Annotated in this window: 49 protein-coding genes (1 of these 49 running past the window's edge); 33 read left to right on the forward strand and 16 right to left on the reverse strand. The window is 58.1% G+C overall.

Features of this window, described 5'->3' with window-relative positions:
- The coding region (locus EU557_RS24055) for an alpha/beta hydrolase fold domain-containing protein (RefSeq protein WP_135533002.1) at positions 1-787 on the reverse strand (787 nt) is incomplete at its 3' end.
- 168 nt (positions 788-955) lie between these two features.
- Between EU557_RS24055 and EU557_RS24060 the strand changes: the two genes are divergently transcribed.
- Together EU557_RS24060 and EU557_RS24065 are read left to right on the forward strand one after the other, a co-directional pair.
- Positions 956-1,270 carry a winged helix-turn-helix transcriptional regulator gene (locus EU557_RS24060; protein WP_135533003.1) on the forward strand — a complete coding sequence of 105 codons (315 nt, stop codon included), beginning with the start codon at positions 956-958 and terminating at the stop codon, positions 1,268-1,270.
- Between the two features lie 304 nt (positions 1,271-1,574).
- Positions 1,575-3,905: a DUF5682 family protein gene (locus tag EU557_RS24065; RefSeq protein ID WP_135533004.1), complete on the forward strand. Its 2,331-nt coding sequence runs from the start codon at positions 1,575-1,577 to the stop codon at positions 3,903-3,905.
- A gap of 187 nt (positions 3,906-4,092) precedes the next feature.
- Here the strand turns inward: EU557_RS24065 and EU557_RS24070 are convergent, their stop codons facing one another.
- Together EU557_RS24070 and EU557_RS24075 are read right to left on the reverse strand one after the other, a co-directional pair.
- Positions 4,093-4,506, reverse strand: a complete 414-nt coding sequence (locus tag EU557_RS24070; RefSeq protein WP_135533005.1) for a response regulator — start codon at positions 4,504-4,506, stop codon at positions 4,093-4,095.
- Between the two features lie 103 nt (positions 4,507-4,609).
- Entirely contained in the window at positions 4,610-7,225 is a 2,616-nt protein-coding gene (locus EU557_RS24075; RefSeq protein ID WP_135533073.1) for a M1 family metallopeptidase, read from the reverse strand.
- 53 nt (positions 7,226-7,278) lie between these two features.
- Between EU557_RS24075 and pxpB the strand changes: the two genes are divergently transcribed.
- The 9 genes from pxpB (at position 7,279) to EU557_RS24115 (ending at position 14,124) form a co-directional block, all read left to right on the forward strand.
- Positions 7,279-8,022, forward strand: a complete 744-nt coding sequence (gene pxpB / locus EU557_RS24080; RefSeq protein WP_135533006.1) for a 5-oxoprolinase subunit PxpB — start codon at positions 7,279-7,281, stop codon at positions 8,020-8,022.
- On the forward strand, positions 8,012-9,019 hold the full coding sequence (locus EU557_RS24085; RefSeq protein ID WP_135533007.1) for a 5-oxoprolinase subunit C family protein: 1,008 nt from the start codon (positions 8,012-8,014) through the stop codon (positions 9,017-9,019). Before pxpB ends, EU557_RS24085 begins: the two co-directional genes overlap by 11 nt.
- Positions 9,016-9,795, forward strand: coding sequence for a LamB/YcsF family protein (locus EU557_RS24090; RefSeq protein ID WP_135533008.1), 780 nt, complete (start codon positions 9,016-9,018; stop codon positions 9,793-9,795). The genes EU557_RS24085 and EU557_RS24090 overlap by 4 nt, the downstream gene beginning before the upstream one ends.
- Positions 9,796-9,839: 44 nt before the next feature.
- A complete protein-coding gene (locus tag EU557_RS24095) occupies positions 9,840-10,982 on the forward strand; it encodes an NRAMP family divalent metal transporter (RefSeq protein WP_135533009.1) in 1,143 nt (380 codons plus the stop codon).
- Positions 10,983-11,165: 183 nt separating this feature from the next.
- Positions 11,166-12,596 (forward strand): amidohydrolase family protein, encoded by a 1,431-nt coding sequence (locus tag EU557_RS24100; protein ID WP_135533010.1) that lies wholly within the window; start codon positions 11,166-11,168, stop codon positions 12,594-12,596.
- A 42-nt stretch (positions 12,597-12,638) separates the two neighbouring features.
- A complete protein-coding gene (locus tag EU557_RS24105; RefSeq protein WP_210116123.1) occupies positions 12,639-13,013 on the forward strand; it encodes a peptide deformylase in 375 nt (124 codons plus the stop codon).
- Positions 12,910-13,176, forward strand: a complete 267-nt coding sequence (locus tag EU557_RS26010) for a peptide deformylase (RefSeq protein ID WP_281062618.1) — start codon at positions 12,910-12,912, stop codon at positions 13,174-13,176. The genes EU557_RS24105 and EU557_RS26010 overlap by 104 nt, the downstream gene beginning before the upstream one ends.
- A gap of 161 nt (positions 13,177-13,337) precedes the next feature.
- Entirely contained in the window at positions 13,338-13,700 is a 363-nt protein-coding gene (locus tag EU557_RS24110; RefSeq protein ID WP_135533011.1) for an Imm51 family immunity protein, read from the forward strand.
- A gap of 94 nt (positions 13,701-13,794) precedes the next feature.
- Positions 13,795-14,124, forward strand: a complete 330-nt coding sequence (locus EU557_RS24115) for a hypothetical protein (protein WP_135533012.1) — start codon at positions 13,795-13,797, stop codon at positions 14,122-14,124.
- A 68-nt stretch (positions 14,125-14,192) separates the two neighbouring features.
- Here EU557_RS24115 and EU557_RS24120 read toward each other — a convergent pair whose 3' ends face one another.
- Positions 14,193-16,628 carry a zinc-dependent metalloprotease gene (locus tag EU557_RS24120; protein ID WP_245326377.1) on the reverse strand — a complete coding sequence of 812 codons (2,436 nt, stop codon included), beginning with the start codon at positions 16,626-16,628 and terminating at the stop codon, positions 14,193-14,195.
- Between the two features lie 264 nt (positions 16,629-16,892).
- Between EU557_RS24120 and EU557_RS24125 the strand changes: the two genes are divergently transcribed.
- The 6 genes from EU557_RS24125 to EU557_RS24150 all read left to right on the forward strand — a co-directional run bounded on the left by EU557_RS24125 (position 16,893) and on the right by EU557_RS24150 (position 28,009).
- Positions 16,893-17,255 (forward strand): GIY-YIG nuclease family protein, encoded by a 363-nt coding sequence (locus EU557_RS24125; protein ID WP_342588280.1) that lies wholly within the window; start codon positions 16,893-16,895, stop codon positions 17,253-17,255.
- A gap of 222 nt (positions 17,256-17,477) precedes the next feature.
- The gene (locus tag EU557_RS24130) at positions 17,478-18,602 is read left to right on the forward strand and encodes a VWA domain-containing protein (RefSeq protein ID WP_210116125.1); all 1,125 of its coding nucleotides are present in this window, start codon (positions 17,478-17,480) and stop codon (positions 18,600-18,602) included.
- A 45-nt stretch (positions 18,603-18,647) separates the two neighbouring features.
- A complete protein-coding gene (locus EU557_RS24135; protein ID WP_167855346.1) occupies positions 18,648-20,960 on the forward strand; it encodes a glycoside hydrolase family 2 TIM barrel-domain containing protein in 2,313 nt (770 codons plus the stop codon).
- Positions 20,961-21,461: 501 nt separating this feature from the next.
- On the forward strand, positions 21,462-23,228 hold the full coding sequence (locus EU557_RS24140) for a S41 family peptidase (RefSeq protein ID WP_135533014.1): 1,767 nt from the start codon (positions 21,462-21,464) through the stop codon (positions 23,226-23,228).
- A gap of 285 nt (positions 23,229-23,513) precedes the next feature.
- Positions 23,514-24,473 (forward strand): UTP--glucose-1-phosphate uridylyltransferase, encoded by a 960-nt coding sequence (locus EU557_RS24145; protein ID WP_245326378.1) that lies wholly within the window; start codon positions 23,514-23,516, stop codon positions 24,471-24,473.
- Between the two features lie 200 nt (positions 24,474-24,673).
- Positions 24,674-28,009, forward strand: coding sequence for a UTP--glucose-1-phosphate uridylyltransferase (locus EU557_RS24150; protein ID WP_135533015.1), 3,336 nt, complete (start codon positions 24,674-24,676; stop codon positions 28,007-28,009).
- A 242-nt stretch (positions 28,010-28,251) separates the two neighbouring features.
- On the opposite strand, the gene mgrA is transcribed toward EU557_RS24150, so the two are convergent.
- Positions 28,252-29,241 (reverse strand): L-glyceraldehyde 3-phosphate reductase, encoded by a 990-nt coding sequence (gene mgrA / locus EU557_RS24155; protein ID WP_135533016.1) that lies wholly within the window; start codon positions 29,239-29,241, stop codon positions 28,252-28,254.
- A 593-nt stretch (positions 29,242-29,834) separates the two neighbouring features.
- Here mgrA and EU557_RS24160 point away from each other — a divergent pair.
- Both EU557_RS24160 and EU557_RS24165 read left to right on the forward strand, forming a co-directional pair.
- Positions 29,835-30,197, forward strand: a complete 363-nt coding sequence (locus EU557_RS24160) for a VOC family protein (RefSeq protein WP_135533017.1) — start codon at positions 29,835-29,837, stop codon at positions 30,195-30,197.
- 35 nt (positions 30,198-30,232) lie between these two features.
- Complete coding sequence (locus EU557_RS24165) at positions 30,233-30,589, forward strand: hypothetical protein (protein WP_135533018.1); 357 nt, start codon at positions 30,233-30,235, stop codon at positions 30,587-30,589.
- Positions 30,590-30,847: 258 nt separating this feature from the next.
- On the opposite strand, the gene EU557_RS24170 is transcribed toward EU557_RS24165, so the two are convergent.
- The gene (locus EU557_RS24170; protein ID WP_135533019.1) at positions 30,848-31,294 is read right to left on the reverse strand and encodes an SRPBCC family protein; all 447 of its coding nucleotides are present in this window, start codon (positions 31,292-31,294) and stop codon (positions 30,848-30,850) included.
- Positions 31,295-31,475: 181 nt separating this feature from the next.
- Positions 31,476-31,832 carry a hypothetical protein gene (locus EU557_RS24175; RefSeq protein ID WP_135533020.1) on the reverse strand — a complete coding sequence of 119 codons (357 nt, stop codon included), beginning with the start codon at positions 31,830-31,832 and terminating at the stop codon, positions 31,476-31,478.
- A gap of 109 nt (positions 31,833-31,941) precedes the next feature.
- On the opposite strand from EU557_RS24175, the gene EU557_RS24180 reads away from it, so the two are divergent.
- A complete protein-coding gene (locus EU557_RS24180; protein WP_135533021.1) occupies positions 31,942-33,924 on the forward strand; it encodes an AAA domain-containing protein in 1,983 nt (660 codons plus the stop codon).
- 91 nt (positions 33,925-34,015) lie between these two features.
- Here the strand turns inward: EU557_RS24180 and EU557_RS24185 are convergent, their stop codons facing one another.
- Positions 34,016-34,567 carry a hypothetical protein gene (locus EU557_RS24185; RefSeq protein ID WP_135533022.1) on the reverse strand — a complete coding sequence of 184 codons (552 nt, stop codon included), beginning with the start codon at positions 34,565-34,567 and terminating at the stop codon, positions 34,016-34,018.
- 330 nt (positions 34,568-34,897) lie between these two features.
- On the opposite strand from EU557_RS24185, the gene EU557_RS24190 reads away from it, so the two are divergent.
- The gene (locus EU557_RS24190) at positions 34,898-35,827 is read left to right on the forward strand and encodes an isoaspartyl peptidase/L-asparaginase family protein (RefSeq protein ID WP_135533023.1); all 930 of its coding nucleotides are present in this window, start codon (positions 34,898-34,900) and stop codon (positions 35,825-35,827) included.
- Between the two features lie 241 nt (positions 35,828-36,068).
- Here the strand turns inward: EU557_RS24190 and EU557_RS24195 are convergent, their stop codons facing one another.
- On the reverse strand, positions 36,069-37,205 hold the full coding sequence (locus tag EU557_RS24195) for an SMP-30/gluconolactonase/LRE family protein (RefSeq protein ID WP_135533024.1): 1,137 nt from the start codon (positions 37,203-37,205) through the stop codon (positions 36,069-36,071).
- 239 nt (positions 37,206-37,444) lie between these two features.
- Here EU557_RS24195 and EU557_RS24200 point away from each other — a divergent pair, with 239 nt between their 5' ends.
- Complete coding sequence (locus tag EU557_RS24200) at positions 37,445-37,960, forward strand: FKBP-type peptidyl-prolyl cis-trans isomerase (protein ID WP_135533025.1); 516 nt, start codon at positions 37,445-37,447, stop codon at positions 37,958-37,960.
- A gap of 223 nt (positions 37,961-38,183) precedes the next feature.
- Here the strand turns inward: EU557_RS24200 and EU557_RS24205 are convergent, their stop codons facing one another.
- Complete coding sequence (locus tag EU557_RS24205; protein ID WP_135533026.1) at positions 38,184-38,534, reverse strand: hypothetical protein; 351 nt, start codon at positions 38,532-38,534, stop codon at positions 38,184-38,186.
- Positions 38,535-38,594: 60 nt separating this feature from the next.
- Positions 38,595-39,224, reverse strand: coding sequence for an acyl carrier protein phosphodiesterase (locus EU557_RS24210; RefSeq protein WP_135533027.1), 630 nt, complete (start codon positions 39,222-39,224; stop codon positions 38,595-38,597).
- A gap of 96 nt (positions 39,225-39,320) precedes the next feature.
- Here EU557_RS24210 and EU557_RS24215 point away from each other — a divergent pair, with 96 nt between their 5' ends.
- From EU557_RS24215 to EU557_RS24260, 10 genes are all read left to right on the forward strand, one after another.
- Positions 39,321-39,830 carry a pyridoxamine 5'-phosphate oxidase family protein gene (locus EU557_RS24215; RefSeq protein ID WP_135533028.1) on the forward strand — a complete coding sequence of 170 codons (510 nt, stop codon included), beginning with the start codon at positions 39,321-39,323 and terminating at the stop codon, positions 39,828-39,830.
- A gap of 144 nt (positions 39,831-39,974) precedes the next feature.
- Entirely contained in the window at positions 39,975-40,664 is a 690-nt protein-coding gene (locus tag EU557_RS24220) for a spheroidene monooxygenase (RefSeq protein WP_245326379.1), read from the forward strand.
- Between the two features lie 541 nt (positions 40,665-41,205).
- On the forward strand, positions 41,206-41,931 hold the full coding sequence (locus EU557_RS24225) for a hypothetical protein (RefSeq protein ID WP_135533029.1): 726 nt from the start codon (positions 41,206-41,208) through the stop codon (positions 41,929-41,931).
- Positions 41,932-41,935: 4 nt separating this feature from the next.
- Positions 41,936-42,925, forward strand: coding sequence for a hypothetical protein (locus EU557_RS24230; protein ID WP_135533030.1), 990 nt, complete (start codon positions 41,936-41,938; stop codon positions 42,923-42,925).
- Positions 42,926-43,191: 266 nt separating this feature from the next.
- Positions 43,192-44,970, forward strand: coding sequence for an OmpA family protein (locus tag EU557_RS24235; RefSeq protein WP_135533031.1), 1,779 nt, complete (start codon positions 43,192-43,194; stop codon positions 44,968-44,970).
- Between the two features lie 158 nt (positions 44,971-45,128).
- Entirely contained in the window at positions 45,129-45,905 is a 777-nt protein-coding gene (locus EU557_RS24240) for an ABC transporter permease (RefSeq protein WP_135533032.1), read from the forward strand.
- Between the two features lie 206 nt (positions 45,906-46,111).
- Complete coding sequence (locus EU557_RS24245) at positions 46,112-46,933, forward strand: ATP-binding cassette domain-containing protein (protein ID WP_135533033.1); 822 nt, start codon at positions 46,112-46,114, stop codon at positions 46,931-46,933.
- 122 nt (positions 46,934-47,055) lie between these two features.
- On the forward strand, positions 47,056-47,610 hold the full coding sequence (locus EU557_RS24250) for a transposase (RefSeq protein ID WP_135533034.1): 555 nt from the start codon (positions 47,056-47,058) through the stop codon (positions 47,608-47,610).
- 91 nt (positions 47,611-47,701) lie between these two features.
- Positions 47,702-49,069, forward strand: coding sequence for a sigma-54-dependent transcriptional regulator (locus EU557_RS24255; RefSeq protein WP_135533035.1), 1,368 nt, complete (start codon positions 47,702-47,704; stop codon positions 49,067-49,069).
- A gap of 206 nt (positions 49,070-49,275) precedes the next feature.
- A complete protein-coding gene (locus tag EU557_RS24260) occupies positions 49,276-51,045 on the forward strand; it encodes a HAMP domain-containing sensor histidine kinase (RefSeq protein ID WP_135533036.1) in 1,770 nt (589 codons plus the stop codon).
- A gap of 41 nt (positions 51,046-51,086) precedes the next feature.
- Here EU557_RS24260 and EU557_RS24265 read toward each other — a convergent pair whose 3' ends face one another.
- Entirely contained in the window at positions 51,087-52,514 is a 1,428-nt protein-coding gene (locus EU557_RS24265; protein WP_245326380.1) for a DUF389 domain-containing protein, read from the reverse strand.
- Between the two features lie 337 nt (positions 52,515-52,851).
- On the opposite strand from EU557_RS24265, the gene leuS reads away from it, so the two are divergent.
- Entirely contained in the window at positions 52,852-55,629 is a 2,778-nt protein-coding gene (leuS, locus tag EU557_RS24270; RefSeq protein WP_135533038.1) for a leucine--tRNA ligase, read from the forward strand.
- A gap of 96 nt (positions 55,630-55,725) precedes the next feature.
- Here leuS and EU557_RS24275 read toward each other — a convergent pair whose 3' ends face one another.
- The 4 genes from EU557_RS24275 to EU557_RS24285 form a co-directional block, all read right to left on the reverse strand.
- The gene (locus EU557_RS24275) at positions 55,726-56,088 is read right to left on the reverse strand and encodes an MmcQ/YjbR family DNA-binding protein (protein WP_135533079.1); all 363 of its coding nucleotides are present in this window, start codon (positions 56,086-56,088) and stop codon (positions 55,726-55,728) included.
- 90 nt (positions 56,089-56,178) lie between these two features.
- Positions 56,179-56,355, reverse strand: coding sequence for a DUF6728 family protein (locus EU557_RS25625; RefSeq protein WP_167855347.1), 177 nt, complete (start codon positions 56,353-56,355; stop codon positions 56,179-56,181).
- 166 nt (positions 56,356-56,521) lie between these two features.
- Entirely contained in the window at positions 56,522-57,148 is a 627-nt protein-coding gene (locus EU557_RS24280; RefSeq protein ID WP_135533039.1) for a response regulator, read from the reverse strand.
- A protein-coding gene (locus EU557_RS24285; protein WP_167855348.1) for a tetratricopeptide repeat-containing sensor histidine kinase crosses the window boundary here: on the reverse strand, positions 57,145-57,671 show its 3' portion. Its footprint extends 1,468 nt past the window's final position; only the last 527 of its 1,995 coding nucleotides appear in the window; its start codon lies beyond the right edge, outside the window; its stop codon occupies positions 57,145-57,147. Before EU557_RS24285 ends, EU557_RS24280 begins: the two co-directional genes overlap by 4 nt.

Consider the following 57,671-nt stretch of genomic DNA (forward strand, 5'->3'; position numbering starts at 1 on the left):
CAACCCGGCAGTCTGCGCACCCGACGACGAAACGCAGGGTGGAATGATGACTATATGAGCCAGCTTTTAACCTGCGTCCGCGAAAACTGCCGGATGGCAGTCCTCTAAATTTGATGCGTACGCCCTGCTGTAGGTAGTGGCTGGCCATAGAGGCCAGGGAGGCTTGGGTAAACATGATGTCGGCTTCCGCGCGGGTTTGCATGCTGGCAGAGGTCAGGGCCAGGTCAGTCCAGGGCGAGAATACTACTGCAACGCGGGGCGCCGGGGCTGCTGTAGGTTCCTGACTAGTCTGGTGCAGGGTAACCAGGGCCAATCCGCCGCCCGCCGAATCGCCGGCCAGTCCCAGCCGCAGCCGGCCCAGCGCAGCAAGTCCCCGGTAGGCCATGAGCGCATCCTCAACGGCAGCCGGGAAAGGCTGCTCCGGAGCGAGCCGGTAATCGGGTACAAAGAGGTCAAGACTGGTGCGGGCCACCAATTGGCTCACAAAAGATAAGTGGGTTTGGGCCGAGCCTAGCACGTACGCCCCACCGTGCAGGAAAAGCACGGCGCTGGCCGGGTCGCGGTTGTAGGCTGGTCGGACCCAGTAGCCCGCAATACCGCCCACGGCAGCGGCTTCGAAGGTGACGGCGGGGGCCGCGGGTTTGCGCTGCATGATGGCGGCGTACGGTGCCCGGCCCGCGGGTCCGGTGATATTGCCCTTGATGGCCGCGACGGCCTGGCCCATTGCCGCAACTGTTTCCTGGTCGGCGGCGGTGGCGGAGTGTAAGAAGGCGGGAGGTGTTGTCATGGGAAGACGCAGAGAGTAAGATCAGGCTGGCAAGACGCTTCATAAGCCAGCTAATGGTGTATGCTTCGGCAAAACTCTCCCCATACTTTACCTTTGTCAAGTACTTACCACGGTGTCAGGTACCTACCCAGAGGTAAGAAACACTGATAACCAGGCTTAAATAATTTTATGGCTTCTGCGCCTAAAGAAACACTTTGCCCCGTTCGGAGGGCCATGACCCTGATAGGCAGCAAATGGAAAGTGTTGCTATTGCAAAACCTTCGCGACGGCCGGCAACGCTACGGAGAACTTAAGCGCCGGCTACCTGACATTAGCGAGAAAATGCTCATCCACGAGCTGAAACAGTTAGTAGAGGCTGGGCTTGTGACAAAGCACGCCTACCCCGAAATTCCACCCCGAGTTGAGTATGAGCTGACCGCTAACGGGCAGCAGGCCTTGCCCGTAGTTGACAGCATTATTGCCTTTGGGCGTCAGTACTTGTAGGCCAGTTTTCCTTGGCCTCAAGGTTTTGAGCTTCTGACAAAGGCATAAAATGCCCCTTCACAACCATGATGCTGGTGCCTACCCCAGGAATACAGCCTGGCAGGAGCTAATCGGTCAACCGCCCGGCTCTTTGCTACGGTTACGGCCTCGCAGCCTCCTTGCTTTTCACTGGGCAGGATGGAAATTCTGTAGCTCCACTTGCTGTAGCGGCAGAATACCCCCTGCCGCTATGAGCGGTGTAGGATGTAAGTAAAGTTCTGCGGAATTTGCCGGAACAGAGGCGACATCCCTCTTGTGTTACCCCATGCCCACCGACCTCCGCCTCTACGGTATCCGCCACCACGGGCCCGGCAGCACCGCCAGCCTTTTAAAGGCGCTGGATGAGTTTCAGCCCGATTTGGTATTGCTGGAGTGCCCCGCAGATGGGGAGAATGCCCTGGCGCTTGCTTCCAATCCGGAACTGAAGCCGCCGGTGGCTTTGCTGATTTATAACCCCAAGCAGCACGCCCAGGCTAGCTTTTTCCCTTTTGCGCACTTCTCGCCGGAGTGGCAGGCGGCGCAGTGGTGCCAGCAGCACGGCGCCCACCTACGCTGCTTCGATCTGCCGATGACGCTGCGGTTTGCCTTGGCCGATTCCGTAGAGCAGGTGCCGGCTCCGTTGCCGCAAACACACTCGCCGCAAGAAGGCGAAGCTGCTGGCACTGGCCTAGAGCAAGGCCTAGAACAAGAGCAAGGTGGTGAGCCCGAAACCAACTCCTTGCCTGAGGAACAGGAGCTTGCAAGTGATATTGTGCTACGGCACGACCCCATTGCCCACCTCGCCCGCCTTGATGGGTACACCGACGGGGAGCGGTGGTGGGAAGCCCGCATTGAGCACAGCGCCGGCCACGCCGATACCTTCGAGGTAGTGCTGCACATGATGACTGCCCTACGGGAAGAGCTGGCCCAGCCGGAATCGGAAGAAACCTTGCTGCGAGAGGCCTACATGCGTGAAACTATGCGTGCCACCCTCAAGCAGGGCTACCAGCGGGTGGCCGTGGTGTGCGGAGCCTGGCATGCCCCGGTGCTGCGCATTGAGGAACTGCCGCGCTACGCCAAAGACGACAAAGCCCGCCTGAAAGGGCTGGGCAAGGTAAAAACCGAAGCTACCTGGGTGCCGTGGACCTACGAGCGCCTGGCTTTTCAGTCGGGATACGGGGCGGGGATACTCTCGCCGGCCTGGTACGAGCTGCTGTTCGCGGAACCCCACGACCGGGTGGTTACGCACTGGATGGTGCGCGCCGCTCACCTGTTGCGGGCCCAGCAGATTGATGCGTCGTCGGCGCATGCTATTGAGGGCGTGCGCCTGGCTGAAACGCTGGCCGCCGTACGCGGACTGGCCCTGCCCGGTATTGAGGAGCTGGAAGAAGCAGCCGTGAGCATCTTCGGGGGTGGCTACGCCGAGGCCCTGGAGTTGGTGCACCAGCAGCTGGTAGTGGGGGAAGCCCTGGGCGAAGTGCCCGAGGAACTGCCGGCTTCTCCGCTGCAGCAAGACCTGGCCCAGCAGCAAAAGGCGCTGCGCCTGAAGCCCGAAGCCACATCCAAAACCCTGGCCTTCGACCTGCGGAAAGACCTCGACCTGGGCCGCAGCCACCTGCTGCACCGCCTGCAGTTGCTCACTATCCGGTGGGGTAAGCCCCAGCAAGTGCAGGGCAAGAGCGGCACCTTTCATGAGGTTTGGGAGCTGCAGTGGCGCCCCGAAATGGTGCTGGGCGTGCTGGAAGCCGGCCGTTGGGGCAACACCATTTTGAGCGCCGCCAGTGGCGCAGCCCGCCACCGCGCCGACCAGGCCACCGATCTAGGCCAGGTGAGCCAGCTGCTGGAAGAGGCCCTGCGCGCCGACCTGGCCCCGGCCCTGCCGGCGCTGGTGGCCCGCCTCGAAGCACTAAGCGCGGGTACTCGCGATGTGGCCCACTTGCTCACGGCCCTGCCCCCGCTGGTAAATGTGCTGCGCTACGGCAACGTGCGCCGCACCGAAACTGCCCAGGTAGCCCAGGTAGTGCATCACTTGGTGCCGCGCCTGTGCATCTCGCTCCCCCTGGCCTGCACCGGCCTCGACCGCGACGCCGCCAGCCAGCTGCTGGAGCGCCTCGAGGCCGCCCACCAAGCCATTCGCCTGCTCCCCGATGACGACCAGCAAGCCCATTGGTACGCGGCCCTGCACATCATTAGCCGGCAGCCAGCCAGCAGTGGCCTACTAGCCGGCGTGGCTACTCGCCTGCTCTTCGACACCCAGCAGCTAGCCCCCGAAGAAACGGCCACCCTGCTAGGCCTAGCGCTGGCACCCTCCCAACCCACCGACTACGCCACTGCCTGGATTGAAGGATTTCTGCGCGGGAGCGGCCTGCTGCTCATCCACAACCGAGTACTCTTTGACTTGCTGGATGAGTGGCTGTCGGGCCTGGAAGAGGCCGTTTTCCAGGAAACCGTGCCCCTGCTGCGCCGCTCCTTCGCCGACTTCAGTCAGCCGGAGCGTCAGCAGGTGCTGGCCCTGGCCGTGGGTGGCGCAGCGCCCCAAACCGCGCCAGAAGCCGACTTCGACCTCGAACGTGGCCTGCGGGTGTTACCACTGCTTCGGGAACTGCTAGGTGTATAGGCCGCGCAGGGGTTTGTAACGCGGTACTTCGCGTCTTGCTGGCAGCCTAGCTAACCATCAGGCACTGGTATCATTCACTGCGGGAAGTTCTAGGCCAGTGTTTGAGGGGTAGCCGCCCAACAGAGAGACGCATTATATTGCGTCTCTACTCTGTGCGCTGCTCTGGGGGGTCTGGCTAATGTTGCTATTAATTGGGGAGCTCCCGCTGGAAATGCTCTTGTAGCAGCTCTTGCACCATTTGCTTGGTTAGCGGCTTGCTCAGAAAGCCTTGGATAGACAGATCCTGGAGGCGGGCCATGTCGCGCGGGTGCAACGAGGTGGTAAGCATCACAATCACCACCGATTCTTTGGCCCCATATTCCAAGGGCTCGTAGGCCTCCAGGAATTCAAACCCGTTCATCACCGGCATATTTACGTCCAGCAAAATAAGGGGTGGGCAGCCCTGCTCCTGGCACTGTTGCTCAATAATACTCAGGGCCTCCTGCCCATTCTGGGCCACCAAAATCTTGTCAGCTACTTGTAAGCCTTCCAGTAGTAAGCGGTTAAGAAAGTTAGTGGTCTTGTCGTCATCTATCAGCAGGATACTGGAAAGCTTTTCCATTAAATAAGAAGCAATATCACTTTAGGCTCGCGTTGATAATAACGCAAGCCCAAAGGTACTGTTGCCCACTCAAAAGGCCTCCTGTTGAGCTTAAACGCACTTTTTACAGCACGAGCTTCTCTGCCCGAAACACATCATCGGCCGCTTGCAGTAGCTTGGCTCGCAGCTTTGGGTTATAGCTGGGGTGGGCAGCCAGAAACTCCCGCACCGTGCGGGCGGCAGTAGGCGTCTGGTAAGATCCTAACGTGGCCTGCAGCCAAGATGCCGGAAAGAAAATGTCGCCGGTCTGTTGAATTTCTTCCAGCAGCGCCAGGCTTTGGGGCAGATACTTCTCAGAGGTAGCGGCCCGCAACGGGTGGTGCAGGTAGGCCAGGGCCGCCGTCACCCAGGCCTCTTTCTCCCGGTTCTTTTCGTCAGAGAGAGAGGCGAAGAAAGCGTCGCGGGTTTGTACATCGGGCGAGAGGGCCGGCATCAGAAACTCCATGCGCTTCTTGCGGTCAGGGTTTTGGATGCGGGTGAGCTGCTTGGGCAGAATGGGCGTGCTGGCGGGGTAGTCGCGCACGGCCAGGGCTAGCGCCAGGGCGGTGTAGTCGTCCTCGGTGAGCTTCACGCCGGCGGGGGCCTGCTCCTTATCCCAGAGCTGGTAGAGGCGCGTTTGGGCCTCCTTGGTCAGGGCTACCGACTGATAGGCCTTGAACAGCAGCTTTTTGGAGTTGGCGGCCGGGTTTTGCTGCATAGTTTGCCAGAGCTCTTTCTCCAGCACGGGTGCCAGGGCCACACGCTCCGCGGGCTTCAGCAGCTTCCAGTAAATATCTGTCAGCTGGCCGGTCAGCAGCTTGAGGTTCAGTTCCTCCTTCTCCTTGGGTAGTGCCTGGCGGTACACCTCCAGCAGCTTGCGCGGGGCAATACTGCGCCCATTGAGCATGTTCTCGTAGAGATTCACGTAAGCCGTAGCGCGGGCCACCGGGTTTTGCAGGGTCGCTAGGCCAGTCGTTAGCTGTTTATCTACGGGGAACACGCCGTAGCCCAGGCCTGTGGAGTTGAATAAGATGGCCGTAGGCACGGCTTCGCCCCCCGCCTGGGGTAATGTCACCTCGCGCTGGTTCATGTTCACGGTCAGCTCCTTCGTACGGCCGCCGGGGTATACCAGCAGCACCTCGAAGAGTTGGGGCCAGAGGCGGTCGGAGCCGTCCTCAGCTTGCTGGGTGAGCTGCAGGCTGCTGATCTTGCCATTGCTGGTTTGCAGGCGGTAGTCGAAGATGGGACGGCCGGGCTGATTTACCCACACCTGGTTCCAGGCCTGCAGGTCGGCGGGGGTGCGGGCGTCGAGAATCTGAATGAGGTCGGGCCAGGTGGCGTTGCCGAAGCTGTACTTCTTCAGGTACTCCTGCAGGCCCAGGCGGAAGGGCTCCTCTCCCATCAGGCGCTCCAGCTGCCGCATCATAATGGGCGCTTTGTGGTAGATGATGTTGCCGTAGAGCGAGCCGGCATCCTTGAGGTTATCCAGTTCCTGCCGAATGGGGTTGGCGCCGGTGGTGCGGTCTACGCCATAAGCCGCCGGGTAGTGGTCGATGACAAACTTGAGGTCGTAGTTGGAATTGGCCACGGCCACCTGCGTGATTTTATCGGCCATGAAGTTGGCAAACACCTCCTTCATCCACACGTCGTTAAACCACTGCATGGTCACCAAATCCCCGAACCACATGTGGGCGGTTTCGTGGGCAATGAGGTTGGAGCGCGCTATTTTCTGGTCCTGGGTGGCGCCTTCGTCCAGAAACAGGGTGCTGGCTTTGTAGTCGATGGCGCCCACGTGCTCCATGCCCCCGTATTGGAAATCGGGCAGGGCCACGAAATCAAACTTGCGGAACGGGTACGGAATGCTGGTGTAGTCCTGCAGAAACTTCAGCGCATCGGCATGAATCTGGAAGATGGGGTCAAGGCTCAGGCGCAGCTTATCCTTATCGGTTTCCCGGTGCAGAAACTGCATTTCGCGGCCAGCCAGCGTGCGCGAGAGCCGTGTGAACTTGCCCGCCGCAAACGAGAACAGGTAGGTGCTGATGGTATCAGAGGGCGCGAAGCGCAGGGTCTTGCTCGTGGCCGTGCTGGTGGAGTCGAGCAGCGGGCCGTTGGCCATGGCCTGCCATTCGGGCGGCATCGTGAGCGTGAGCTGAAAGGAAGCCTTCAGATTAGGCTGGTCGAAGACCGGAAACACAGTTCGGGCGCGGTCGGGCACGAGCAAGGTGTAAAGAAAATCCTCGTTGCGGTTGAGGCTTTGATTACCGGCCATAAACTCAATCTGCACTTCATTGGGGCCGGTTTTTAGGCTGGCCGCCGGCAGCAGCAGGTGCTCAGCGCGATGTTCAACGGGCACTTTCTGCCCATTGACCGTAAGGCTTTTCAGCTTGTCGGTTTGCTCCTTGAAATCGAGCTGCACGGGCTGGCTGGCATCGGTCAGATGAAAGCGAACAGCTTCGACGGCCGCAATGGGCTGGTCCTTGCGCGACGGTACAAACAGCTGCAGGTCGTAGGCCAGGCGGGAAATACGGCGGGCGCGGTCTTGGGCCAACTCCTGACTTACGCCGGGCACCACGGCTACCGGTGCTGAGGACGAAGCGGGTAGAGCAGCTGTATCAGCAACCACTAATTTTTTGGAGCAGCCCAATAGGCCTAGGCTCAGCAGAAACACGCTGGTGCGCGCACCATTACTATATTGACGCATCATTCGAGAGGAGTTCCTTCAGGTCGAACACCCAAGGTAAAGCAAACCCACCGATGGAACAGCCTTCACCCCCCCACGATCTGCTGTCAACCGCACAGCTGTACCCCCTCGGCGATGCAGCCGTGGTGCTGCAACTCGGCGATACAATCAGTGAGGTCACCCACCGCGCCATTCAGGTCCTAGGCCACTCCCTCGATCAGGTGCCTTTCCCCGGTTTGCGAGAATATGTCTCGGCTTTCACCACCCTCACCGTGTACTACGACCCGTGGGTGGTAAGCCGGAATGGTAAACGCAACCCGTACAAAGTCGTGGCCGACCGCCTCTATTCGCTTCTTTGTGAGTTGCCCGCTGCTTCAGCAAGCGAAACCCAGCCCCTAGTAGAAATACCGGTGTGCTACGGCGGCAGCTTCGGCCCCGATCTGGCCTTGGTGGCCGAGCACACTGGCCTAGCGCCCGCCGAGGTGATTCGGCTGCACACCGAGCCGGAGTACCTGGTATATATGATTGGCTTTGCCCCTGGTTTTCCGTACTTGGGCGGCATGCCCGAGCAGCTCACCACCCCTCGCAAAGCGCAACCCCGCCCGCTGGTACCCGCCGGCTCGGTGGGCATTGCCGGGGGCCAAACCGGCGTCTATTCGTTGCCTACTCCTGGGGGATGGCAACTGATTGGCCGCACCCCCCGCCGCCTGTTCACGCCCGAGGCCGCCTCGCCGAGCCTGTTGCGGGCGGGGCAGCGGCTGCGGTTCGTGGCTATTTCAGAGGAGCAGTACGAACATCTTCTGGAGCATGAGCTGTAGCATCCTTCGCCCCGGCCTGCTCACCACCATCCAGGATGCTGGCCGCTTCGGCTACCAGCAGGCCGGCGTCATCGTGAGCGGCCCCATGGACCCTTGGTCGTTGCGCCTGGCCAACCTGCTGGTGGGCAACCCGGCCGGCACCGCCGGGCTGGAAATCACGCTGCTAGGGCCTACTATTCGGTTTGAAACCGACCACCTCATCTGCATGAGCGGGGCCGACTTATCCGCCACGCTTGATGACCAGCAGTTCCCCCTGAACCGGCCCGTAGCGGTGCGGCAAGGCAGTAAGCTGGCCTTTGGCGCCGCGCGCTCGGGCTGCCGGGCCTATCTAGCACTTTCGGGCGGACTCACGGTGCCCACCGTGCTCGGCAGCCAATCCACGTACTTACGGGCGCAGCTCGGTGGCCTAGCAGGCCGGGCTTTGCAGGCGGGAGACGTAGTACCGGCGGCCGGCCCCACGCCTGCCGGGCAACGGCTGCACCAGCGGCTTCTGGCCCACTCGGCCAGCCAGCGTTGGGCCGTTGCGCGGTGGTACCCGGCCGTTGCCCCGGCTCCTGCGGCCGGCACCAGCACTACCGTGCGCGCCCTCCGAGGCCCCGAGTTTGAGTTGTTCACGGAGGAAAGCCAGCAGGCTTTTTGGCAGCAGGAATTCACCGTAACCCCGAACTCCGACCGCATGGGCTACCGCTTGGCGGGGCCAGAGCTCCACCGGCAAACCGAGCGAGAAATTCTCTCCACAGCCGTTACCTTCGGCACGGTGCAGGTACCAGCCGCTGGAAACCCCATTGTGCTCATGGCCGACCACCAAACCACCGGCGGCTACCCGCGGATTGGCCAGGTCATTTCAGCCGACTTTTCCCTGCTGGCCCAGGTGCCGCCCGGCGGGCACCTACGTTTTCAGGAAGTCGGGCTTACTGAGGCGCAGTACTGGTATCTGCACCAGGAAAAACACCTTCAGCAACTTCACCGGGCCCTTGCCCTGCTCCACTATTCATGAACTACCCCCACGCCGTCGACCTAAACTGTGATATGGGAGAAAGCTTCGGCGCCTACTCCCTAGGCCACGACGAAGCCATTCTGCCCTTTATCACCTCCGCCAACATTGCCTGCGGCTACCACGCTGGCGACCCGGCCGTGATGAAGCGCACCGTGCGCCTGGCTCTGCAGCACGGCGTAGCCATCGGGGCTCACCCCGGCCTGCCCGACCTAGTGGGTTTCGGCCGCCGTGACATGGCCATTTCCCCGGAAGAGGCCTACGATATGACGGTCTACCAGCTAGGGGCCCTGGCCGCCTTTGTGCGGGCCGAAGGCGGCACCGTGCACCACATAAAACCCCACGGCGCCCTCTACAACATGGCCGCCGTGAACCCCGCCCTCGCTGAGGCCCTGGCCGAAGCCGTGTACCGGGTGCAGCCCGAAGCTTGCCTCTATGGCCTGGCCGGCAGCGCCCTCATCAGTGCCGGCCAGAAACTAGGCCTATCGGTGGCCCATGAGGTGTTTGCCGACCGGACCTACCAGCCCAACGGCACCCTCACGCCCCGCCGCCAACCCAACGCGCTCATCTCGGACCCTGCAGCGGCCATTGCTCAGGTAGTGCGCATGGTGAAGGAAGGCCGGGTGCGGGCCTTATCTGGCGAGGACGTAGCTATTCAGGCGGACACTGTGTGCATTCACGGCGACGGCGCCCACGCCCTGGAGTTTGCCCAGCAAATCAGGGCTAGGCTTCAGCAAGAGGGCATTGCCGTGCGGGCCCAACACCAGACCACCGCGTGAGGCCGGCCCGCAACTGGGGAGTGCTGCTTGGCGCCGCCTTCCTGATGGCTACCTCCGCGGTTGGCCCCGGCTTCCTAACCCAAACCACCGTCTTCACTCAAAGCCTAGGTGCCAGCTTTGGCTTTGTAATTCTCACTTCTATTCTGATGGATATTGGGGTGCAGCTAAACATCTGGCGGGTTATTGCCGTGTCGGAAATGCGGGCCCCGGATATTGCTAACCGCGTGCTACCTGGCCTAGGCGGCTTTATTTCAGCTTTGATTGTACTGGGAGGCTTGGCCTTCAACATTGGCAACGTGGGAGGCGCTGGGCTGGGCCTAGAGGTACTCACTGGTCTGCCCGTAACGGTTTGCGCCGCACTTGCTGCGGCCATAGCGCTGGCCATATTTCTCGTGCGCGAGGCGGGCCCTCTCATGGACCGCTTTGCCCAACTTTTGGGCCTTGTAATGATTGGAGCCATTGTGTACGTGGCCATCACTACCAATCCACCGGCAACGGAGGCAGCACTGCGCACCATTGCACCCGCCACTATCGACTTTACAGCCATCATCACGCTGGTGGGCGGCACTGTGGGCGGCTACATCACGTTTTCTGGCGGCCACCGTCTTCTCGATGCCGGCGTTAAAGGTCCGGAGGCCCTGCCTCACGTAACCCAGAGCGCCATCATGGGCGTGTCGGTAGCTTCCCTGATTCGGGTATTGCTCTTTCTGGCTACGCTGGGGGTAGTAAGCCAAGGCCTCGCCATTGATGCTGACAACCCAACTGCCTCGGTGTTTCAGCTGGCAGCCGGGCAGGTGGGGTACAAGCTTTTTGGGGTGGTCATGTTTGCGGCGGCCATTACCTCGATTATCGGCTCAGCTTACACCTCCATATCGTTCCTCAAGTCGATGGTTCCGAGTGTGGCCGAGTACGAAAACCGATGGATAATGGGGTTTATCGTGCTTTCAACCCTGGTCTTTATTAGCATCGGCAAACCTGTGACCCTGCTGGTATGGGCGGGAGCTCTGAACGGCTTTATTTTGCCCATCACCCTTGGCACGCTGCTCATCGCCGCCTACCGTCCTAGTGTCGTCGGCACGTATCGGCACCCGCTGTGGCTGGCAGCATTTGGCATCTTGGTGGTACTGGTGATGACGTTCATGAGCGGCAAGGTGCTGATGCAGCAAGTAGCAGGGTTCTTTGGATAAGATTTAAGTAAGACTATTGCTAGCTCCCCTCCCCAGATGAGGAAGGGTTGGGGGTGGTTGATGTGGCCTAGAACTGCTTTTAAATCTAGAGCTAGTTGACACCCAGTCGATTGTCAACCACCCCCAGCCCCTCCTCATCTGAGGAGGGGAGCTAGCTTCTAACCTAGCTCTAACCTCAGTAATATGAAGCTTCTCTCTCGTTTACTTGCCTGCTCCTTCCCTATCCTGGCTGGCTGCGCCACACAACCACCTCAACAGGCCTACGACCTCCTCATCACCCACGCCAATGTGGTGAACGTGGAAACCGGTCAGGTTCGGCCTGATCAGACGCTAATTATTACCGATGGTCTGATACGGCGTATAAGCCTACCCAGCGCCCAACTACCCGCAGCCAAGCGCACCATTGATGCCCAAGGCAAATACCTGATTCCCGGGCTTTGGGACATGCACGTACACTTTCGCGGCGGCGACTCCCTGATTACGGCCAACCGCAACCTGCTCCCGCTCTACCTGGCCCACGGCATAACAACGGTGCGCGACGCGGGCGGCGACCTGACGCCGGCGGTTTTCTCCTGGCGAGAGCAAATCAGGGCCGGAAAGCTGGCGGGCCCCACCATCTATACCTCAGGTCCTAAAATTGATGGCCCGAAACCTACCTGGGCTGGCTCTTTAGCGGTAGAAAATCAGCGAGATATCGACAAAGCCCTTGACTCTCTGCAGGTGTTGAAGGTCGATTACGTCAAGATCTATGAGAGCACCATCTCGCGCGATGCCTTTTTAAACACGATTTCAGCGGCCGAAAAGCGGGGCATGACCACCACTGGTCATATGCCTTATACTGCCACCCTGCGCGAAGCATCAGACCGAGGCCTGGATGCCTCGGAGCATTTGTATTACGTGTTTAAGGCTTGCTCTAGCAAGGAAGACAGCATCACCACGGCCGTGCAAAATAGTTTGGGCACCGCTAAGCCCCTAGGCCTGTTTGCGGTGCTGCCGGCTATTTACCGCACGTTTGACCCCGCCGCGGAGGCCCTTATTTACCAAACTCTGGTGAAAAACAAAACGGCTGTGGTGCCGACGCTCTACATACAGAAGCTGCTGGCCGAACTCCCCGTAACCGACCACTCCCGTGATACTCTACTGGCCTACATCGACCCCAAAATTCAGCGCACCTACGCCGGCCGGCTGAATGGGGCCCGCCGCCAGTCAGCGGCCACCCAGGCCTTCAACCGGCAGCTCAGCGCCAAGTTCATGACCTTGGTGCCTGCCATGCAGAAGGCCGGCGTTACGCTGCTGGCCGGCTCCGACAGCGGCGCGTCCAACTCCTACGTCTACCCCGGCACTTCCCTGCTGGGCGAGCTGGAGCTCATGGTGCAGGCAGGCCTCACACCCGCCCAAGCCCTGCGAGCCGCTACCATCAACGGCGCCCGCTTCCTGAAAGCCGACCAGCATTCCGGCACCATCCAAGCTGGCAAAGAAGCTGACTTGGTGCTGCTGGACCAAAATCCCTTAACCAACATTCGCAACCTGCGCCAGATCAACACGGTCATTGCACACGGTCAAGTCTACACCGCCGCCGATTTACATCGGATGCTGCTGGCGGTGAAGCACTAACTTTCGAGCGGCAAAACTCATCCTACATCACCCAACAGGCCTATGCCCATCCGTGAAATCCTGCAGCTAGGCCACCCGGTGCTGCGCCAGATAGCCCAACCCGTGCCCGACCCAACTGCGCCAGCCGTGACTGACCTCGTAACGGACCTAGCGGATACCGTAGGCCACTGGCGCGCAACCACTGGCTACGGCCGCGCCATTGCGGCACCCCAAATCGGTGAGTTGCAGCGCGTGATTTTGCTGCGCCTACCAGGCCGGCCAGTGTGGGCCGCTTATCAACCCCAGCATCATCGACCACAGCCCCGAGAAAATGATGGTGTGGGATGCCTGCCTGTCCTTCCTCTCCATTTTCATGCAAGTAGAGCGTTACGAGTGGATTACTGTGCGCTACCAAGACCTGCTAGGCCAGTGGCATGAAACCCGCGCCGGCCGCGAAGACGACCTCGCCGAGCTACTACAACACGAAATCGACCACCTCGACGGCATCCTGTCCATTGACCGGATGGTGGACGTGAAAAGCCTCTGCTCCCGCGAAGAGTTCGAGCGCCAGCACCGCGCCGATAGCCCGTATGGGCGCTGATGAGGTGAATAAAGCCCGTCATGCTGAGCGAAGTCGAAGCATCTCGCGTGCTGATGTTGTGATACTAACTAACAATTCGAGCCAGATGCTCGGCTGCGCTCAGCATGACATCTTAAAGGGAGAAGCCTGATTAGCCAACCACCAACCTCTACCTTTGGGCAATGGCAAATCTGTATCACCCCTTCGTTGTCTTCGATCTTCAGGAGCAGGCTACGCCTGAGCGCCAGTACCGCATTGTGGTGGATCTGTCCGACATGGAAGATTACTACACGGTGTTCGAGCGCTACGGCTTTAGCGGCAGCGGTGCCTCCTGGGCCGAGCACATCGAAACCATGGTGGAAGAACACGCGCCCGAACTGCTAGACCATATTGAACTAGCCGGCGAAGGGGAAATTTTCCGCGCCTATGCCGACAGCCGCACCAGCGCCCAACAGTTCCTGCGCCTTGTCCACCCCATCTTCGCCGACCTCGGCAGCCTCAGCAAGTACCTAAGTCAAGCCGACCCCGGCGACTTTTTTGAATGAGGTGCAGATGCGAAAACAACTCATTACGCTGCTAGTCCTAGCATCTTTATCCTCGTGCGGGCCTCACGAATATCGTCTCAGAGATTTGATAGACATGGCGGCTATCGATTCAGTTACGATTCACAACAATAGTGGAAACTATCGACTCAATGCTACTGAGTTACGCACCTTTCGAAATACTCTTGGTGCCATGAAATATCTTCCTGGAGCAGATTTGAAGATGGGCACTATTGGATTTGATATCTACCTCCAAGGTCAGGGCCACTACCTAGCCACTCGCACTCACGGTAAATACGTGAAGGTGCACCGAAGCTTGATCGATAAGAACAGCAGCTTTCTCCTTCCAATTTTCAATCCAGTAGAAAGCGAAGAATTACTTTTTGAATTTGATGAGGTAGTTAATATTGACAACTTCCGGAAGTAGCAGTTATCAGATAGCTTAAGAGCAAGAAAAACAAAAAGGGGGGCCTAGGCCCCTCTTTTTGTTTTTCTTTAAAACCCCTCGCACCCATCATCTCCAATCGGAGCGCCGTCAGGCATGGGCAGTGTAGGGGCGGGTTGAAACTTCTCAGGGGCTTCCTCGAACTGCTCGATGGTGCGTAGGGCGGCAAAGGCGGTGGCGCGGCGGCCCTCATCCTTACCCGACTTCTGCTCTTTGCGCAGGTCTTTCTTCAGCTCTTCTACCTTCAGGGCGGCCAGCGCTTTCACGTTCACGGGGGCCTGCGGAGCGGCGGCCAGGGCCAGCAGCTTCTGCAGGGTGAGCGTGTTTACCAGGCGCTGTAGCTCGCCGGGGTAGCCATTTTCGGGTTTGGCGCCCCAGGTTTGGGCCAGCAGCTTGTCGAGCACGGCGGCTAGGCCAGGTTGGTCGGCGTGGCGGGCGTGGTACTCTTCCAGGCGGGCGGCTCGCTGGGGGTTCAGCAGAAACTCCAGGGTAGTAGCCGCCGCCGATTCGGCGGCGCTGGTGGGGTCAAAGGTGAGGCCGGTGCGGCTAGGGAAGGTTTCGCGGGAGCGGCCGAAGTTCACGGGGCGCGGCGGAATTTTGGCTAGCAGCTCTTCGGAGAGGGACAGTTCACGGGACGAAATCGTGCGCATGAGGGCATCAAAGGCCTTCCACTGCTCGGCTGGCTCCACAAATTTGGTGATGGTCTGGCCGTCGCCTTTCACGGCGTAGGTATAATAGAGGCCACCTATTTCCTTGGACGCGGCCTCTACCTGGTAGCGCTGCAGTAGGTACATGGGCACCAGCACTTCTTCCAGCATGGCCATGGGCTGACCGGGTGCCAGGGCTTTCTCAGAGAAGCGGGCCAGCAGCTGCTTGCGCACATCCATCAGGCGGTTGAGCTCATCGGCAGCGTTGGAGCCCTCGTCCCAGAGGTGGGCGTACGGGTGGGCGCCCCCGGCGGCGCGAGCATCGGCGTCAGAAATGAATACGTACCCATCGGCTAGGGTCTGCTTCATAATGGCCTGCAGTGCGGCTTTCTCATCGGCTTGGGGGCCGAAATCCTGGTAGCCGTAAAGGATGGCTCGCTTGTCCCAGCTGCCGATGCCTACGGCGTAGGCGTCACTTAGGTCGATACTGCCATCGGAGCGCGTTTTGATGCGGGGCATGGGGTAGTCCATCACCGAGGAGCGGTCTTTGGTGCTGGCCGAGTAGTTATGGTATAGGCCTAGGGTGTGGCCTACCTCGTGGGCTGCCAGTTGGCGCAGGCGCGCCACCCCCATCTGCAGCATTTCGGGGCTGGTGGGCTTGCCGTCCTCATAGGGCTGCAGCAGGCCTTCCGCAATCAGGAAATCCTGACGCACCCGCAAGGAGCCCAGCGACACCTGCCCCTTGATGATTTCGCCGGTGCGCGGGTCGGTGATGGAGGCGCCGTACGACCAGCCGCGGGTAGAACGGTGCACCCACTGAATCAGGTTGTAGCGGATATCCATGGGGTCGACATCTTCGGGCAGCAGCTTTACCTGAAACGCGTTGCGGTAACCGGCCGCCTCAAACGCCTGGTTCCACCACGCGGCACCTTCCATCAGGGCCGAGCGCACGGGCTCGGGCGCGCCCCGGTCGAGGTAATAAATGATAGGTTCTACCGGGTCGCTCACGGCCGCGGTGGGGTCCTTTTTCTGGAGCCGATGCCGCACCAGCTGCCGCTTCATGATGGGCTGGTCGATGGGCGTGGCGTAGTCCATGTACTCATTGGCGTAGTAGCCGGACCGCGGGTCGAAGGCGCGGGGCTGGTACTTGCTGTCGGGCAGCTGGATAAAGGAGTGGTGCATGTGCACCGTCACGGCGTTCGGGTCGGGCGTAACGGAGCTTATTTCGCGGCCTTTGGCTTTGCCAGTGAGCGTGATAACGGCTTCAAATTCTGAGTTTTCGGGGAAAGCCTTGGTGTTGGGCATGAACACAGCCGAGCGGCTTTCTTCGGCCTTGTAAGCCCCTTGCTTGAGGTCTTCCAGCTTGTCGCCGATCTGGTGGGAGTCGCGCATCAGGAAGGGCGTCAGGTCTACCAGCACCTTGCCTCCCTCCTGCGCTTCGGCTTTAAAGCCCCAAATAACCGACTGCGCAAAGGCCTGCTCCACTGATTTCCGCTCATCGGCGTTCGGGCTCACGGCCCGGAAGTCGTAATTGGGCTGGAGCATCAAGATCTTGGGGCCACTCTTCACAAACTTCACAATGCGCTGCTGCCCAATCTGGCCGCGGTCCAGGCCTAGGTCGTTGGAGCCTACCCCGTTGGGCAGGGTGCTCACGTAGAGGATTTCTTGATCGAGCTTATCGATTTCGAGGAGAATGCGCCCGCCTTTCTCATCCCAGTAAAACGGAAAGAAGCCCGAGAACTTCTGCATTCCTTTCGTTTTCTCCGCCAGCGTTTGAGCCGAGACAAAGTGCGAGTTGACCAGCAGGGAGCCAATCAGCAAGTAGTAGAGTTTCTTCATGCAGTGGAAAGGATGAAATCGGCTTAAGGTAGAAAGGGAAGCGGGTTATCAAGCAACAGACGCCGCAAGTTTTGCGCAAGACGCATTTGGGCCGAGTGAATCTAGTGCTAGTTCCCCTCCTCAGCCGAGGAGGGGCTAGGGGTGGTTGAAGTGGCCTAGAACAACATAGAAGAACGTCATGTCGAGCTTGTCGAGACATCTCGCGTGCTGACGTTGCAATGATAACCCAACATCAACCCGCGCGATTCCTCGGGTCCTGGCTTGATGCGCCACATGCTCGGAATGACGTTCAACTGCAATAATTTCAGGCAGAACTATGAGACCAGTTTTATGAGCTATTTCGTCTACATGCTCAGCAATCCAGCCCGCACAGTTCTGTATATCGGTATGACCAATAATTTAGAACGCCGGCTGTACGAGCATAGCAAGGGGCTAGGAGATGCGGGTAAATTCACTGGCCGCTACCAATGTAACTTACTGGTGTATTTCGAAACTAGCCCAGATGCCGGACACGCAATTGCCCGTGAAAAACAAATAAAAAACTGGAGCAGGACCAAGAAAGAATGGCTAATTGAGACGTTGAATCCAACCTGGGAGCCTATCGATTTGCGAACTTGGAAGGGGTAACAATACTACTGTAGAATCAGCACGCGAGATGTCTCGACAAGCTCGACATGACGTTCTTCTATGTTGTTCCAGGCCACTTCAACCACCCCTAGCCCACACTAGCTTGATGCGCGACATTTTCCAAGGAGGGGAACTAGTTTTCTAGCTTCTAGGGCTAAACTGTGGGCAATTCCCGATTATACTGTTACTTGGAATTCCTTCTGCTACTCTTCTCTCATCACTGTGTCTTCGTCTTCTGCTGCCCGCTGGAAACTTGTGTTAGGCTCGCCTGCTGATGCGGCGAATGAAATTCCGATGTCGCCGGACTATGGGCGCATGGATGATGTGCTGACGGCGCTCTACGGCAACGATGGCGAGCGGAAAGCCGGCTTGGGTGGCTCGGCCCCCAAGGTGAGCCGCTGGCTGGGCGACATTCGCACCTACTTTCCCTCCTCGGTAGTAGCCGTGATGCAGCAGGATGCCATGGACCGCCTAGGCCTGCAGCAACTGTTGCTGGAGCCCGAAATTCTGCGCACGGTGCAGGCCGACGTGCATTTGGTAGGCACTCTGATGGCGTTGAGCCGGGTGATGCCGCAGAAGGTCAAGCATACGGCCCGTGAGGTGGTGGGCAAGGTAGTGCACGAGCTGGAGCAGAAGCTGGCCAACCCGCTGCGCCAAGCCGTGCAGGGCGCCCTGAGCCGGGCGGTGCGCAACCCGCGCCCTCGCTACGCCGAAATCAACTGGGCCGCTACCATCCGGGCCAACCTTAAGCACTACCAGCCGGAGTATAAAACCATCGTTCCGGAAAAGCTGGTGGGCTACGGCCGGCGCGGACAGGCCCTCAAGGAAATTGTGCTGTGCGTAGACCAAAGCGGCTCCATGGCCTCGTCGGTGGTGTACGCGGGCGTGTTTGGGGCGGTGTTGGCCTCTATTAAGGCCGTGAAAACCCACATGGTGGTGTTTGATACGGCCGTGGCCAATCTCTCCGAAAACCTGCAGGACCCAGTAGATCTGCTGTTTGGCGTGCAGCTCGGCGGGGGCACCGACATCAACCTGGCCCTCACCTACTGCCAGCAGCTCATCACCCGCCCCACCGATACCATCCTGGTACTCATCAGCGACCTGTACGAGGGGGGCAATGAGCGCGAAATGCTCAAGCGCGCCGCTACTCTAAAAGCGGCCGGCGTGACCATAGTAGCCCTGCTGGCCCTCTCCGACGACGGCGCCCCGAGCTTCGACCGGCGGATGGCCGAGAAACTGGCGGCGCTGGGTATTCCTAGCTTTGCCTGCACCCCGGCGGAATTTCCGCCGCTGATGGCCGCCGCCATTCAGGGCCAAGAGCTTAAGGGCAGCTACGGGCAAGCCTGACCCGGTCGGCTTCGGGTAGTGCAAGAATTAATGGCCGTCGTACTTATGCAACGCATCCTCTTTCTGGCTTTCCTGCTCCTGTCCGTCGCCATGCAAGCGCAACCTATCCCCGCCAAAACCACGCTCTTTGACGATGGCTGGCGCTTCCACCGAGGTGGCGCTCAGGGTGCCGAGAAACCCCAGTTTAACGATACCGACTGGCGCCTTCTCGACCTGCCCCACGACTGGAGCATTGAAGATGTACCGGGCACCAACTCGCCCTTCAACAAGGATGCCGTTAGCCAAGCCAACGGCGGCTTCACCACGGGCGGCACCGGCTGGTACCGCAAAACCTTCCGGCTGCCCCGGGCCCACAAAGGTCAGCGCGTGCAGGTGCAGTTTGATGGCGTGTATATGAATGCAGAGGTATGGCTGAATGGCCAGCTTCTGGGCACCCACCCCTACGGCTACACCAGCTTCTGGTACGATATAACCGACAAGGTGCAGCCAGAGGCCGACAACGTGCTGGCGGTGCAGGTGCGCAACGAAGGCCTCAACAGCCGCTGGTATTCAGGTTCGGGCATTTACCGGCACGTGTGGCTCACGGTGCAGGAACCAGTGCACGTAGGCCAATGGGGCACGTATATTACTACCCCGCAAATCACGCCGGAGGCGGCCCAGGTACAGGCTGAAACCCAGCTCTTCAATGAAAGCAGCGAAGTGGCTCCCCTGCGGCTCATCACTAGGCTGCGTAGCCCCGCAGGCCGGGAAGTGGCCCGCACCGAAGCAAGCCAAACACTTGCTGCCGGCGCCTCGGCCACGCTGGCGCAAACCCTCACGGTGAAAGCCCCCGAGCGCTGGTCAGTAGACAAGCCGGCGATATATATGGCCATTACGGAAGTGTATCAGCGTGACCAGCTGGTTGATCGGGTGGAAGCGCCTTTCGGTATTCGCTCCATCTCATTTGATGCGCAAACTGGTTTTCAGCTCAACGGGCAGCCGCTGAAGCTGCGGGGTGGCTGTATTCACCACGACAATGGCCCCCTCGGCGCTCGGGCCTACGACCGAGCCGAGGAGCGCAAGATTGAGCTATTGAAGGCCAGTGGCTTTAACGCCATCCGCTGCTCGCACAATCCGCCCTCCCCGGCCCTGCTCGCGGCCTGCGACCGACTGGGAATGCTGGTAATTGACGAGGCGTTTGACATGTGGCGCGAGGCCAAGAACCCCTACGACTACCACCTCTACTTCGACCAATGGTGGCAGCAAGACGTGGCCAATATGGTGCGCCGCGACCGAAACCACCCGTCCATTATTCTCTGGAGCATCGGCAACGAGATACCCGAGCGCGGCACCCCGGCCGGCGCCGCCACCGCCCGCCAGTTGGTGAGCTACCTCCGCACCCTCGATGCTACCCGGCCCATCACGGCCGGCGTGAACGACTTAGGACCTGATAAAGACCTCTATTTCGCGGAATTGGACGTGTCAGGCTACAACTACGCTGCCGGCGGCGACCACCACAAACCCGATATCTACGCCCAAGACCACGCCCGCCTCCCGAAGCGGGTGATGTTCGGCTCGGAGTCGTACCCCCTGGAGGCGTTTGGCAGCTGGATGGCGGTGTTGGACCACCCCTACGTGGTGGGCGATTTTGTCTGGACGGCGTTTGATTACATCGGTGAAGCCAGCATTGGCTGGCTGGGCTATTGGCAATACCAGCACTTTTACCCCTGGAACCTGGCCTACTGCGGCGACCTAGACATCTGCGGCTGGAAACGGCCGCAGTCGTACTACCGCGATGCGCTGTGGAAGCCCAATCAAGTGTCCCTTTTCGTGAAGCCACCCGCACCGTCCTTCCCCCTAAACCCCAACAAGGAAGAGTGGAGCAAGTGGGAATGGCACGATGTGGTAGCCGACTGGACCTGGCCCGTCCAGGAGAATCACCCCCTTACCGTGGAGGTATATTCTTCCTGCGAGCAGGTGGAGCTGCTGCTGAATGGGCGGAGCCTGGGCCTGAAGCCTACCAACCGCGCCTCCCAATTCACGGCCACCTTTACAGTGCCCTACCAGCCGGGAGAGCTAAAGGCCATCGGCCGCAACGGCCGCAAGCAGGTAAGCACCGCCACCTTGCGCACGGCCGCCCAGCCCATGCGCCTCGCCCTCACTGCCGACCGTAAAACCCTCACTGCCAACAATCAGGATTTAAGCTACATCACGGTAGAACTTCTCGATGCCCAGGGCACCCGGCACCCAAAGGCCGAGAATGCCTTGAAGTTTGAGGTAACCGGGCCGGGAGTAGTGGTTGGCGTGGGCAATGCCAAGCCGAACAGCCTCGAAAGCTACCAGCAGCCCCAGCGCAACGCCTGGCAGGGTCGGGCCTAAGTCATTGTGAAATCCACGGGGCAGCCCGGCACCATCACACTACGCGCCACGGCAGAAGGGCTTCCGCCCGCTAGCATTTCGCTGGAATCGCGCTAGTCTCTGTAGATGGCAAAAAGATTGCCGGGGTGAGCGTAGCTGAACAATTCGCCTGCTGCTGGTGCTCACTACAAAGCACGGCTCGCCTGTGAGAGACTGGCCTAGAAAACTTGTGCTGACGTGACAAGCTCCTTCCTTCGTCAGGATGCCGTGTGGGAGTAGGCGTAACGCATGGTTGACTACGCCAACGTCAGGCTTGGCTGCGCTCAGCATGGAGGGCTCACGAAGAGAAAACAGTCATTTCGCTTACTCTAAGCACACTCTAGGCCACCTGAAGTCTTTTCTTAGCTGGAGTTCCACTAAGCTAGTGGCCTAGCTATTCACTCAGACTTGGGGAATGCAACGTCGCACCTGCCAGTAGGCTCCTGCTCTTACTCCTACCGCATAGCCACTTTCTAGCTCTTCGTGCTACAATCTTTATTGTTCCTGCTGCCTGCTCTCGCCACGGCTGCTCCCGATACCCTTACCCCACGTGAAACCCGCAACCTCACGGCCCTAGGCCAGGCGGCCGGTGCTATCAAATACTTCTACCCGAACCGCCACACTGCCCAAGTCAGCTGGGAAACGATTCTCGTGCGCAGCATTCCGGCGGTTAGGCGGGCGCCTACCGATGCCACCCTCGCTGTTACCCTCGACAGCTTGTTCCGAACCCTGGCACCCGCAGCACACATAACGGCAGGCCCGGCGGTGCCCTCTCAGACTGGCCTAGCGCAGGCTGGCACCGGGCCTTTTTATTATTGGGAGCATCAGGGGTTAGCGCTGGATAAAAAGGGGCTGCCGGTGGTGCGGGCCATGTTTCAGCTGGGCGGGCTATCCTATTCCAGCACTATTCGGGCGGCAGAAGGTCCCGAAGCCGATAAGTTGTTTCAAGGCCAGCAGCACTATACGGTTCGACTTCTGGATTCTCTTAGCCTCACTTTTCCTCTCCTCCTCCCGCGGGCTCAGTACCAGCAACGGCTGCCCTACCAACCAGGTCGCTCAGTACCCCGGTTAAGTGCCGCTACTTCTGCCCAGCGCCTAACTACAGTACTGCTGAGTTGGAACATTCTGCAGCACTTTTACCCCTACCGAGCCGTGCTGGACAGCGCCCGATGGCAGCAGGCATTGCCCCTAGCCCTGCAGCACGCAGCCCGCGCCACTACCGAGGCCGAGCTGCTGACGGCCTGCCGCACCATGCTAGCCAAGCTTCCAGACCGCCACGTAGCCATCAGCCCCAAAACCCGCACGGGCTTGCACGTAATTTCGCCGCCCTGGGCGCTGCAGCTCCGCCTGATAGAGGAGCAGGTAGTGGTGCAACAGGTGCCCCCAAACCTGGCGCCACAGCTCTTGCCGGGCGCCGTGCTGACGCACGTAAATAGCCAGCCGGTAGCAGCACTGCTAGGCCAGTTGCAGGGCACCATACCAGCTACGTCTTCGGCCGTAGCTCGCCAATTGGCTACCGAGGCGTTGCTGACTTATGTATCTGCGGGGGCATCGTCGGCCCGGTTTACGTTTCGTGATGCGCAGGAGCACGAGCAGACCTATACTCTAGCCTTTCGGAAATTGCGAGGCAGTATGTACCATCAGCCGCCAGTGGTGCGGGAAGTGGCGCCCGGCATTTACTTTCTGGATGCTGCCCGCCTGCGTTACCCTGACTTCCTGCGGGCACTGCCGCAGTTGCAGGCGGCCCGCGGCGTAATAATAGACCTGCGCCAGCGGCCTTCCTACGACCTGCTGAGGGTACTGCCGCACTTCTCGGCCCATCCGCTACTGCCCGATAGCACGGCCACGCCGGTACTCCGCCAGCCTAATTTTACGCAAGCCACTTTCCTGGGCTCTGCCTCCCGGCCCATCGTGGCGCAGCCGCCCTTGCTCACGGCCCGCAAGGTATTCTTAACTGGCCCGCATACTTACAGCTACGGCGAAACCGTGGCCGAGCTAGTGCGGCGCCACCAGTTGGGCGTGCTGCTAGGCCAAACCACCGGCGGTACCAACGGGGAAATGAATTTTGCCGCCATTGGCCGAGTCTATCAACTCAGCTGGACCGGCCGCCGCATTGTAGGCCGCGGTCAGCCATACCAAGGCACTGGCCTAGCGCCTGATATTGCCGTGCAACCTAGTCTTTCACACATTGTGCAGGGGCAGGATGCCGAATTACTGCGAGCCGTGGAGTGGCTGCAGCAGACTCCGTAAGTCTAACCGGGTAACCAGCCACGCAGCCTACTAAGCCACGGCGGAAGGCTTGCTACCGGTATCGATTACGGTAGCAAGTAGCTAGTTCTTTGCACGATACGATTTGGATTTTGCCGAACAAAAGATGCCTTGTACTAGGGAATCACTTCCTTTTTCCCCGTTTATTTGTGCACCTCCAATGAGTAGTTTAGCCTCTTTCCAAGAGGAGACGCGCGCAGCTACAATCACCCAACCGATTGACTGGCGCGCCAGCTAGGCCACTTATGCTTTGACTACAAACACCTTATGATGAAGATTAAAAAGGCCGTTATTACGGCGGCGGCCCGCGGCGTGCGGCTCTACCCAGTAGCTGATACTATCCAAAAGTCCATGCTGCCCGTCGTTGACGTGGATGGCCTCCACAAACCGGTCATTCAGATTATTGCCGAGGAAGCTTTCAGCAGTGGTATTGAGGAGTTGTGCATTGTTTGTGCCCCCGGCGACGGGGAGCGGTACCTGGCCGCTTTCCACTCCCTGCGCGATACGCTGCTTAAATCATACCAGGGCATTGATTGGGCCAAGCAGGAAGCGGAGAAGATTGACCACCTGCTCAGCCGGACGCAGTTTGCGGAGCAGCAGGAGGCCCGCGGCTATGGCCACGCCGTGTACTGCGCCAAGGAGTTCGTAAATGGCGAGCCGTTCTTGTTGATGTTGGGTGATTACCTCTACGTATCAGATGTACCTCGGCAGCGCTGCGCCGCCCAGCTGCTGGAGCTGGCCGGGCAGGAAGGATGCGCCGTATCGGCCGTAAACCCCACTATTGAGCACCAGGTAAGCCGTTATGGCACCGTTACGGGTAAGCACGTAGCGGGCCAGGTAGGAATTTATCAGATTGATAAAATCATTGAGAAGCCTTCTTTGAGCCTGGCTGAGCTGGAGCTGCAAACGCCTGGCCTACGCGCTGGCTACTACCTGTGTTTCTTCGGCATGCACGTGCTCACGCCCGCTATTTTCACCATTCTGGAGTCGCAGATGGCCCAGGACAACACCAACGTCCTCCTCACGCCCGCCCTGCAAGAGCTGGCCGCTTCTGATAAGTACCTGGCCCTGGAAGTGAAAGGCAGCCGCTACGACCTCAGCCGCAAGCAAGGCCTGCTCCGCGCCCAAATAGCCCTAGGCCTGGCCGGCGAAGCCCACGACGAAACCCTCACCACCCTGGTAGAGCTGCTTGCCGAAGCCAACGCCCGCAAGCCCCAGCAGAACTAAAGGGTAGTGGAAGGTGGCCTAGAAGGACAGATGTCCCAGCACGTCATGTCGAGCTTGTCGAGACATCTTGCGTGCTGATGTTGCAATAGTAACCCAACGTCAGCACGCAAGATGTCTCGACAAGCTCGACATGACGACCTTTCTTAGTTGTTCTAGGCCACTCCTACCGAGGATCTACTCCATAAAACCTACGCATCTTCATGAATGCATTTATAGATACTATTACCTCCACTGACCCAGCGGTGCGGAACCGGTCGTTTTACGACTTGAGCCGCGGGCTTTCGGCCCGTGCGCTGCTGCAGCACCTGCGGGAGCTGGACGAGTTCCGGAAGGCCACGCCCAACCTCTACGACAAGGTGCGGGCCATCCTATTTCTGTACGCGGGCTTCCGGTTCTTCCTGCAGGAGTCGCCGGAAATTGCGCCCGTGGGCAACATTCCGTACGCGGGCTTTGAGGACCTGCTGGGACGCCGGTTTGAGCACGCCATCAGCACATTTTTGAAGGAGTTGGACACGCACGGGCCCAACGCCACGCTGTTCAGCGCCCTGGCCGAGAGCTACCACCACCTTTCCTTCCAGATTCTGGCCGACCAGGTGCGCAAGAGCGTGCGCTCTAGCAAGGGCAACCAGTGGATGTTCCGCGTAGGCCACCAGGAAGAGCACCCCATCCGGATTCACCCGCAGCTGCTCCAGCGCCAGGAAGGCAGCTTGTTCTACCCCGTCCTGCACGAGAGCACCTCCGTGCGCATGGACCTTACACACAGCGGCTGGTCGGATATTTTCTTCCTGGGCATGGACTACCCCGAGGGCGCCCGCGTGGTGAACCTCTCCATCGACCTGGGCATGTTCGGGCGCGACAAAGACATTCTGCCGCCCCTGCACGCCTACGTGCGCGTGATTCCGGACCCGGTGCTGCGTTTGACCAGCATCGACCTGAACACCACCAAGGACATCCACGACCTAGCCGACCTTTTCAACTTCGGCAATGACTATTTGAGCTTGGTGAAAGCCGGCGTCATTGCCTCCGGTATGATTCCGCCCTCTTTTGAAGGCACCAACCAAAGCCTCCCCGATATTCTGGCCCGCATGGTGGCGCCGGGTATGGGTATTGAGCTGGTTACCAAGGTAAACGATATTCCGAAAGGCTCACGCTTCGCGGTGTCTACCAACCTGCTAGGCTCCATCATCAGCTTGCTGATGCGCGCCACCGGCCAGACTCAGCAGCTGACGGGTGGCCTACAGGAGAGCGAGCGGCGTTTGGTGGCCTCGCGGGCTATTCTGGGCGAGTGGATTGGCGGTTCAGGCGGCGGCTGGCAGGACTCGGGCGGCGTGTGGCCGGGCATCAAGGCCATTCAGGGCACGTTTGCGCAGCCCGGCGACCCGGAGTACGACATCAGTCGCGGCACGCTGCTGCCGCGCCACCGGGTGCTGGAGGGCGAGGAAGTGCACCCCGAAATGGAGGAGCGCATTATGAAGTCGTTGGTGCTCATGCACGGCGGCATGGCCTCCAACGTAGGCCCCATCCTGGAGATGGTAACCGAAAAGTACCTGCTCCGCGGCCAACAGGAAACCGCTGCCCGCCAGCAAACCAACGAGGTATTCGACAACATTCTGGCCGCCATCCGGGAGGGTGATATTCAGAAGCTGGGCGCCAACACGGCCCGCAACTTCGAGGGGCCCATCAAAACCATTATTCCCTGGGCTACCACCTACTTTACTGAGCAGCTGATTGCCAAAGCCAAGAAGGAGTTTGGGGCTGATTACTACGGCTTCCTGATGCTGGGCGGCATGTCGGGCGGCGGCATGGGCATGTTTGTGAACCCCGACAAGTACGAGCACTACAAGGTGCGGGTGCTGGAGCTGTTGCGCCAAACCAAGCAGGAGCTATCGGCTTCGCTGCCGTTTGCCATGGAGCCGGTAGTGTACAACTGGAGCATCAACAAGCGCGGCACCTGGGCCAGCCTGCACCAGGGCGCCGAGGCGCTGATGCCCGAGCAGTATTACGCCATCCATGTGTCGCAGCTGGTGAAGCAGGAGCCGGAAACCATTGCCTACATCCGGCGCGCGGAAATCGACTTCTTCACCACCCACTGCGAGCAAAACAACCTGGCTTACCCCCTGCTGCGCACCATCGTTAGCAACCTATTCAAGGTATCGGACCCCACAGCCCAGGGCAACCGAAGCACGGAAAACGAGAAGGCGGAGCGCATCAAGCAGGAAAACGGCTTCGACTACATTCAGCACGAAGACATTCGGGAGGAGCTGCAGAAAGGCCGTATTGGTCTCTCGCGCAACCGCCTCTCCGACGACACCACCATTGAGGACGTGCAAACGCCCGACGTGGTGCAGTTCGATAGCCTAGGCCAGTACGAGGCCGCCGGTGAAGAAGCTATTCGGGCCAATAAAGTAGCCGTGCTGAGCCTAGCCGCCGGCGTAGGCAGCCGCTGGACCAAAGGCGCCGGCGTTATTAAGGCCCTGAACCCCTTCGTGGAGTTCAACGGCCGTCACCGCAGCTTCCTGGAAATTCACCTGGCCAAAACGCGCCGCGTGGCTCAGCAGTACGGCGCCGTTATTCCGCACGTAGTGGCTACCAGCTACCTCACGCACGAGCCCATCCGCAAGCAGCTGGCCTCTACCAGCAACTTTGGGTACTCGGGGCCGGTTTATCTCTCCGAGGGCCGCAGCATCGGGCAGCGTTTCGTGCCTACCGAGCGCGATTTGCGCTTTATGTGGGAGGAAATGCCCCAGGAAACCCTCGACGAGAACAAGCAGAAAGTGCGCGACGCCGTGCGTGGCAGCATGATCAACTGGGCCAAAGGCAAGGGCGAAGGCACCGACTACGTCGACAACATTGCGGCTCAGCGGTTCTCGCCCCTAGGCCACTGGTACGAGGTATCGAACCTGCTACGTAACGGCACCCTGGCCCAACTGCTGCGCGAGAATCCGCAGGTGGAAACCCTCATGCTCCACAACATCGACACCCTGGGTGCCGACGTGCACGCGGCAGCGCTGGGCTACCACCTAGCTTCCCGCAACGTGCTGACCTTCGAGGTAATACCGCGCCGCATCGAGGACCGCGGCGGCGGACTGGCCCGCGTGAACGGCCAAGTGCGCCTGCTGGAAGGCCTCGCTCAACCCCACGAGGAGGACGAGCTGGCCCTGAGCTACTACAACTCCATGACCACCTGGATTCAGGTAGACCCGCTGCTGGAGCTCTTCGGCCTCACCCGCCAAGACCTGCAAACCGGCGACGAGGCCCAGCTGGCCCGCGCCGTGCGCAGCGTAGCCCAGCGCATCCCCACGTACGTCACCATTAAAGACGTGAAGTACCGCTGGGGCCACGGCCAGGAGGATATTTACCCCGTAGCCCAAATCGAGAAGCTCTGGAGCGACATGTCGGCCCTCGCGGATGTGAAGTGCGGCTACCTGGTAGTACCCCGCAGCCGCGGCCAGCAAATGAAAGACCCCGCCCAGCTCGACTCTTGGGTAACCGACGGCAGCAAAGCCCACGTGGAGTCGTTGGGCACGTTTGAGTAAGCAGTAGAATTGTTATTCCTCGCTTTGCTCGGAATGACAGAAAACCAGTAGGCCAGTTGAGCACCAGCGTTTGGTACTTAACTGGCCTACTGGTTTATAAGCATTTTTACTACCAATTCTCGTCATGCTGAGCTTGCCGAAGCATCTCTACCGCCTCGTCCTCACGGCAGGAGTTAGCCTGAGGCAAAGATGCTTCGACAAGCTCAGCATGACCGGTTGAAGGAAAGCATACGCCCTCTCTATCAACGCAAAATTCCTTCGATCCGGCTTAGCTCCTCCTCGCTGAACTGGATATTCTCCAAGCAGCGCAGAGAGTCCGTAAGTTGCTCGGGTTTGCTGGCTCCGATGAGCACCGACGTTACCCGCTCATCCCGCAAAATCCAGGACAGCGCCATTTGGGCCAGGCTCTGGCCGCGCTCTTGCGCTAGCGCGTTTAGCTGCTGAATCTGCTGCAGGCGCTCTGGGGTGAGTTGATTTTCGGTGAGGAAGCCGACGCCTTTGGCTACGCGCGAATCTTCGGGGATGCCGCGCAGGTACTTGTCAGTGAGCAGGCCCTGGGCCAGGGGCGAGAACGGGATGCAGCCCACGCCTTCCTGGCCTAGCAGGTCCAGCAGGCCGCCTTCTACCCAGCGCTCAAACATGGAGTACTTGGGCTGATGAATCAGGCAGGGCGTGCCCAGCTCCCGCAGAATCTCCATGGCCCGGGCAGCTTCCTCGGGTTGGTAGTTGCTGATGCCCACGTACAGCGCCTTGCCCTGGCGCACTGCGTGGTCGAGGGCGCCCATGGTTTCTTCCAGGGGCGTATCCGGGTCGGGGCGGTGCGAGTAGAAGATGTCCACATAGTCCAGCTTCATGCGCTTGAGGCTCTGGTCGAGACTGGAGATGAGGTATTTGCGGGAGCCCCATTCGCCGTAGGGCCCCTCCCACATGTGGTAGCCGGCTTTAGTGGAGATAATCAGCTCGTCGCGGTAGCCGCGGAAATCCTCCTTGAGAATGCGGCCGAAGTTGGTTTCGGCGGAGCCGGGCGGCGGACCGTAGTTATTCGCCAGGTCGAAGTGCGTCACGCCGCTGTCGAAGGCCCGGTGCAGGATGGCGCGGAAGTTACTGAGCACATCCACGTCGCCGAAGTTGTGCCAGAGGCCTAGCGACACCGCCGGCAGCTTGAGGCCACTCTGGCCACAGCGCCGGTAAAGCATGGAGGAATAGCGGGAGGGGTTTGGTTGGTAGGGCATTGGTTGGTAAAAAGAACTAAAGTATGGTGACAGGAGAGCTAGGATCAGTGCTCAATATAGAGACCTTCTAAAATTCTGCTGACTTTCGTACGACTTTCACCTCTGTTTATCTCATGACAGCTTACGGATCTATACTTAAGGTCTCTTCTTATACCCTTGGAGTGGCGCGTTTTTTGGGGGTTCGGAATGTGTTTTTTATGCTTGTTGGGTGGGCAGTACTTTTCTCACTGCAAGGAATAGCCATTATTCTATTTACCGGCTTAGTGCTCTATCTGCAGAAACGCATGTCAGACCTTAAAATCACTGACCGTCTAGAGACAGCAGCTACATGGTCTGTCATATTAGTTCACGAGTTGTTCTTTATCTGGATATGTTGGCTGCTACTGTTTCCTGAGGGTTTAGAACAATGGAGCTGGTTTCCGTTATGCCTTTTAGGTTTTCTCTTAGCCTTAGTTGCTTGGTGGAAAACAGTGTTTTCTGGCTCCTCGTCTGTTCCAGATAGGAATCGGCCGCAGCTGTAATTTGAATTACACATTGCTTAGTTGTCACGCCAGCTGTATTCTACAAAAGCCTTTCTACCCCTGATACTATCTATGTCCCAGCAAATCCGTTCCCTGCGTCCTTTCATCGGGGCCAAAGATTTCGCTGTTTCGCGCAGCTTTTATCAAGCCTGGGGATTTGCTGAAACGGTGCTTTCGCCGGGTATGTCTCTCTTTTCACGTGAGGGAGTATGCTTTTACCTGCAGGATTACTACGTGCCCGAATGGGTAGACAACACCATGCTGTTTCTGGAAGTGGAAGACGTGGAGCAGTATTGGGCGGAGCTTACGGCGCTAGATTTACCCGGCCACTATGCTGGGGTCCGGGTTGCACCCATTCGGCACGAGGACTGGGGTAAGGAGGGCTTCGTGCACGACCCCGCCGGCGTGCTCTGGCACATTGGTGAGTTCAAATAGAGTGTAGCTTTCTTAAACTATTTGGACTGTTGCACATGAAGTTATTCTTTGCCTTTACTCTGGCACTGGTTCCCATCTTAGCTATTGGTCAATCGCCCAGGCCTAGGCCAGAAAGTTTATATCTGAAGGCTTTTCAATACATCAAGACCGATCCTGAATTCCTCAAGATGCGAGGCAAGAGTGACTGCGTTGCCGTATTTGACAGTATTGTTCACCAGAGCCAGTCTGTATTTATAGAAGAGCTCGGAAAACAATGGGGCTATGCTGGTTATAAGGAAACAGGCCGGTTGCGGGACTCTCTATTTACGCTAGATCAAGCAGCCTATCACAAGCCCTACTACTCCTCAATAACGGCCTCATTAACTAGGGCTTCTGGAGGCAAGAAAGGCTGAATGGTTATCACGTTCTCGCGGCTGCACAATGATATGCTGTTGGCAGAAGTCAGCGATAATGAAGAAGGTGGCCTAGGCTTTCATCATATCATCTCTACCTTCGATCAATCTATACGCTATGTCTTTTTCTTCGGACCCAACGGCACTATACAGCGGTGTTATTTACAGCTGGCTAATTACAATTAGCCTACTTCACCTATAGGCTATCCTATTATACCTCTTGGACTTACCCCCTATAGCTAGACAAACGAGGCACGGTTAGCGGTGCTCTAATGTGTGCTTCAAATCGCGCAAACGACCACGTACGTTATGCGCCAAGATGTATTTGACCAAGGTAGAAAATAGCTGCAATGGCTGTTTCAGCGCGAAGGAATAAGTAAACGTTGCCTTGGTGAGACTAGTGCTTATTTCCTCAAAACGCCAGGAACCGGCAAATGCGGCAAACATTCCCGCTGGCTTAGTCAGCTTTATAGCCGCAACGGTGGGCGGATTGAACGACACGTACTCCGTTTCCATCCCGATGCCATGCTTAGAAACGCACCACGATTTTACGCCCTTGGCGGCTTCCTGCGCACCATCAAGCAGGATAGCTTCCCGCAGAAAAGTATCCCACACCAGGCGCTGGCTGTAGTCTTGGGTGTACTCAAATACCTGCTGTTGCGGACAAGCAATCTGGATTGACTCAACGAATTTCAGCAGTTTCATATTCAGCATTGCTTTTGATAGCCCTCAACAGATAAAGTTGAAACAAATAAAGCACAGCCGTAATAGACCCTAGCAACGAACCACACAGCTTTTGTCAAAAAATCATTTGTACTCGTCAGCCACGTAATAGCAAGTTCCCGCGCAAAGTATCGGCTAGGAGCTTAAGAATAGCATCTAATATTTAAGCTGAGTAGTTGCTGGCAGGTGCTTCCGTTACAATCCGAAGAAGGATATTCATAAGCTCCGGTTGGTACTTGGCAGTAATCTGATCAAGCCGTTCATCTATCTCCTTCAATACTCCAGGTGCCCAGTAATTTCTTTCCTGCTCAATCGGAAATTCTCTAATAAGAGCACAATACTCTTTTACTGTAGCTACTTCTGCGTCATTCAATGGCTTGATGTTGTAATCAGATAACCAATACAAATGCTTATCCAAACGTCTTACCCCGAGCGGTATGCTTACCTGCCCCGTAGTAATTGAACGAGCCGTTGAAACAAACTTGCGGAATAGTCCGACAGATTTAGGCGGGTTGGGCATGAAGTGTACTCAAATCACTTGAACAGCTAAAGTTAATTTTCTCCCCGACCTTCGGCCACTCTTTTGCCCGTTTCGTTGTTATCAACGAATCTACAAATACTCCCTTCTTTTGTCTGAACAACCTACCTATACCGACCCTTACGCACTAGAGAAAGAGCTGCGCAAGGTGGAGGCCCTCATGAAGCTCGAGCAGCAGGAGGACCTAGAACAATTTAAAATCAAGAGCGCTAAGGCCTCCATTGCGGAGCGCCAGCAGCGCGGCCTGACGTGGTATCCCGTCAAAATAACCAAGGAAGATATCGGCTTCGGGGGCAAGCTCGTCATTGAGCTGGAGCGCCCCGCCAGCCAGGGTGGCCTACACCTGTTTCAGGTAGGCAAAAATGCGGCCCTGTTCGGCAATATTCCCGGTCGCTCGGGCTCCGATAGGCCTACGCTCAACGGCGTTATCACTAGCGTGAAGCGCAACAAAATCTTGCTGGCCACCACCAAGGAAGACCTCCCCGACTGGGTGGACGAAGGCAAGCTGGGCGTAGATCTGACCTTCGACGAGGTGAGCTACCGCGAGATGGAGTACGCCCTGGGCAAAGTGATGGGCGCCTACGATGGCCGCCTGGCGGAGCTGCGCGACGTGCTGCTGGGTGCCAAACCGGCTCGATACAAGCCGGAGTCAGAAGCCCAGCTCTACTATCCTTCTCCCCTCAATGAAAGCCAATTGGCGGCGGTGCGCCACGTGCTAGCGGCCCAGGATGTGGCCATCATCCACGGCCCTCCCGGCACCGGCAAAACCACCACGCTGGTGCAGGCTATTCTGGAAACTATCCGGCGCGAGCGGCGGGTGCTGGTGTGCGCCCCCAGCAACACGGCCGTGGACTTGCTGACGGAAAAGCTGGCCGAGCGCAACGTGAACGTAATTCGAATGGGCAACCCCTCGCGGGTGTCGGATCTGCTGCTGCAGCACACGCTGGATGCGCAGATCATGAACCACAAGAGCTACGCCGAGCTGAAAAGCATGCGCCAGACCGCCGAGCAATACCGTGAGCAGGCTGGTAAGTTCAAGCGCCACTTTGGCTGGGAGGAGCGTGAGCAGCGCCGCCACCTAAAGGAGCAGGCCCACCTGCTGCTGCAGGAGTCAGACCAGCTGGAGCGCTACATCACGGAGGATCTGCTGGAACAGGTACAGGTAATTACGTGCACCCTTGTGGGAGCCTCTAACCGGGCCATCCGCCACCTGACCTACGAAACCGTGTTTATCGACGAAGCCGCCCAGGCCCTGGAGCCGGGCTGCTGGATTCCGATTACCAAGGCCAACCGCGTAGTGCTGGCTGGCGACCATCAGCAGCTGCCGCCCACCGTGAAGAGCGAGAAAGCCGCTCAGGGTGGCCTACGCGAAACGCTGTTTGAAAAGTGCATCCGGCGGCAGCCCAACACGGCGCGCATGCTGGAGGTGCAATACCGCATGCACGAGCAGATCATGGAATTCAGCTCGGAACAGTTTTATGAAGGCCGCCTGAAAGCCGCGCCCAGCGTGGCCCATGCCGACTTGCCCGATTACGACCTGCGCTTCGCCCCCGATATGGCCGTGGAATTCTTGGATACGGCCGGCTTCGGCTTCCAGGAAATCACCATCGAGGAAAGCCGCTCTACCGCCAACCCCGAGGAAGCGGACCTGCTGCTCAAGCGCCTCTCGCAACTCCTGGAGCCTTACGACCAGGCTGAGCACGAAGCCGACCTGCTCACCATCGGCGTAATTGCCCCCTACCGCGCCCAGATCAACTATTTGAAGGATGCAGTAGAGGAAAACGACGAACTGGTAGGCCTCATGGAGCACCGCATGCTCAGCATCGGAACCGTTGACTCGTTCCAGGGTCAGGAGCGCGACATCATTGCCATCAGTCTCACTCGCAGTAACCCCCAGGGTGAAATCGGCTTCCTTTCCGACATCCGTCGCATGAATGTGGGCATGACCCGCGCCCGCCGCAAGCTCCTCCTCGTGGGCGACTCCAGCACCCTTGGCTCCCATCCCTTCTACAAAGCCTTTCTCGACTATGTAGAAAGCATCGGAGCGTACCGCACCGCTTGGGAGTTGCAGTAGCGGTTTATTCCGGCAGAACTTTAGGTCAGACACCATCAGTATTTGCCTGCTTTGACAAGTCAAGCAGGCAAATGCTGATGGTGTCATTTTTTCAATCAGCGATTCTTAGCGGCTGCAGACCTGCGGTAGCGGTTTCAGTAGAAATCCAACCGTTTATCTGGTATAGGCTACTAAAGAAGCGTATGTTCTCCGGCAACTCCGAAATGGTTTGGTAGGCCACATCGAAGTAATATCGCTGGTCCTTTGCATCATAATGCCCGACTCCATCACCTATTTGTTTGAGCTTGTGCTTGGGGGTATTGCCAATATATAACAGCTCCAACTTTTTGATGGAGTGCCGTTGCGTATCCAGCTGCACAAGCAAGTGTAGAGTTCCCAATGAGTCTTGGTTACATAGCATAAAGGCCGAATAAGCAGAGCTACCTGCCACAACATTCGACAACTGCACTTCTCTGTAAACAAGTGTTGGATCTGGTCCTAGCGTTATTGTCTGCCCAGAATCAGCTGATATAAGCTCCCATTGTACAGCCTCATGAGCACTGTTTTGCTCATTCCCAACGGGTACACCTGCAGTAGGGCGAGTACTGCAGCCAGCGAATAGGATTGACACAGCCAACAAGAGCATTGTGATGAACTCACGCATAATAATGTCTAGTTAAGCCCTAAAGATAGAGGATTAGATATGCGGAGAAACGCTGAGCGGAACGAGGTGCCTTCATCTCTTCAAGCAACTTAGATCTTGAAGAAGCGACTTGTCAGGACTGATTGTAACAATTAGGAAGCATTAACTGCCTTGCCATTTTGGAGCTATTCATTTCTCATAATGCTACCTTTATAAAGGCACTTCGTTCACTCAATCACCACGCCTCCGTATTTATTCGGGGCTTCGTACTAACACTTAAAAGCCCTTTTCAGTGGAACGGGGCTTTTTTTACTGCGTACCTGCTAGCACCACCTTCTAGCAGTACCACCCATGCCTACCTATTCCATTGTAATTCACGGCGGGGCCGTTACCATGGACCCCAGCAAGATGACGCCAGATCTAGAAGCCGCCATTCGTGAAGGCCTTCAGCAAGCCCTACAAGCTGGCTGGGAAGTGCTACACGGCGGCGGCAGCGCCCTCGATGCGGTGGAAGCCGCTGTGCGTAGCCTCGAAAACAATGAGCACTTCAATGCCGGCCGCGGCAGCAGCCTCAACAAGCAGGGCGAGGTAGAGATGGACGCTTCCATTATGGATGGCCGCACGCTGCGGGCTGGCGCCGTCAACAGCGCGCGTTACGTCAAGAACCCTATTACGCTGGCCCGCACCGTGATGGAGAAGTGTAAGCACGTATTTCTCGCCTCCGAAGGTGCCGTTGAGTTTGCCCTGCAGCATGGCCTGGAGATGGAAGCCGTACACTACTTCGAGACGGAAAAGGCTCGGAAGGAATGGCTGGAAATTATGCAGGAGGAAGAGAAAGAACCTCAGGAACAAGATACCGTTGGGGCCGTAGCCCTAGACCAAGATGGCAACCTGGCCGTGGCCACCAGTACGGGCGGCATTGAGGGCCAGCTCAAAGGTCGCGTCGGCGACAGCCCCATTGTAGGCGGCGGCTCCTACGCGGCCAACGAGGCCTGCGCCGTTTCCTGCACCGGCGACGGTGAGATTATTATGCGCGGCGCCCTGGCTCATGAAGTCTATGCCCTAGTGAAATATAAGGGCCTCTCAGCCACTGAAGCCTGCCGCGAGGCCGTGAAGCTCCGCGACGAAGACCTTAAGGGCGACAAAGGCTTCATTGCCATCGACAAAGACGGCAACGTAGCCATCGAGACCAACACCAACATCATGCGCTGCGCCTACCGCATCGGCGAAGAGGAACCTTTTGTGGCTGTGTGGCGCGAGGAGCTAGATAAACTGGCCTAGGCAAGGCTTGAATAGAACCTCATAGTGAGCTTACCGAGTAATCTCGCGTGCTGTCGTTGTGCTAGTAAACCAACTGGCCTTGGCCACCACCAAACCACGTCATCCTGAGCAGCGCGAAGGATCTTATAGCGAAAGCACGAGGCACTAAGCCAGTCGTTCTTACCTGTCAAGATCCTTCGCGCTGCTCAGGATGACGCGCTGGTGGTCAGAGGCAAAGGGTATGCTGCAGGATTGGCTAGGCCTATTGCAGGTCAATCACCGACATGGTATGCGGGGCGTCGGACTTTTTATTGACGAAGTTCTTCTCCGGCTTATCAAAGTCGGAGATGTAGAGGCGGTTGCCTTTGAGCAGCACTTCGGCGGGCTGGTCTAGTAGGCCACCTGCCCCATCGGTGTCGCCGTTTTTGGCGAGGGTAGTCACCGAGTTGTCCTTGAGATTAATTACCTCAATGGCGTTTTCTCGGGAGTTGCACACGTAGGCTTTATCGGTGGCTCGGTCGATGATGAGGCCATCGATGCAGGGAATTTGCTTGCCGGTGAGCGTGAGGGTTTCCTGCTTGGCCAGGCTCCCATCAGGTTTCAGAGTTACGCGGTAAAACTTGCCATCGCCGAAGGACCCGGTGTAAAGACGGCCCTGGCTGTCGTAGTCCATGCCATCGGCGCCATTGTCGACGCCGGTTTCGTTCACGGTGGTCGTGAACATGGCCAGCACGTGCGGGTCCTTGGTTTTGGGCTTGAGGTGGATGGGGCCTTTGCTGAGTTCGGCCAGGGTGAAGTGCAGAATGGCACTGCCCTTGTCGTTGTCGGGCATGTCCCACTGGCTGTCGGTCACGTAGAGCGTGTTGCCCTTCCAAACCACGGCATTCGCCAGCGCAAAGTTATCGACTACCGTTTCTACCGCTCCGGGCTTGCCGTTCTGCACCCGCACCCGCATCAGCCTTGACTTAAAATCTTTGCTGTTTTCGTACTGGTTTTCGGCGTAGTAGAGGTTGCCATCGGGGCCAAAAGCCAGGTCCATGGGCGCGGCCTTCTTGGTGGTGGGCTCCACGGGCAGGTTGGTGAGGTAGGGCTTTAGGCTGGTGTCGGTCATCTCCATGAGCACCGCCGGGTAGGAGTTGTTGGCCAGGTTGGGCACCGACAGAATCAGGCTGCCGTTGGGCGCCAGCGCTAGGCCATCGGGGGTGTTGTGGGCCTCGTCGAGGGTGTGCAGGAGTTCCGGGCTGCCGATATTAGCGACGGTATCGGCCGTGGCGGACGCAGTGGCGGTTGAGTCGCCGGGCTGGGTAGCGGGGGTGCTGTTCTCGGACTTAGAAGAGTTAGACTGGCAGCTAGCCAGCAGAGCGCCACTCATCAGGAGGGCAGGAATAATAGTTTTCATACGAAAGCTGAGGGAAGGAACAGAAAGGCGTATTGGGGTAAGATCAAGTGTACCCTTGAGCTTAACGACCAGCGAATAACCCTGTTAGGCAATGCCAAAATTTTACATAGCCACAACTCCCCCGGCCGGGTTCAAGTATGACAGGTGTTCGGAGGCTCGTTTTTAACGGCCATTTCCGTAACTAGCCAGCCGAACCTATTTCTCACCCATCCCCGGACGCCCGCGTCCTTTCCAGCATTATGGCCCAGATCAGCCCCAACAAAGTCGTCACCATCACCTACGACCTAAGTGTGACCGACGAAAACCAAGAGAAAGTTCTCGTAGAATCGGCCGAGGCCGATGCGCCCATGGTATTTCTGTTCGGCCAGAGTGGCCTACCCGAAGAGTTTGAAAACCAGCTCAACGGCAAGCAGGCCGGCGACACGTTCAACTTCTCCCTCACCCCCGAGCAGGCCTACGGCGACTACGATCAGCAAGCCGTAGTTGACATCCCGAAAAACGTATTCGAAATCGACGGTAAAATCGACGATGAGATGGTGCAAGTGGGCAACTTCCTGCCCATGGCCGACAACCAGGGCCACCACATGCAGGGCAAAATCGTCGACATCGGCGCTGACACTGTAAAAATGGACTTCAACCATCCCCTCGCCGGCATGGTGATGCACTTCGACGGCAAAGTAGCCGAAGTACGCGAGGCTACCCAGGAAGAGCTAGCACACGGCCACGTACACGGCGAAGGCGGTCATCAGCACTAAGCTGTTTGCGATTTGATGTAATAATACAAAACGGGGCCACTTGGCCCCGTTTTGTATTTTAATAGATCTAGTCTATTAAAAATAAAACAGCAGAATACAATTAAAGCATCCTCTAAATTGCCTATTTTAACATTGCATATTATTTTAGATTAATTCCACAATTCCTAGTCCACACTTTATCTCTCGACACAAACATTTTTTACCAATAAAATATAAACCAAGATCAATTCCTCCAATATATATATTTTACAGTATTGAGAGTATCAAATATGATCCTGCAATCGCCGGATGAACCAGGAGGTATTTCATAAAAATATTGCAAGCACTTTACCTCTACTTTAGCGGCACTATCTAAAGCATAGATAGTATTCGCACCTTGTGGCTCGCCCATAATAATTGAAACATCTCGAACGCTCATACCTTCACGGACTTTACGTATATTATTTAGATTCGATTTGCCACGTATATAATGCGGGCTTATTGTTTTATCATAAACTGACAATGTCAAAAATAGACATGCAGCTAGAATAAAAACCCCAACTATTACTTTAAATATTTTATTCAAAACATTCATTACAAATTAACAAAGAGGCATACCTCCTGAAGTGAAACAACGAAAATACGGGTTACAGTATCAATTATTTTTATCTAGAGAAAACACATAATCCGCTACCGCCGCCCGCAGCTCCGGCCAGAACTCTGCGAAATCTGCTTCATATGTCGGCAGCTCCTTTTGAAACGCGGCTGCTCCTGTTGCTAGCACTGCTGCGGCGGGCACGCGGCGCGAGAGGCCTAGCAGGGCTTGCTCTAGGCCAGTTGGATGGGCGTAGCCGGTAAGCCAGTCGCCTTGGCGCATGTAGTGCAGCATCTGTTGCAGGCGCTCCGGCAGCTCGTGGCGGCGGGCGTGCAGCAGGGCGTACATGCGTTGGGCGAAGGCGGGCAGCGGCTCGGCGGGGTTAGAGTGGTACTGGGGGAAGTCGCGGGCCAGCAGGTGGTCGTAGGCCACATCAGACACCACCCCAGCCCACTTACCGAGGCCAGCTTCGCGCAGGCGGGCAGTGGTGCGGCGCACGGCTGGGTGGGCGTCGGTGAAGGTGTCAATGAAGCGGTGGAGCCGGATGCCGCGCTGCACGGCGGGCGCGTAGGCCAGTAGGCCAGCTTGGCCGCGCACGGCTTCGGCGGCGAAGTTGCCCACCACCACGTCCTCGTAGTTGGGGGTAATGGCGGGGGTGCCGGAGAGGAGCAGGTGAGCGAGAAAATTCATGAGGAGCGGAAGGTCGGCAAAAATACGCTAGCTGAACCTTCAGGCGCCCCGGCCGTATTTCCTACCTCCATCCTATACCACCAAAACCCGAAGACAATGGCTGAGCAAGTTGCCCAAAGTCACGATGTGACTAAGCTGATCGATAGAATCAAAGATATCAAGATTGCCATGCTGACCACCGCCGATGCGGAAGGTGGCCTCCACAGCCGGCCTATGTACACGCACAAGCCGGAGAACGATGGCATCCTGTGGTTTTTCACCGAGAAGGATTCGGCCAAGATCTTCGAAGTGCGCAAAGATCAGCACGTAAACCTGGGCTACTCCAACCCCAATGATAACCTGTACGTGTCGATTTCGGGCACTGCCTCTATCTTGACCGACCAAGCTAAGATTAAGGAGTTGTGGAGCGAGGGCCTGCGCGCCTGGTTCCCCAAAGGTCCCGAAGACCCAAACATTGCCCTGCTGAAAATCGACATTGACCGCGGTGAGTATTGGGACCAACCCAGCAGCGTGTTGGTACGCGCCTTCGGCTACGTGAAAGCCGTGGCCACTGGCGAGCGGTACCAGCCCACCGGCGACGAGCACGCTCAGGTAAACCCCAAGTAGCCCCTAGGCCACTGCATAAATTTGAGAAGGGTCGGAAGCAGTTCCGGCCCTTTTTTGTTGTTTCGGGCAGGCAACGGTTCCTGCGGAGGAACGCGGAGGTTTTGCGCATAAGGTGCAGAGCCGTTGCTTTTAACTCGTACTCACTTGCTTACAACCCTTTCCATTCTAACGCTCAGGCCGGGAAACGTCCGGTGGGGCTTGGCCCAGATGGGCACCGCGCAACAACCGCTGCGGCGGGTGCCGGGCCTACGCTTCCAGAAATTACTGGGCAGCGGAGCCAATGGCTTTGGCGCCCTACCCAACCTGCACCGCTATGGCTTCATGGCCGTGTGGGACTCTGCAGAGGCCGCCGAGACCTTTTTCACCGCACACCCACTGTGGCAGGAGTATCGACAGCGCACCGCAGAAATCTGGACGGCGCAGCTGGCCCCCTTGAAGTCGCATGGGTTATGGGATGGGGTGAATCCGTTTGATTACCCCACTGAAGAAACAGCCCCCGACGGCCCCGTTGCGGTGCTGACTCGCGCCTCTATTCGGTGGCAGAAAACTCCCAGATTCTGGCGTTATGTGGCTCCTACCAGTGCCACTGTAGCCCATGCCCCTGGCGTGCGCGCTGCCATAGGCCTAGGAGAGTTGCCCGTAGTGCGGCAGGCCACATTTAGCTTGTGGGAATCGGCGCAGGCCATGCAGGAATATGCCTACCGCAGCGAGAAACACAAAGAAGTCATCAAGCTTACCCGCCAGGAGAAATGGTACGGCGAGGAGCTGTTTGCTCGTTTCCGGATACTAAGCGCCGAGGGTACCTGGGACGGCCGCACTCTACTAACAACCTAACAGGTGTTGTTGGACGGCTGTAGAGACGCGACACTTCGCGTCTCGGCGCGTGCTGATGTTGTTTATTGTGCACCGCTTTAACGAGTGTATAGCCAGCATAGGTTACTGACAGATAAATCTAGAACGTCATGTCGAGCTTGTCGAGACATCTCGCGTGCTGACGTTGGGCGGGTAATTCAACGATTCGAGCGAGATGTCTCGACAAGCTCGGCATGACGTTCAAGGGTATTCGTTCTAGGCCAGTCGTTCCAGCGTTATCGTTCAACGAGGAGCGCTGAACCGCAAGTTAGCGTAGTCCGGTGTCGCGTCTTTACATCGTTCTACCCTTATCAACCTATCCGTTTCGGTAATTCCACCCTACCATTTTGGAAGGGTTATCACCCCATCAGATTTCGCATCTGATGGGGTATTTTATTTTTATTCATTGATTATCAAATACTTAATTCATAGCCATTGACAAATACCGGAAGTGGGCATCCGTCTTGGAATCTGGTCTACATCGCCATTCACCTACCGGCGCAGACCAACCACCACTTCAACCATGGCTATTCTCGACAACCTCGCCAAAGCAGCCAAAGACTTCTTCGTGGAGCCCGACGAGGCTGCTCCTGCCGGCCCCGCCGCTCCTAGGCCACTGCCCGCCACGACGCCGGCCTACCAGCCTACTGCGACCTTCCAGGGCGCTCAGCCAGCATCCGGAGCCCCGCCCCTGCAAACCCAGCCCGAGCAGCGCCACCTCGACCACATCGGGCAGTTGCTCACCGGCAACGGCAAGGACTTCATGGCCTACATCAAAATGGTGAAAAGCATGGCCGCCAGCGGCCTGAGCGGCCCCGTGCTCTACCAAACGGCCTTCAATGCCTTCGCCGCCGTGACTGGCCTAGACCTGCCCGCCCTGCTGAACTCCGCCGACCAGTTTGAGCAAACCCTGACTGCCGACCACCAGAAGATTCTGGCGCGCCACCGCGAAAAAATCGGGGAAACGCCCACTGGCAAAGAGCCGGCTAGTCCGCTGGTGAAGCTGCAGCAGCAGGAGCAACAGCTCCAGAACACGCTGGCCGAGCTAACCCGGCAGCTAGATGAAAAGCACCAGGAGCTGCACGCCACCCAGCAACAGCTCCAGGCCGAGCGGCAAAAAGCCCAAACGGCGCTGGCTTCCTACGAGCTGGCTAACACCTCGGCGGCCGCGGAATTGCAGGCCCACCGCCAGGCTACTCAATCATTTCTGCTAGGCCAGTCTGGCCCTTCTTCCACCACTAACCGCTAATGCTATGAACACGCTTCTTCCCTTCGAACCAACTTCTGGCCTGCCCAAGTGGCAAAAGCCCGAAAAAGTAGCCGGCTGGATCTTTCTCGGTGGCGTAGTGGCCGCCGGCGTCTACAGCTGGGGTGTGATAGTGCCCTACCTCGTCGATATCGTGTTTGATACCGTGAAGCTGGGTATAGGCCTAGGCTGCGTGTTTGTGCTGTTTCTGCTGCTCACTAACAAGCGTCTGCAGGCCGGCCTCTGGTACGCCGGGCAGCGGATTTTTCGGACCGCCGCCAGCATCTTCGTCAACACCGACCCCATCGGGATTATGCAGGATTACATCCGCAATACCGAGCAGGAAGCTAAGAAAATGGAGGCCGAGGTAGGCCACATTGAGGGTGCTCACGAGTTGGTAAAGCGCAAGCTGACCGCCAATCAGAACCAGATGCACGAGTACCTCTCGCTGGCCGACTCCGCCACCCGCCAGGGTGAAAAGGACGCCGCCGAAAGCTACGCCTCCCGCGCCGCCCAGCTGCAAGAGTACAACCAGCGCCTCACGCCTATGCTCACCACCACGGCCAACGTGAGCCTGGTGATGCGCCAAATCCTGAAAGCCGCGCTCCGCCAGATTGATGGCAGCAAGTTCAAGGTGAACCTGCTCAAGGACGAGTACGAACTGGTGAAACGCACCAGCTCCGGCATGCGCGCCGCCATGAACATCCTGCGCGGCGACCCTGACAAGAAGTACTTCTTCGACCTGGCCACCGACCGCGTGGCCCAGGACATGGCTCAGCAGCTCGGCCAGATCAAGCAGGCCATGCGCTACAGCCAGGAGTTCGTGAAGGAAATGGACATCCAGAACGGCGTGATGAGCGAGAAAGGCCAGCGCCTACTGGAGAAATACCAGAAAGGCGAATTCAACGCCCTCCTCGACTCCAAGTCAGCCCCCACAAAAACCACCGCCCAAACCCGCACCGCCACCAACGACGCCTACAGCAACCTGCTTGACTAAGCTATAACCAGAATGCAACTAGAGCTAGGCCAGGAGCTAGCTCCACTCCTCAGATGAGGAGGGGTTGGGGGTGGTTGACAATCGTCTGGACGTCAACTAGCTCTAGCTCTACAAAACCGTTCTAGGCCACTTCAACCACCCCTAGCCCCTCCTCATCCGAGGAGGGGAACTAGCCCTAGCTTCCAAGCCAGCTTAACAGCTCAAGCCTAAGCCTAAACGGCACACCAACACCTCTTCCCTTTCAACTCTCTTTCCCTACACATATCATGACAACTCGCGGTAAAATTGTACTGGGTGCCCTCATTGTGGCGCTCCTGTACTTCGGCATCAACAAAGTGGTGTCGAGTGGTTTAGTCTTCAAAAAAGCGGCTACTGAATCGGTGCTGCTGAACTCTATTGAGCTGCCCACCGCTACGGCCGGGGCCCGCTCTACTACGGTGGTGCCGCTGGCCCCGCTGCCCGGCACAGTGGCGGTTGGTAAAGGCTCGCCCATTGTGTGGGAAGTAATGGCCTGGAACAGCCAGATGGCCGGGATGCTGGCCAACGGCGGCCCCCGCACCACCCAGGGCTCCAGCATGGCCGCCAACGGCCTAGATATGCAGATTGTGCGCCAGGACGACGTAGCCAAAATGCAGGCCGACCTGGTAAAAAACGCCCTAGATCTGCAGAACAACCCCGCCACCCCGGGCCTGCTGGTGAGCATTATGGGCGACGGGCTGCCGGCCTTCTCAGCGGTGCAGGCCCAGCTGGAAAAGGCAGGCACTGGCCTCCAGATCATCCCCTACAGCGTGGGCAAATCGTACGGCGAAGACAAGCTGATGGGCCCCAAGGAATGGCTTGATAAACCGAAAGCGGCCCTGGGCAAAACCATTGCCTGCTACCTGCGCGACGGCGACCAGAACATTGCCCTGAAGTGGTGCGCCGACAACGGCTTAAAAGTCAACCCCGACGAAACTACCTACGACCCCGAGGCCGTGAACTTCATGGCTGCCAACGACTTCCTGGCTGCCGCCGAGAAGTATATCATCGGCAAGCCCGAAGCCCGCACCAAAGTGGTAAACGGCAAAGACACCGGCGTGAAAGTAGACGTGGTGGCCGACGCCGTAGCCACCTGGACTCCCGGCGACGTGAACATTGCCAAGCAGAAAGGTGGCCTAGTGAACATTGTTTCCACGAAAGACTACTCGAACCAGATGCCCAATATTATGGTGACCACCAAGCGCTGGTACCAGGCCCACACCAAGGAGGTGGAAAGCCTGATTACGGCCCTGGCCGTAGCCGGCGACCAAGTGAAAGCCCACCCCGAAGCCCTGGAGCGCGCCGCCGATATCTCGGCCACCGTGTACGGCGACCGGGACAAGAACGGCGCCTACTGGCTGCGCTACTACAAGGGCGTGAGCGAAGCAGACCGCAACGGCGAGGTGGTGGAACTAGGCGGCAGCAAGGCCTTCAACTTCTCCGATAACCTGACCCTGTTTGGCCTGAACGAAGGCGGCACCAACATCTACGCCTCGGTGTACAAGACCTTCGGCGACGTGCAAAGCAAGCTCTACCCTAAGGAATTGCCCACCTATGAGCCCCTCGACAACATGCTGGACCTGACCGTGCTTCGCAAGCTGCAAGGCAAATACCAGGGCAAAACCCTGGCCCCTGCCGAAACCCAGCAGTTTGCCGCTGATGATGAAATCCGCCAGAGCGTAAGCCGCCGGGCCTGGAACATTGAGTTCAACACCGGCCAGAGCTCCTTCACCCCCGCCGCCGAACGTCAGCTCTCGAAGCTTTTTGATGACTTAGTAGTAGCTGGCAGCCTGAAAGTAGCCGTGCACGGCCACACCGATAACACCGGTGACCCGCAGCGCAACCAGCAGCTCTCCGAAGCCCGCGCCCTGGCCGTGGAGCAGTGGCTGGAGCAGAAAAGCGCCAGCGCCTTCCCCACCGGCCGCATCCAAGTGTACGCCCACGGCGCCACCGAGCCAGTAGCCCCCAACGATACCCCCCTCGGCAAAGCCCAGAACCGCCGCGTGGAAATCGTGCTCGGCAACTAATTCCAGCGTCGAGCCCCACTCCGGCACTATCTGTAACGTGACCTATCCTATCAGCTAATTCATAGTGAATCATTCCGCATAGCCACGAAGAAGTCCCGCACGTAGCGGGGCTTCTTCCGGCCGCGCGGTTCTCTTACCTCTCCTCACTCCCTCTCACCATGAAAGAGCTTTTTTCGCCGAATGCCCGGCCCCGCCGCGTGGTGTTTACCACCATGGTAGCGGCGCAAATCATGCTGCTGCTGTTGCTGTGGGCCTTTTACCCCATGCAGATGCTGCCTTCGCTGGGCGCAGTGCTGCGGGCCTTAAGCGAGCTGACCACCAGCCAAGGCCTGATTCCGGAGCTGTGGGCCAGCATGACGACGGCCCTGCAGTCGCTGGCCGTGGCTACTGGCCTAGCGCTGCTGATTTCCTACCTCACGGCGCTGCCTTTCTTCCGGCCCATTGCCTATGCGGCCTCCAAGATGCGCTACCTCACCCTCACGGGCCTCACGTTTTTCATGGCCATTCTGCTCAGCTCGGGCCATGAAGTGAAGCTCACGGTCCTGATTTTCGCCACCACGGTCTACCTCGTAACCGGCATGACCAGCGTGATACTCACCACCACGCAGGAGGAAATGGACCACGCCCGCACCTTGGGTATGAGCGAGTGGCGCAGCTTCTGGGAAGTAGTCGTGCTGGGCAAGCTAGACGATATGCTGGAGGTAGTGCGCCAGAACTTTGCCATAATCTGGACAATGATAACCCTGGTGGAAACGCTCTACCAATCAGAAGGCGGCATAGGCCTATTGCTTTACAAGCAAAACCGCTACCTCCACCTTGATGGCGTAGTAGCCATCCAGCTGGTCATCCTTGCCACCGGTGCCCTCCAGGACTACCTCTTCGGCCTACTCCGCCGCGTGTTCTTCCCCTATTCTGAGCTGACCACAGCGCGGTAATCAGGCACGAGCACGATGTAGAGACGCGACACTTCGCGTCTCGGCGTTGCTGAGGTTGTTTATCCTGCATCGTTCTAGGCCAGGCTTTCACGCCTTATCGTTCTGGCGCCGAGACGCGAAGTGTCGCGTCTCTACATCGTGCTCGTGTCAGCATAACCATTCCTCTTTCAAACTCACTACTTCACCAACTCACTACTTCACCGCTCATGACTCCCTATTTCTATAAAGCCCCGGTACTTACGCTGGAAGGCATTTCTATGACGTTTGAGGGCGAAGTCATTCTGCGCGACATCAACGCCCAGGTGCTCGACGTGTGCCGGCCCGACATGAACCAGGGGCAGGTGGTGGGCTTCTACGGCCGCTCGGGCATGGGTAAATCGGTGTTGTGCCGGATTCTGGCTGGCCTGATGGCCCCAACTACTGGCCGGGTGCTGGTAGGCGAGCAGCAGGAACCCGTAACGCCCGGCGCCGTTGGCTTCGTGCAGCAGCGTTACCCCCTGTTCAACCACCGCACCCTGCACGACAACCTGCTGGTAGCTGCCAGCCGCAAATACGCCCCCGAAGAAGCTCAGCAACAGACCGAAACTTACCTGGAGCGGTTCCAGCTCACGGCGCACCGTAAAAAGTACCCTGCCCACCTCTCCGGCGGCCAGCGCCAACGCGCCGCTATTGCTCAGCAGCTCCTCTGCTCCGACCACCTCATCTTGCTGGATGAGCCTTTCTCCGGCCTCGATGTGGCCATGATCGGCGAAGTGAAGAAGATCATCCTCGAAGTCACGACCATGGATGAGCTCAACACCGTCGTCATCGTCTCCCACGACATTGCCACCACCACCGCCCTCTGCGACCGGCTTTGGCTACTAGGCTACGAGCGGGACACCAACGGCCAACTCATCCCCGGTGCCACCATCACCGCGGACCACCAATACAACCTCGCGGAAATGGGCCTAGCCTGGCACGAAAACGTGGAAGCCGAACCAGAATTTGCTCGCTTTGTGGAGCATATTAAGGATGAAATCAGAATGTAGAGACGCGACACTTCGCGTCTCGGCGTTGAACAATTAATATTGCTATTAATCAAGAAAGACGCTCTAGGCCAGTAGTTCAACGCCGAGACGCGAAGTGTCGCGTCTCTACATTTGCAATTCTTATGGCCAATTTCTACCGTGACCAGTACCGCATTCCTTCGACTCGGCTTGCCGGCTATAATTATGGGCAAAGCGGAGCCTATTTCATTACGATATGCACCAAAAACCGACAACCATATTTTGGCACCTTAGAAGTACCGAATGGCAGTTGGGATAATGCTTTTTTGCGCTCTACTACCCTAGGTTTAAAGGCGGCAGAATGTTGGGCTGCAATTCCTCAGTTTGCCTCGTTTGTTCGGCTGGATGCGTTTATACTTATGCCGGATCACCTGCATGGTGTTCTCATTTTTGATAAAGAAGATAGCGCGCCACTCGCGTCTGATTATGATAACCGTTTCGGACCGCAATCCGGCAACCTGGCTTCCGTATTGCGAGGGTTCAAGTCAGCAGTAACCACCTATGCACGGCACCACGATCTGGAATTTCAATGGCAGGCTCGGTTTCACGATCGGGTGATTCGCAATGAAACTGAACTGGAAAAGATTCGCCATTATATCGTCACTAACCCAACCCGCTGGGAAAAGGAACATGATAATGGCGAGGGCCTTTATCGCTGAGTCCATGATTTGACCAATGAACGATGTAGAGACGCGACACTTCGCGTCTCTACATCGTGCTACTTTTGCCCCGTACCTACTTATCACCACGATGCCTACCGGAACACTCCTACTCATTGATGACGAACCGCGCTTGCGCCAACTGCTGGCGCGGGTGCTGGAGCTGGAGGGCTACACCATTCTGCAGGCGCCCGATGCCCGTCGTGGCCTGGAGTTGCTGGAGCAGCACGCGGAGGAGGTGTTGGTGGTAATATCTGACGTGAAGCTGCCCGACGCCAACGGCGTGGAGCTTCTGCCCCGCCTCAAGGCCAAATCTCCCGACTGCGAAATCATCCTGCTAACCGCGTTCGGCACCATTGCCGATGGCGTGAAGGCTATGAAGCAGGGCGCCTTCGACTACCTGACCAAGGGCGACTTCGAGCAGCAGCTGGTAGTGGTGGTAGATCGGGCCGCGGAGAAGTCGAGGCTGCGGCGGCGGGTGACGGAGCTGGAGCGCCGCGTAGGCCATCGCCACAGCTTTAGCTCCATGATTGGCAGCTCCCCGGCCCTACGTCGGGCCCAGAGCCTGGGCGAGCAGGTAGCGGCCACTGATAGCACCGTGCTGCTGGAGGGGCCTACGGGCTCGGGCAAGGAGCTGTTTGCGCAGGCCATTCATGAGGCCTCGCCGCGGAAGCTGAAGTCGTTTGTGGCGGTGAACTGCAGCGCGTTTCCGCGGGAGCTGCTGGAATCGGAGCTGTTTGGGTACAAGAAGGGTGCCTTTACCGGCGCCCTCACTGATAAGCGTGGGCTGCTGGAAGAAGCCAACGGCGGCACCTTGTTTCTGGATGAGATTGGGGAGCTGGAGCTGAATGTGCAGGCCAAGTTTCTGCGGGTACTTGAGCTGCAGCAGTTCACCAAGCTCGGCGACACCAAGCCCACCAACGTGAACGTGCGCCTGGTGGCGGCCACCAACCGCAACCTCAAGCACGAAGCCACGGAAGGCCGCTTCCGCCCCGATTTGTACTACCGTCTGTCGGTTTTCACCATCAATGTGCCGCCGCTCAAAGACCGGGCGACGGACGTTCCGGCCCTGGCTGATTTCTTCCTGCAGTACTTCGCGGCCAAGCTGAGCAAGCGCCTGCCGGGCCTGGAAGACGAGTGCCTGCGCCTGTTGCAGCGCTACGAGTGGCCTGGCAACGTGCGGGAGCTAAAAAACGTGCTGGAGCGCGCCGCCATCCTCGCCCCCGCCGACCAGCCCCTGTCCGCCGCCTATCTCCCCGACGAGTTCCACGCCCTGCTCGCGCCGGCCACTACTGGCACCCCCAGCCCCGACGACTGCACCCTGCGCGCCGTGGAGGCCCGCCACATTCAGCAGCAGCTCCACAAAGCCCAGGGCAACAAAACCGAAGCCGCCCGCCAGCTCGGCATCGGCCTCACCACCCTCTACCGCAAACTCCAGGAGTACGGCCTACAGGCCTAGAAAACAGTTCTGCTGGCGGTACCCAATGTAGAGACGCGTATTCGCGTCTCAATCGTTGCTGAGGTTGTTTACCACGCTTCATTCTAGGCCACTTGTGCAACGTGTTTCGTTCTGGCGCCGAGACGCGAATACGCGTCTCTACATTGGGTACCATTCTCGCCTCCTGTTCCCTACCTCGCGGTCTTGCCACACATGGCACTTTCATCATGACCTTAAAAAACAAAATCCGCGCTAGTTTAATAGCTATGCTGCTGTTGCTGCTAGGCCTAGGGAGTTACGCTTTTCTGACCATTCAGCGGCTGGAACACGACGCCCACGCCTTGCAGCAGGCCAACTTGGCTTCTGTGGAATACGGCGTGACTATGCTCAGTGCAGTGGAAAGGCTGGAAGATGCGCCTACTGCCTCGGCGCTTCTGGCGGACTTCCGGCGCGCCCTCACCCGCGAAACGGCCAACATCACGGAGCCGGGCGAACTGGCCGCCGTCGACCAGCTTGCCCAACACCTAACCGACTATCAGCGCCTCGTGGACGCGCGGGCTCCCGCTACTGAGTTAGCCCCAGCGCTACGCCGGCTTCGCACCAGCACCCAGCGCATTATCAGCCTGAACACGCGCTCCTTCAATACGCACACCCAACGAGCCGCCGCCTATGCACGCCATGCGCGGCGCACCGTGCTCAATTTTATCGGGCTGAGTGTGCTGGTAGCTCTCGTGCTGGTTATCCGTATGCCCAAGGAAGTGCTGCGGCCTCTCCGCCGCCTTCGGGCCGATGTGGAGGAGGTGGCCAGCCCGGGCCCCGCCACCCAGGTTCCCATCACCAAAAACGATGAAGTGGGGGCCGTAGCCCTGGCACTGAACCGGGCCTTTGGGTACATGCAAGACCAGCGCAGCGCCACCCGCGTAGCCCTGGCCACCGAGCGCAGCCGCCTGGAAAGCCTGGTGGAGCACCTCGATGAAGGCCTGCTCCTGCTGGATGAAACGCAGTGTGTGCTGCTCGCCAACCCCACGGCCCGGGCCTTGCTGGGCCGCTCCGCTGCCGAGCTGGTAGGCCACCAGGCGGAGGATCTGAGCCGAGAATCGGACCTGTTGCGGGAGCTGTTCCGGCCCTTGCTTGAGGGTCAGTCGGGCGATGAAACGAGTCAGTCGCCGGTGCTTACCTTTCAGCACAATGGCGAGGAAGTGTACTACCGCCTCTCCCTCAATCACATTGTTTCCTTCAATTCTGAAGCCGGCCACACCGAGTTTGCGGGCCACATCCTGTCCCTGCGCAACGTATCGGACTTCAAGAAGCTCGACCAGGTAAAGTCGAATTTCCTGGCTACAGTGTCGCACGAGCTGAAAACCCCGCTAGCCAGTATCAACCTCAGCCTGATGCTGTTGCAGAACGAGCGCACCGACCCCGAGGAGCGCCTGCGCATCGCCGACGGCATTCGGGAGGAAACCCAGCGCCTGCTGGGTATGGTAGGCCAGTTGATTGACGTATCGAGGCTGGATGCGGGGGCCGGCATCCGGCTGGATGTACAGCCCGTGACGCTGGCCCAGGTAGTGGCATATGCCACCGATACCGTGCAGGCCCAACTCGACGACAAGGAGCTCCGCCTGGAAACCGACCTGCCCACTGGCCTACCCGCCGCCCGCGCCGACGTAGAAAAAACCACCTGGGTACTCATCAACCTGCTGGCCAATGCTATCCGGTACTCGCCCCGTGGTTCGGCCGTGACGGTGCGCGCCACCCAGCATCAGGAGCAGCTAGAGGTGAGCGTGCAGGACTACGGCCCAGGCATCTCCACCGAGTACCATGAGCGAATTTTTCAGCGGTTTGCGGAGGTACCCAACCCGGCCGGCCATAAAGGCGGCTCTGGCCTGGGCCTCAGTATCTCCCGCGAGTTTATCTCAGTACAAGGTGGCCGCTTGTGGGTTGAAAGTGAACCCGGCGCGGGCAGCCGCTTCCTGTTTACGCTGCCGGTGGCAGGATAGACTAGAGCCTTGTCGACTTGCTGGCTCGTGCAGAAGCGGCCTTATTGCTTTGGAAAACCTACGGCTTTTTCTGGTACGCGGGGCGGCAATGGAGGTAGTTTGCGCACTGCAGCCGGTGGCAGTACCAATAGCTCTATCTGGGAGCGGTTAGTGCGGGCTTGCAGCCACTTCACTATCCGCTCCCGCTCGGGGTCGGGCACCGGCGTTCGTGCCTCCACACTCACAACCAGCACCGTATCGGCGGGCAGAGAGTCTGGCTGTACAGCGGGGCGCACCAGTTGCGCCAGCGCCAACCGGCGCACCCCTGGGTGCTCCACCTGTACTTCGCGCAGCATAGCTTCGGGCGTAGGCAGCGCCGTTTTGGCGGTGGCTACCAACTGCTGCAAGTTCGCTATTTCAGCCTCAGACTGAAGTTGGGACTGGTTTTGCCGGGCTCGCACATCTTCCAGCAGGTTTTGACGCAGCGCTTGAGCATCGAGCGAGTCGTAGGCCTGCAGGCCCTGGCGAACGGTGAGCGTAGTGGGCACCAGCCGGTACTTAGCCAACTGCCGGTGGGCCGCTGCCAAACGTGCTGAATCTACCGTGGGGCCCATGAGCAGCACGTTAATAGACCTACTGCGCGCATTGATTTGCCGGGTAATTACGTAGGTGCCAGGGAAGTCAAGCTGCTCTTTCACGAAGTCTTCGGCGGCATGCTCGTACACGGAGCGTTGTACAATCCGGTAACCTAGCCACACGCTGGGGGCTGCCACCACAACAGCTGCCGCCAGCATCAGCCGACGCACGCGCACCGCGTGTTTTTCATTTTGAAATTGATGTGGTGGCAGACGCAAGAAGCGCATTACCAGAAAAGAGGCCAACGTGATAAACACGCAGTTGATGGAGAACAGGTAGAAAGCGCCCAGCGCATACTGCCAGTGCCCAGAGGCTAGCCCGTACCCGGTGGTACACAGTGGCGGCATCAGGGCCGTGGCAATGGCTACGCCAGGAATAACGTTGCTTTTTTCGCGGCGCGTGAGGCCTACTGCTCCCGCAAGGCCACCAAACAAGGCAATGAGCACATCCCAGATGGTAGGCTCAGTACGGGCCAGCAGTTCCGATTGCGCTCCTTCCAAGGGGGTTAGCAGGAAGTAAATCGTTGACGTAATTAGGCTGATAATAATGGCTAGGCCTAGGCTCTTGATGGCCCGGCGTAATAGGTCGGGGTTATTGGTGGCGGCACTGTAGCCCAACGTAACAAGTGGACCCATCAGCGGCGAAATCAGCATGGCCCCGATGATAACGGCCGTAGAATTCACGTTCAGCCCCACCGAAGCAATCAGGATGGCGAAAATCAGCACCCATAGATTGGTACCCCGGAAAGAGGTGCTGGATTCTACGCTCTCCTCGATTACCCCCGGATCGGCGGTGTCTTCGAGCAAATCAAAACGATGGCGCAGAAAGTGCAGCAAGAAGGTGAGGTAACGCAAAAGCAGCAGAATTAGGGTGGAGTGCTAATTGCTTACGGCGGAGCTTGGCCAGTGTTAACCTGAATAATGCCCTCAGTTAGCACGCGCTTTAGATACGCTAAGTATTGCGTCTCCTGATTGAACGACTGGCCTAGCTCGATGCAGGATTAGCACTACCAATACGGGATGAGAAGCCAAGCGTGGCATATCTACATTGCTCCAGTGAAGAGCTAGGCTCCGCGCTGCTTGCTGGAACAGTAATTTACCACGCCTACAACCTACCAATTACAAAAAAGCCCGGCTGCGGCTGTTTTTCCGTAATTTCGCCCGTTCCGAATCATCGTACCATCGACTGCCCATGCCCGGCTACCATCCCCAGGATATCGAGAAGAAGTGGCAAGCCCACTGGAAAGAGCACAACACCTTCATGGCCGATAACGCCTCCGAGAAGCCCAAATACTACGTGCTAGACATGTTCCCGTACCCCAGCGGCGCGGGCTTGCACGTAGGCCACCCCCTCGGTTACATTGCCTCTGATATTGTAACGCGCTATAAGCGCCTGCAGGGCTTTAATGTGCTGCACCCCATGGGTTTCGACTCGTTTGGCCTCCCCGCCGAGCAGTACGCCATCCAGACCGGCCAGCACCCCGAAAAAACCACCCGCGAAAACATTGCCCGCTACATCGAACAGCTTAGCTCCCTGGGCTTTAGCTACGATTGGAGCCGCGAAGTGCGCACCTCCGATCCCAGCTACTACAAGTGGACGCAGTGGATCTTCCTGAAGTTGTTCAATAGCTGGTACAACCTCGACACCGACCGCGCTGAGCCGCTGAAAACCCTGCTCGACAAGTTTGCCGAGAACGGCAGCCAGGGCGTGCGCGCCGCCGGCGATGAAGAGGAGCGCCACGATTTCACGGCCGGCCAGTGGCAGATGATGAGCGAGAAGCAGCGCCTGCAAGCCGTGCACCCCTACCGACTCGCCTACCAGTCAGACACCTACGTGAACTGGTGCGCTGGCTTGGGCACGGTGCTCTCCAACGATGAGGTAAAAGACGGCCTCTCTGAGCGCGGAGGGTTCCCCGTGGAACGTCGGTTGATGCCGCAGTGGAACCTGCGCATTACCGCCTACGCCGACCGTCTCCTCCAGGGCCTTGATACCATTGACTGGCCCGAGGCGGTGAAGGAAATGCAGCGCAACTGGATTGGCAAGTCAATTGGGGCTGAAGTGACCTTCTCGGTGCAGGGCCACGAAAGCGCCCAGATCAAGGTGTACACCACCCGCGTGGATACTATTTACGGCGCCACCTTCCTGGTGCTGGCACCTGAGCATGAACTAGTAGCGGAGCTGACCACGCCCGAGCAGAAGGAAGCCATTCAGGAGTATATCGACGCCACCAAGCGCCGCTCGGAGCGCGACCGGATGGCCGATACCAAAACCGTTTCGGGGGCTTTCACCGGCAGCTACGGCATCAACCCCTTCAGTGGTGAGCCTATCCAGATCTGGATTGCCGACTACGTGCTGGCCGGTTACGGCACCGGCGCAGTGATGGCCGTACCCTCCGGCGACCAGCGCGACTACGTGTTTGCCAAGCACTTCAACCTGCCCATTGTGCAGGTGGTAGATCAGCAGCAGATTGAGGAACAGGCCGACCCGACCAAGGAGGGCATCTATTTGCACGGCTTGATTGAGGGCATGGGCTATAAAGAAGCCACCCAAACCCTGATTCAGCAGCTCGAAGAGCGTGGCATTGGCAAGGGCAAAACCAACTTCCGCATCCGCGACGCCATCTTCGGCCGCCAGCGCTACTGGGGTGAGCCCATCCCGATTTACTACAAGGACGGAGTGGCCTACGGTGTAGCCGAAGCCGACCTGCCCCTGGTGCTCCCGGAAATCGACGAGTACAAGCCCACCGAAACCGGCGAGCCGCCCCTGGGCCGCGCCAAGGACTGGAAGTACAAAGGCCAGTACGACTACGAGCTGAGCACCATGCCCGGCTGGGCTGGTTCCTCGTGGTACTACCTGCGCTACATGGACCCTCAGAATAACGAGCGTTTCGTAGGCCAGGATGCCGAGCAGTATTGGCAGAATGTCGACCTATATCTCGGTGGTGCAGAGCACGCTACGGGTCACCTCCTCTACTCCCGCTTCTGGCACCTCTTCCTCAAAGATCTAGGCCTGGCAACCGCTAATGAGCCCTTCCAAAAGCTCATCAACCAGGGTATGATCTTAGGCCGCTCGAACTTCGTGTACCGCATCAACGGCACCAACACCTTCGTTACGGCGGGCAAGAAAGACCAGCACGAAACCACTGCTCTTCATGCCGACGTGAACATCGTGGAGAATGATGTGCTGGATGTGGAAGCCTTCAAGAACTGGCGCGAGGAATATGCCAACGCCGAGTTCATCCTCGAAGACAATGGCACCTATGTGTGCGGTGTTGAAGTCGAGAAGATGTCGAAGTCGAAGTACAACGTAGTGAACCCCGATACGCTCATTGAGAAGTTTGGGGCCGATGCGTTGCGTTTGTACGAGATGTTCCTGGGGCCGCTGGAGCAGTTCAAGCCTTGGAACACCAACGGCATGAGCGGCGTGGCGGGCTTCCTCAAGAAGCTCTGGCGCCTCTACCACCCTCAGGATGGCGACTTCGCCGTGACCGACGAGGCGGGTAAGCCAGCTGAGCTTAAGGCTCTGCACAAGGCCATTCGGAAGGTAGAAGAGGACATTGAGAAGTTCTCGTTCAACACCACCGTTAGCGCCCTGATGATTACGGTGAATGAGCTAACGGCCCTGAACACGCACAACCGCGCTATTCTGGAGCCGCTGGTAGTCTTAGTTTCGCCCTACGCTCCGCACTTGGCGGAGGAGTTGTGGCAGAAGCTGGGCCACGAGGCCGGCAGCATTAGCTCGGCGGGCTACCCCGAGTTTAAGGAGGAATACTTGGTAGAAGACACCGTGAACTACCCGGTGGCCATCAACGGCAAGGTGCGCGAGCAGCTGCAGTTCCCGGCCACTGCCACCGCCGCCGAAATTGAAGCTGCTGTGCGCGCTACCGATATTCTGGCCCGCTTCGCCGAAGGCAAAGAGGCTAAGAAAATCATTGTAGTGCCCGGCCGTATGGTGAACGTGGTAGTGTAAGTGGCCTAGGCCAGTTATATACACAAAAAGGCCCGCTGGATTACTCCAGCGGGCCTTTTTGTGTACAGTACTATTGTCAGCGCTTGGCGGTTGTGGCTACTCCTGCTCGGCTGCTGCCAGTTCTTCCCGCTGTTTGCGGGGCAGCGATGCCCGCACTAAGTCGTAGGAATGATCAATCAACTCTCGGAGCTGGCCTAGGGGAGCCCCCGTACCGATTAGCACGGTGTTCCAATGCTTCTTGTTCATATGGTAGCCAGGCAGCACGTACTCGTGCTGCTCCCGTAGCTCTACGGCGCGCTCTGGGTCGCACTTCAGGTTGATGCTCCCGAAGGTCTCAATATCGGTGAGGGCAAACACTTTGCCACCTACTTTAAATACCAGGGTATCGGGGCCGAAGGGAGTTTCTTCGGTAACGCCGGCTTTCAGCAGACAGTAGTCGCGGAAATCTTCAATGTTCATATAGCCCAAAGCGCCCATCTCAGCCAATGACCAAGGTGGGCGCATAGTATGTGTAAGCGGAGAAACTTCAGGAGAGAGCTAACCTACCTACTAGCGAATAAACCAGCGGTAGAGCAGCACAATGAAACCAACCAGGAACATGCTCATGGAGAGCTTGTTGATGAAGTGCATCGTGCGCAGGTTGAAGTTAGTTTTACGGTTTGGATCATTCTTGCGGAAGAAATACCCGAAAACTGGACCGAAATCGAAAAGATCTTTAGTGCGCATGGTATTGTGGCTTATGGTATGCTAAGATAACACCTCGAAGGGCAGAATGATTTAGTCAGAACCTAAAAAGATCAATATTTTACTATGCTATTGATCAAGCAGTTAGCGCCTAAATTTATGGGTTAAATGTAGGTCCTTAGCCAAGCTATACCGCTTGCATCTGGCTTTAAATCAGCTGATACTGAGCGGCGAGCTTGATGAGAGAAGCGGTGTTGCTGACCCCAAATTTGGTGATAATATTCCGGCGATGCGTTTCCACGGTAAGAGCGCTCAGAAAGAGCTTCTCGGCAATATCGTGGCTGGTTAGGCCGTCGGCAATGAGGGCCAGCACTTCCTTTTCGCGTCGGGTCAGAACGGGGATTTCGGGGGCGGCGGGCGTGGGTTGGAGCAACAGCTCCTGCACTTCGTCGCTGAAGTATTTCTTGCCGGCGTGCACTCGCGTGATGGCCTCAGCTAGCTCCTCGGGGGAGGCATTTTTGAGCACGTAGCCCGCCGCGCCGTTCTGCATCATGCGCGTAACGTAGCTCTTCTCGTTGAGGGTGGTGAGGGCCAGCACGCGCAGCGTAGGGTACGCTTGGGTTAGCTGCAGGCATAAGTCAACGCCGTTTTGGTCGGGCAGGTTGATGTCGAGAAGCAGTACATCGGGCACGTGGGCCTGCAGGGCGGTGAGCACCTCGGCGGCCGTGGTGCAGGTGCCGGTTACTGCCACAAACTCCAGTGGTTCCAGCAACACCCGCAGGCCTTCCAGCACCATGCGGTGGTCGTCCACGAGCATCACGTCGATGGGTTTCATAGGCTATGATCTTGATTTTGGGCGGGAATGGTGGTAGTGGGTGCCAAACTGAATTCCAGCGTTACGGAGGTGCCCTGCCCCGGCCCCGACTGAATATCGAGATGGGCGTTGAGGTAGCTGGCACGCGACTGAATGCTGCGGAGGCCTACGCCCGCGCGGGCCGCTGCAGGCTGAAAGCCCCGGCCATCGTCTTCCACTACCAGCTGCAGCTGGGTATCGTGGCGCATGAGCTGCACAATTACGGAGCGGGCTTGCGCATGGCGAATTACATTGGTGAGCAGCTCCTGAGCAATGCGGAATACCACTACTTCGGTGCGTTGGTCCAGGCGTTCGTCTAGGCCATGCACCTGGAATTGTACTTGCAAGGCCCCGGTTTGCTGGGTAGCATCGCAGACATCGCGCAGGGCCTGCACCAGCCCAAACCGGAGCAGCGTTTCGGGCATCATGTTGCGGGCCACTCGGCGCAGCTCACTAATGGAGCTGTCAAGGTGCTCAACGGACTGCGTGAAAAAGCGCGCTGATT

Origin of the sequence: Hymenobacter wooponensis (assembly GCF_004745865.1) — a bacterium.
GTDB classification, from domain to species: domain Bacteria; phylum Bacteroidota; class Bacteroidia; order Cytophagales; family Hymenobacteraceae; genus Hymenobacter; species Hymenobacter wooponensis.

Coding starts and splice junctions, on each gene's coding strand:
- EU557_RS24280 (WP_135533039.1), bottom strand. CDS start 57,148: ATGAAACCCATCGACGTGATGCTCGTGGACGACCACCGCATGGTGCTG.
- EU557_RS24085 (WP_135533007.1), top strand. CDS start 8,012: ATGAGCTGTAGCATCCTTCGCCCCGGCCTGCTCACCACCATCCAGGAT.
- EU557_RS24150 (WP_135533015.1), top strand. CDS start 24,674: ATGAATGCATTTATAGATACTATTACCTCCACTGACCCAGCGGTGCGG.
- EU557_RS24225 (WP_135533029.1), top strand. CDS start 41,206: ATGGCTATTCTCGACAACCTCGCCAAAGCAGCCAAAGACTTCTTCGTG.
- EU557_RS24190 (WP_135533023.1), top strand. CDS start 34,898: ATGCCTACCTATTCCATTGTAATTCACGGCGGGGCCGTTACCATGGAC.
- EU557_RS24065 (WP_135533004.1), top strand. CDS start 1,575: ATGCCCACCGACCTCCGCCTCTACGGTATCCGCCACCACGGGCCCGGC.
- EU557_RS24255 (WP_135533035.1), top strand. CDS start 47,702: ATGCCTACCGGAACACTCCTACTCATTGATGACGAACCGCGCTTGCGC.
- EU557_RS24215 (WP_135533028.1), top strand. CDS start 39,321: ATGGCTGAGCAAGTTGCCCAAAGTCACGATGTGACTAAGCTGATCGAT.
- EU557_RS24095 (WP_135533009.1), top strand. CDS start 9,840: ATGGCTACCTCCGCGGTTGGCCCCGGCTTCCTAACCCAAACCACCGTC.
- EU557_RS24145 (WP_245326378.1), top strand. CDS start 23,514: ATGATGAAGATTAAAAAGGCCGTTATTACGGCGGCGGCCCGCGGCGTG.
- EU557_RS24090 (WP_135533008.1), top strand. CDS start 9,016: ATGAACTACCCCCACGCCGTCGACCTAAACTGTGATATGGGAGAAAGC.
- pxpB (WP_135533006.1), top strand. CDS start 7,279: ATGGAACAGCCTTCACCCCCCCACGATCTGCTGTCAACCGCACAGCTG.
- EU557_RS24075 (WP_135533073.1), bottom strand. CDS start 7,225: ATGCGTCAATATAGTAATGGTGCGCGCACCAGCGTGTTTCTGCTGAGC.
- EU557_RS24160 (WP_135533017.1), top strand. CDS start 29,835: ATGTCCCAGCAAATCCGTTCCCTGCGTCCTTTCATCGGGGCCAAAGAT.
- EU557_RS24115 (WP_135533012.1), top strand. CDS start 13,795: ATGGCGGCTATCGATTCAGTTACGATTCACAACAATAGTGGAAACTAT.
- leuS (WP_135533038.1), top strand. CDS start 52,852: ATGCCCGGCTACCATCCCCAGGATATCGAGAAGAAGTGGCAAGCCCAC.
- EU557_RS24245 (WP_135533033.1), top strand. CDS start 46,112: ATGACTCCCTATTTCTATAAAGCCCCGGTACTTACGCTGGAAGGCATT.
- EU557_RS24230 (WP_135533030.1), top strand. CDS start 41,936: ATGAACACGCTTCTTCCCTTCGAACCAACTTCTGGCCTGCCCAAGTGG.
- EU557_RS24125 (WP_342588280.1), top strand. CDS start 16,893: ATGCGCCACATGCTCGGAATGACGTTCAACTGCAATAATTTCAGGCAG.
- EU557_RS24170 (WP_135533019.1), bottom strand. CDS start 31,294: ATGAAACTGCTGAAATTCGTTGAGTCAATCCAGATTGCTTGTCCGCAA.
- EU557_RS24185 (WP_135533022.1), bottom strand. CDS start 34,567: ATGCGTGAGTTCATCACAATGCTCTTGTTGGCTGTGTCAATCCTATTC.
- EU557_RS24240 (WP_135533032.1), top strand. CDS start 45,129: ATGAAAGAGCTTTTTTCGCCGAATGCCCGGCCCCGCCGCGTGGTGTTT.
- EU557_RS24070 (WP_135533005.1), bottom strand. CDS start 4,506: ATGGAAAAGCTTTCCAGTATCCTGCTGATAGATGACGACAAGACCACT.
- EU557_RS24250 (WP_135533034.1), top strand. CDS start 47,056: ATGGCCAATTTCTACCGTGACCAGTACCGCATTCCTTCGACTCGGCTT.
- EU557_RS24260 (WP_135533036.1), top strand. CDS start 49,276: ATGACCTTAAAAAACAAAATCCGCGCTAGTTTAATAGCTATGCTGCTG.
- EU557_RS24275 (WP_135533079.1), bottom strand. CDS start 56,088: ATGAACATTGAAGATTTCCGCGACTACTGTCTGCTGAAAGCCGGCGTT.
- EU557_RS24165 (WP_135533018.1), top strand. CDS start 30,233: ATGAAGTTATTCTTTGCCTTTACTCTGGCACTGGTTCCCATCTTAGCT.
- EU557_RS24060 (WP_135533003.1), top strand. CDS start 956: ATGGCTTCTGCGCCTAAAGAAACACTTTGCCCCGTTCGGAGGGCCATG.
- EU557_RS24205 (WP_135533026.1), bottom strand. CDS start 38,534: ATGAATGTTTTGAATAAAATATTTAAAGTAATAGTTGGGGTTTTTATT.
- EU557_RS24200 (WP_135533025.1), top strand. CDS start 37,445: ATGGCCCAGATCAGCCCCAACAAAGTCGTCACCATCACCTACGACCTA.
- EU557_RS24110 (WP_135533011.1), top strand. CDS start 13,338: ATGGCAAATCTGTATCACCCCTTCGTTGTCTTCGATCTTCAGGAGCAG.
- EU557_RS24105 (WP_210116123.1), top strand. CDS start 12,639: ATGCCCATCCGTGAAATCCTGCAGCTAGGCCACCCGGTGCTGCGCCAG.
- EU557_RS24235 (WP_135533031.1), top strand. CDS start 43,192: ATGACAACTCGCGGTAAAATTGTACTGGGTGCCCTCATTGTGGCGCTC.
- EU557_RS24210 (WP_135533027.1), bottom strand. CDS start 39,224: ATGAATTTTCTCGCTCACCTGCTCCTCTCCGGCACCCCCGCCATTACC.
- mgrA (WP_135533016.1), bottom strand. CDS start 29,241: ATGCCCTACCAACCAAACCCCTCCCGCTATTCCTCCATGCTTTACCGG.
- EU557_RS24100 (WP_135533010.1), top strand. CDS start 11,166: ATGAAGCTTCTCTCTCGTTTACTTGCCTGCTCCTTCCCTATCCTGGCT.
- EU557_RS26010 (WP_281062618.1), top strand. CDS start 12,910: ATGGTGTGGGATGCCTGCCTGTCCTTCCTCTCCATTTTCATGCAAGTA.
- EU557_RS24195 (WP_135533024.1), bottom strand. CDS start 37,205: ATGAAAACTATTATTCCTGCCCTCCTGATGAGTGGCGCTCTGCTGGCT.
- EU557_RS24175 (WP_135533020.1), bottom strand. CDS start 31,832: ATGCCCAACCCGCCTAAATCTGTCGGACTATTCCGCAAGTTTGTTTCA.
- EU557_RS24135 (WP_167855346.1), top strand. CDS start 18,648: ATGCAACGCATCCTCTTTCTGGCTTTCCTGCTCCTGTCCGTCGCCATG.
- EU557_RS25625 (WP_167855347.1), bottom strand. CDS start 56,355: ATGCGCACTAAAGATCTTTTCGATTTCGGTCCAGTTTTCGGGTATTTC.
- EU557_RS24120 (WP_245326377.1), bottom strand. CDS start 16,628: ATGAAGAAACTCTACTACTTGCTGATTGGCTCCCTGCTGGTCAACTCG.